Annotated in this window: 49 protein-coding genes and 2 pseudogenes (2 of these 51 cut by a window edge); 7 read left to right on the forward strand and 44 right to left on the reverse strand. The window is 39.3% G+C overall.

Annotation, left to right across the window (positions count from 1 at the left end; all coding sequences use genetic code 11):
• A protein-coding gene (locus ACIFUW_RS07685) for a cache domain-containing sensor histidine kinase (RefSeq protein WP_002289136.1) crosses the window boundary here: on the forward strand, nt 1-501 show its final stretch. It extends 1236 nt beyond the left edge of the window; 501 of the gene's 1737 nt are visible here — the last part of the coding sequence; the start codon falls outside the window, past its left edge; its stop codon occupies nt 499-501.
• A gap of 40 nt (nt 502-541) precedes the next feature.
• On the opposite strand, the gene ACIFUW_RS07690 is transcribed toward ACIFUW_RS07685, so the two are convergent.
• From ACIFUW_RS07690 to ACIFUW_RS07740, 11 genes are all read right to left on the reverse strand, one after another.
• Nucleotides 542-1501, reverse strand: coding sequence for an IS30 family transposase (locus ACIFUW_RS07690; protein ID WP_002305939.1), 960 nt, complete (start codon nt 1499-1501; stop codon nt 542-544).
• 127 nt (nt 1502-1628) lie between these two features.
• On the reverse strand, nt 1629-2465 hold the full coding sequence (pheA, locus tag ACIFUW_RS07695) for a prephenate dehydratase (protein ID WP_002289137.1): 837 nt from the start codon (nt 2463-2465) through the stop codon (nt 1629-1631).
• Nucleotides 2462-2971, reverse strand: coding sequence for a shikimate kinase (locus ACIFUW_RS07700; RefSeq protein ID WP_002289138.1), 510 nt, complete (start codon nt 2969-2971; stop codon nt 2462-2464). Before ACIFUW_RS07700 ends, pheA begins: the two co-directional genes overlap by 4 nt.
• The gene (gene aroA, locus ACIFUW_RS07705) at nt 2964-4259 is read right to left on the reverse strand and encodes a 3-phosphoshikimate 1-carboxyvinyltransferase (protein WP_085811520.1); all 1296 of its coding nucleotides are present in this window, start codon (nt 4257-4259) and stop codon (nt 2964-2966) included. Before aroA ends, ACIFUW_RS07700 begins: the two co-directional genes overlap by 8 nt.
• 12 nt (nt 4260-4271) lie before the next feature.
• Complete coding sequence (locus tag ACIFUW_RS07710; RefSeq protein ID WP_002289140.1) at nt 4272-5363, reverse strand: prephenate dehydrogenase; 1092 nt, start codon at nt 5361-5363, stop codon at nt 4272-4274.
• A 16-nt stretch (nt 5364-5379) separates the two neighbouring features.
• Nucleotides 5380-6546 (reverse strand): chorismate synthase, encoded by a 1167-nt coding sequence (gene aroC / locus ACIFUW_RS07715; RefSeq protein WP_002289142.1) that lies wholly within the window; start codon nt 6544-6546, stop codon nt 5380-5382.
• A gap of 1 nt (nt 6547) precedes the next feature.
• Nucleotides 6548-7612, reverse strand: a complete 1065-nt coding sequence (gene aroB / locus ACIFUW_RS07720; protein WP_002289143.1) for a 3-dehydroquinate synthase — start codon at nt 7610-7612, stop codon at nt 6548-6550.
• A 32-nt stretch (nt 7613-7644) separates the two neighbouring features.
• Complete coding sequence (gene aroF, locus ACIFUW_RS07725) at nt 7645-8667, reverse strand: 3-deoxy-7-phosphoheptulonate synthase (RefSeq protein WP_002289144.1); 1023 nt, start codon at nt 8665-8667, stop codon at nt 7645-7647.
• A gap of 658 nt (nt 8668-9325) precedes the next feature.
• Nucleotides 9326-10300: a beta-galactosidase small subunit gene (locus tag ACIFUW_RS07730; RefSeq protein WP_002289516.1), complete on the reverse strand. Its 975-nt coding sequence runs from the start codon at nt 10298-10300 to the stop codon at nt 9326-9328.
• Nucleotides 10281-12164 carry a glycoside hydrolase family 2 gene (locus tag ACIFUW_RS07735; RefSeq protein ID WP_002289518.1) on the reverse strand — a complete coding sequence of 628 codons (1884 nt, stop codon included), beginning with the start codon at nt 12162-12164 and terminating at the stop codon, nt 10281-10283. The genes ACIFUW_RS07730 and ACIFUW_RS07735 overlap by 20 nt, the downstream gene beginning before the upstream one ends.
• A 17-nt stretch (nt 12165-12181) precedes the next feature.
• The gene (locus ACIFUW_RS07740) at nt 12182-14407 is read right to left on the reverse strand and encodes an alpha-galactosidase (RefSeq protein WP_002302763.1); all 2226 of its coding nucleotides are present in this window, start codon (nt 14405-14407) and stop codon (nt 12182-12184) included.
• A gap of 114 nt (nt 14408-14521) precedes the next feature.
• Here ACIFUW_RS07740 and ACIFUW_RS07745 point away from each other — a divergent pair, with 114 nt between their 5' ends.
• Nucleotides 14522-15556, forward strand: a complete 1035-nt coding sequence (locus ACIFUW_RS07745) for a LacI family DNA-binding transcriptional regulator (protein ID WP_002296414.1) — start codon at nt 14522-14524, stop codon at nt 15554-15556.
• A 66-nt stretch (nt 15557-15622) separates the two neighbouring features.
• Here the strand turns inward: ACIFUW_RS07745 and ACIFUW_RS07750 are convergent, their stop codons facing one another.
• The 10 genes from ACIFUW_RS07750 to pcrA all read right to left on the reverse strand — a co-directional run bounded on the left by ACIFUW_RS07750 (nt 15623) and on the right by pcrA (nt 27619).
• On the reverse strand, nt 15623-16636 hold the full coding sequence (locus tag ACIFUW_RS07750; protein WP_002305639.1) for an alpha/beta hydrolase: 1014 nt from the start codon (nt 16634-16636) through the stop codon (nt 15623-15625).
• 77 nt (nt 16637-16713) lie between these two features.
• On the reverse strand, nt 16714-16902 hold the full coding sequence (locus tag ACIFUW_RS07755) for a hypothetical protein (RefSeq protein WP_002288466.1): 189 nt from the start codon (nt 16900-16902) through the stop codon (nt 16714-16716).
• Between the two features lie 439 nt (nt 16903-17341).
• Complete coding sequence (locus tag ACIFUW_RS07760; protein ID WP_002295229.1) at nt 17342-17470, reverse strand: 30S ribosomal protein S9; 129 nt, start codon at nt 17468-17470, stop codon at nt 17342-17344.
• A 2-nt stretch (nt 17471-17472) separates the two neighbouring features.
• Nucleotides 17473-18846 (reverse strand): 23S rRNA (uracil(1939)-C(5))-methyltransferase RlmD, encoded by a 1374-nt coding sequence (rlmD, locus tag ACIFUW_RS07765; protein ID WP_002288467.1) that lies wholly within the window; start codon nt 18844-18846, stop codon nt 17473-17475.
• 110 nt (nt 18847-18956) lie between these two features.
• On the reverse strand, nt 18957-20012 hold the full coding sequence (locus ACIFUW_RS07770; RefSeq protein WP_169040275.1) for a diacylglycerol kinase: 1056 nt from the start codon (nt 20010-20012) through the stop codon (nt 18957-18959).
• Nucleotides 20013-20021: 9 nt separating this feature from the next.
• Nucleotides 20022-21452, reverse strand: coding sequence for an Asp-tRNA(Asn)/Glu-tRNA(Gln) amidotransferase subunit GatB (gene gatB, locus ACIFUW_RS07775; protein ID WP_002288473.1), 1431 nt, complete (start codon nt 21450-21452; stop codon nt 20022-20024).
• Nucleotides 21449-22921: an Asp-tRNA(Asn)/Glu-tRNA(Gln) amidotransferase subunit GatA gene (gene gatA / locus ACIFUW_RS07780; protein WP_002288475.1), complete on the reverse strand. Its 1473-nt coding sequence runs from the start codon at nt 22919-22921 to the stop codon at nt 21449-21451. Before gatA ends, gatB begins: the two co-directional genes overlap by 4 nt.
• The gene (gene gatC, locus ACIFUW_RS07785) at nt 22921-23226 is read right to left on the reverse strand and encodes an Asp-tRNA(Asn)/Glu-tRNA(Gln) amidotransferase subunit GatC (RefSeq protein WP_002288477.1); all 306 of its coding nucleotides are present in this window, start codon (nt 23224-23226) and stop codon (nt 22921-22923) included. The genes gatA and gatC overlap by 1 nt, the downstream gene beginning before the upstream one ends.
• 105 nt (nt 23227-23331) lie before the next feature.
• Complete coding sequence (gene ligA / locus ACIFUW_RS07790) at nt 23332-25368, reverse strand: NAD-dependent DNA ligase LigA (protein WP_002303894.1); 2037 nt, start codon at nt 25366-25368, stop codon at nt 23332-23334.
• A 16-nt stretch (nt 25369-25384) separates the two neighbouring features.
• The gene (gene pcrA, locus ACIFUW_RS07795; RefSeq protein WP_002296417.1) at nt 25385-27619 is read right to left on the reverse strand and encodes a DNA helicase PcrA; all 2235 of its coding nucleotides are present in this window, start codon (nt 27617-27619) and stop codon (nt 25385-25387) included.
• A gap of 154 nt (nt 27620-27773) precedes the next feature.
• Between pcrA and ACIFUW_RS07800 the strand changes: the two genes are divergently transcribed.
• Nucleotides 27774-29333: a ClC family H(+)/Cl(-) exchange transporter gene (locus ACIFUW_RS07800; protein WP_002288482.1), complete on the forward strand. Its 1560-nt coding sequence runs from the start codon at nt 27774-27776 to the stop codon at nt 29331-29333.
• A gap of 109 nt (nt 29334-29442) precedes the next feature.
• Here ACIFUW_RS07800 and ACIFUW_RS07805 read toward each other — a convergent pair whose 3' ends face one another.
• The 5 genes from ACIFUW_RS07805 to ACIFUW_RS07825 all read right to left on the reverse strand — a co-directional run bounded on the left by ACIFUW_RS07805 (nt 29443) and on the right by ACIFUW_RS07825 (nt 34764).
• Complete coding sequence (locus ACIFUW_RS07805; RefSeq protein WP_002288483.1) at nt 29443-31374, reverse strand: PTS fructose transporter subunit IIABC; 1932 nt, start codon at nt 31372-31374, stop codon at nt 29443-29445.
• 17 nt (nt 31375-31391) lie between these two features.
• Entirely contained in the window at nt 31392-32306 is a 915-nt protein-coding gene (gene pfkB, locus ACIFUW_RS07810) for a 1-phosphofructokinase (RefSeq protein WP_002288484.1), read from the reverse strand.
• Entirely contained in the window at nt 32303-33055 is a 753-nt protein-coding gene (locus ACIFUW_RS07815; protein WP_002288485.1) for a DeoR/GlpR family DNA-binding transcription regulator, read from the reverse strand. Before ACIFUW_RS07815 ends, pfkB begins: the two co-directional genes overlap by 4 nt.
• Before the next feature lie 160 nt (nt 33056-33215).
• The gene (locus ACIFUW_RS07820; protein ID WP_002294422.1) at nt 33216-33425 is read right to left on the reverse strand and encodes a hypothetical protein; all 210 of its coding nucleotides are present in this window, start codon (nt 33423-33425) and stop codon (nt 33216-33218) included.
• Between the two features lie 10 nt (nt 33426-33435).
• A complete protein-coding gene (locus ACIFUW_RS07825) occupies nt 33436-34764 on the reverse strand; it encodes a hypothetical protein (RefSeq protein WP_002288487.1) in 1329 nt (442 codons plus the stop codon).
• 135 nt (nt 34765-34899) lie between these two features.
• Here ACIFUW_RS07825 and ACIFUW_RS07830 point away from each other — a divergent pair, with 135 nt between their 5' ends.
• The gene (locus ACIFUW_RS07830; RefSeq protein WP_002288488.1) at nt 34900-35055 is read left to right on the forward strand and encodes an SPJ_0845 family protein; all 156 of its coding nucleotides are present in this window, start codon (nt 34900-34902) and stop codon (nt 35053-35055) included.
• 73 nt (nt 35056-35128) lie between these two features.
• Here the strand turns inward: ACIFUW_RS07830 and yihA are convergent, their stop codons facing one another.
• The 7 genes from yihA to ACIFUW_RS07865 all read right to left on the reverse strand — a co-directional run bounded on the left by yihA (nt 35129) and on the right by ACIFUW_RS07865 (nt 41818).
• Complete coding sequence (gene yihA, locus ACIFUW_RS07835) at nt 35129-35716, reverse strand: ribosome biogenesis GTP-binding protein YihA/YsxC (RefSeq protein ID WP_002288491.1); 588 nt, start codon at nt 35714-35716, stop codon at nt 35129-35131.
• A gap of 82 nt (nt 35717-35798) precedes the next feature.
• Nucleotides 35799-37049 (reverse strand): ATP-dependent Clp protease ATP-binding subunit ClpX, encoded by a 1251-nt coding sequence (gene clpX, locus ACIFUW_RS07840; protein ID WP_002288492.1) that lies wholly within the window; start codon nt 37047-37049, stop codon nt 35799-35801.
• 246 nt (nt 37050-37295) lie between these two features.
• Nucleotides 37296-38585 (reverse strand): trigger factor, encoded by a 1290-nt coding sequence (gene tig / locus ACIFUW_RS07845; RefSeq protein ID WP_002292069.1) that lies wholly within the window; start codon nt 38583-38585, stop codon nt 37296-37298.
• Nucleotides 38586-38738: 153 nt separating this feature from the next.
• Nucleotides 38739-39671 (reverse strand): hypothetical protein, encoded by a 933-nt coding sequence (locus ACIFUW_RS07850; protein WP_002296313.1) that lies wholly within the window; start codon nt 39669-39671, stop codon nt 38739-38741.
• Nucleotides 39672-39827: 156 nt separating this feature from the next.
• Nucleotides 39828-40487 (reverse strand): RDD family protein, encoded by a 660-nt coding sequence (locus ACIFUW_RS07855; protein WP_002296311.1) that lies wholly within the window; start codon nt 40485-40487, stop codon nt 39828-39830.
• Between the two features lie 2 nt (nt 40488-40489).
• Entirely contained in the window at nt 40490-41515 is a 1026-nt protein-coding gene (sppA, locus tag ACIFUW_RS07860; RefSeq protein WP_002296309.1) for a signal peptide peptidase SppA, read from the reverse strand.
• 12 nt (nt 41516-41527) lie between these two features.
• Nucleotides 41528-41818 carry a hypothetical protein gene (locus ACIFUW_RS07865; protein ID WP_002287827.1) on the reverse strand — a complete coding sequence of 97 codons (291 nt, stop codon included), beginning with the start codon at nt 41816-41818 and terminating at the stop codon, nt 41528-41530.
• Between the two features lie 408 nt (nt 41819-42226).
• Between ACIFUW_RS07865 and glmS the strand changes: the two genes are divergently transcribed.
• Nucleotides 42227-44032 (forward strand): glutamine--fructose-6-phosphate transaminase (isomerizing), encoded by a 1806-nt coding sequence (gene glmS, locus ACIFUW_RS07870; protein ID WP_002287825.1) that lies wholly within the window; start codon nt 42227-42229, stop codon nt 44030-44032.
• A 71-nt stretch (nt 44033-44103) separates the two neighbouring features.
• On the opposite strand, the gene glmM is transcribed toward glmS, so the two are convergent.
• The 4 genes from glmM to nifJ all read right to left on the reverse strand — a co-directional run bounded on the left by glmM (nt 44104) and on the right by nifJ (nt 51417).
• The gene (glmM, locus tag ACIFUW_RS07875) at nt 44104-45459 is read right to left on the reverse strand and encodes a phosphoglucosamine mutase (RefSeq protein WP_002287824.1); all 1356 of its coding nucleotides are present in this window, start codon (nt 45457-45459) and stop codon (nt 44104-44106) included.
• A 23-nt stretch (nt 45460-45482) separates the two neighbouring features.
• Nucleotides 45483-46652: a CdaR family protein gene (locus ACIFUW_RS07880; RefSeq protein ID WP_002287822.1), complete on the reverse strand. Its 1170-nt coding sequence runs from the start codon at nt 46650-46652 to the stop codon at nt 45483-45485.
• Nucleotides 46649-47536: a diadenylate cyclase CdaA gene (gene cdaA / locus ACIFUW_RS07885; RefSeq protein WP_002287821.1), complete on the reverse strand. Its 888-nt coding sequence runs from the start codon at nt 47534-47536 to the stop codon at nt 46649-46651. Before cdaA ends, ACIFUW_RS07880 begins: the two co-directional genes overlap by 4 nt.
• 188 nt (nt 47537-47724) lie before the next feature.
• A complete protein-coding gene (gene nifJ, locus ACIFUW_RS07890; RefSeq protein WP_085811521.1) occupies nt 47725-51417 on the reverse strand; it encodes a pyruvate:ferredoxin (flavodoxin) oxidoreductase in 3693 nt (1230 codons plus the stop codon).
• A 198-nt stretch (nt 51418-51615) separates the two neighbouring features.
• Here nifJ and ACIFUW_RS07895 point away from each other — a divergent pair, with 198 nt between their 5' ends.
• Entirely contained in the window at nt 51616-52137 is a 522-nt protein-coding gene (locus tag ACIFUW_RS07895; RefSeq protein ID WP_269528396.1) for a DsbA family protein, read from the forward strand.
• A gap of 698 nt (nt 52138-52835) precedes the next feature.
• Here the strand turns inward: ACIFUW_RS07895 and ACIFUW_RS07900 are convergent.
• The 7 genes and pseudogenes from ACIFUW_RS07900 to ACIFUW_RS07930 all read right to left on the reverse strand — a co-directional run bounded on the left by ACIFUW_RS07900 (nt 52836) and on the right by ACIFUW_RS07930 (nt 56965).
• Nucleotides 52836-53393, reverse strand: a complete 558-nt coding sequence (locus ACIFUW_RS07900; RefSeq protein WP_002287817.1) for a hypothetical protein — start codon at nt 53391-53393, stop codon at nt 52836-52838.
• Nucleotides 53394-53571: 178 nt separating this feature from the next.
• Nucleotides 53572-53832: pseudogene (locus ACIFUW_RS07905) on the reverse strand (hypothetical protein); the annotation flags it as partial.
• Nucleotides 53833-53875: 43 nt separating this feature from the next.
• Nucleotides 53876-55002 (reverse strand): IS3 family transposase gene (locus ACIFUW_RS07910; protein ID WP_094850654.1). Its coding sequence is split into 2 segments (ribosomal slippage): nt 53876-54774 and nt 54774-55002, totalling 1128 coding nucleotides; the frame shifts between segments, so codons are not numbered across the junction.
• Nucleotides 55003-55081: 79 nt separating this feature from the next.
• Nucleotides 55082-55435 (reverse strand): annotated as a pseudogene (locus ACIFUW_RS07915) (hypothetical protein); the annotation flags it as partial.
• Nucleotides 55436-55547: 112 nt separating this feature from the next.
• Nucleotides 55548-55805: a hypothetical protein gene (locus ACIFUW_RS07920; protein WP_002287812.1), complete on the reverse strand. Its 258-nt coding sequence runs from the start codon at nt 55803-55805 to the stop codon at nt 55548-55550.
• Nucleotides 55806-56401: 596 nt separating this feature from the next.
• Entirely contained in the window at nt 56402-56680 is a 279-nt protein-coding gene (locus ACIFUW_RS07925) for a hypothetical protein (RefSeq protein WP_002287830.1), read from the reverse strand.
• Nucleotides 56681-56713: 33 nt separating this feature from the next.
• Entirely contained in the window at nt 56714-56965 is a 252-nt protein-coding gene (locus ACIFUW_RS07930) for a hypothetical protein (RefSeq protein WP_002321467.1), read from the reverse strand.
• A gap of 572 nt (nt 56966-57537) precedes the next feature.
• Between ACIFUW_RS07930 and ACIFUW_RS07935 the strand changes: the two genes are divergently transcribed.
• A protein-coding gene (locus tag ACIFUW_RS07935) for an IS30 family transposase (protein ID WP_002287760.1) crosses the window boundary here: on the forward strand, nt 57538-57671 show its 5' end (the start). The gene runs 820 nt beyond the window's last position; only the first 134 of its 954 coding nucleotides appear in the window; the start codon lies at nt 57538-57540; its stop codon lies beyond the right edge, outside the window.

Genomic DNA, 57671 nt, shown 5'->3' on the forward strand with positions numbered 1-57671 from the left:
GACAGTTTCATTACTTTACTAAGAAGTACGATTGGGAAAAAAGAAGAAGTGATTCCAGTCAAGGAAGAAATCAAAAGCGTACAAAGTTACATCGATCTTTTGAGTATGCGATATGGCGAAAGAATCTCGGCTAAAATAATGATTCCTGATGAACTGCAGTCATTATCTATGCCGAATATGATCCTTCAACCAATTATCGAAAACGCCTATCTTCATGCTTTTCACAATAAAACGCAAGGATTCATCACGGTGTACGGCAAAACAAAAAATCAGCTTCTTTTATTCGAAGTGATTGATAACGGCGATGGCTTCGATACTGAAAATACCAAACAAAAAAATGATCATTTTTCAGGAATCGGCATCAGCCATGTAGATGAGCGGATACGCCTAATGTATGGCGATGCATATGGCTTAACGATCCAATCAGTGATTGGGACAGGAACGACTGTAACGATTTGTCTACCGCTTCTTCCTAAAAATCAATCAGAATATCAAAAATAAAGAATAGCCAAGCGCTGATTTTTTTATTTTATTTCGTTTGTCAAATTAAGCTAGACAAATCATCTTTACCTACGTAACTCAAAAATACTTCCAATGGTGTGCGATAGTGTAATGATTTTCTAGGAATATGATTTCGTTTTGATGCCACCGATTGGATAAAGGTTTCGGATACCTTATTAAAATCCATAGCTTTATATAAGCCATCTTTACGTAATAAGCCATTCGAATGTTCATTTAGTCCTCGTTGAGAAGGTGTTCCTGGATCAGCGAAATAAATCGAAATATCATTGGTATTACTAATCTTTTTCCAATTCGAGAACTCTTTTCCACAATCAAATGTGATGGATTTAAACAAGTGTTTCGGTACAGATTGAAACCATTGATTCAGTCTATTCTCAATATCTATAGCTTGCCTACCAGCGGGTTTCAAGGTGATGATCACTTTAGATAATCGCTCAACTAACGTGATCACCGCACTTTTATGTTTTCCACCGACAATGGTGTCACCTTCTAGGTGACCAAACTCATGATTGAACTGTATATAATCAGTTGTTCTATCCTGAATCGAACGGCGAAAAGCTTGTTTTCCTCTTTTTTCTTTATGTCCGTTTGGTTTTCTTTTCCCTTTCATTGGTAAATCGTGAGGGTCAAAGGTTTTATCTTTAAACATCCGATATAGTGTACGTACCGAACAAGCAATAGGAAACTCTGCTCGACCAATAAGGACATCTGGAGTCCACCCTTGAGCCACCTTTTTTTGAATGTATTCTTGTTGCCCATCTGGTAACACAATCGGACGTCTTCCGCAGTTACGTTTGTTTTTCTTATATTGTTCATAGTAGCTTATTGCGCTTCCACCAGATTTAAGAAAACGATAGACATTATAAATGGTTTGTCGAGAACGTTGTACCAGATGGGCTACTTTTGAAACAGAGTGTGATTGATTGAAATAAGCTTCTATCATTACGAGTTCAGTTGGTGTAAGATGGGTATAGGTCATTTGCACTCACTCCTTATAATTCTTTCGACGGAACTATTTTGAGTGTAGCACAAATGACTTTTTTAGTTGTCTAGCTTAATTTTACAATCGGCGTTAAGTTAAATAAATCAATCAGTATTCTTGACTTTCATCTACGCGTCTCTTCTACTGTCAGCACTGGATAACAGCCCAATATTTGACTTTCTCCTCCGAGCATCTTGATTTCTTGGAGCGCATTCTCTACTAATGTCATTGGACGGTCCAACAACAAATCGATCACGAAAAAATATTCTCCCAAGCTAGTTTTCAATGGTCGGGATTCAATCTTACTTAAGTTGATTTCCCGCCAGCCAAAAGCTGCCAGCATTTTATGAAGCATCCCTGGCCGATTAGCAGGTAGTGTCAAGATGACACTCATTTTTACTGGAGCTGACTGCTGGCTGGTCATCTTTCGGTCACCGACGATCCAAAAACGTGTCTGGTTCAACTCATTATCTTGGATATTCTCAGCTAAGATCTCCAATCCAACATGCTGTGCTGTTTCTAATGAAGCAATCGCTGCTGCGTCTTCTTTCGGATGTTCTGCTACATACATTGCTGCAGCAGTTGTTGATTCTGTTGCTACTAAAGGAACATTAGGATAATGCGTTTCTAAAAACTGTTGTGATTGTGCTAGTGCTTGTGGATGTGAAAGGATTTTTGTAATCTTTGTTGCTGGATTGCCTAAAAGCTGCTGCTTGATAGGAAGAACGATTTCACTTTTAACTTCGACTTCTGGATGTTTGGAAAGAAGATCGATTGTGTGATGAACAGCTCCTTCCAATGAATTCTCTACAGGAACGACAGCCAGATCGACTTGTTTGCGAAACAAAGCGCGCAAACAAACAGGGATGGAAGCATACGCAGTCAATTGTTCTGTAGGAAATAGCTGACAAGCCGCCTGATAAGTGAATGAACTTTCTGGCCCTAGATAGCTGACGTTCATATGCTTTTGATCCTTTCTATAATGGTATCGATGATCTTTTCTGGTGTTTGATTGGTCGTGTTGATTCGATGTGTCGCACTTTCTTCATACCAAGAAAGTCGTTGTGCCAATAATGCTTTTATTTCTTCTCTTGTTTTTCCAAGAGCTAAAGGTCGAATAGACGTTTCATCTTGTTGGATACGATCAACTAGACAGTCCGCTTCTGCCTCTAAGTAAAGAACAATCGGCTGTGTTTTTAAAAAACGCCGATTTTCTGCACTTTGGACAATCCCTCCACCAGTCGCGATAATTTTGTCTTCATTTGACAGCTTTCTTAAAATATCTGACTCCACTTTTCGAAAGCTTTTTTCACCGTAATAGTGAAAATATTCGGCAATCGACAATTGGATATGTTCCTCAATCTTTGTATCTAAATCTACATACTCTTTTTGTAAACATTGAGCTAACCCTTTACCGATTGTTGTTTTTCCAGCGCCCATGAAACCAATCAGCAAAATGCTAGCCATGAGCTTCTCCTCCTGACACAAGTTCTGCTAAATCGTCAAAAAATGCCGGATAAGAGATTGAAACAGCTTCAGCTCCTTCTAGTTCGCAAGGTCCATCAGCTATCAAAGCAGCTACTTGCAGCATCATACCGATTCGATGATCGCCTCTGCTGGACACTTTTGCGCCATGCAGAGGTGTCGGCCCATGGATGATCAGACCGTCTGCTGTCGCTTTTATCTTTGCTCCCATTTTCTGTAATTCTTCTGCCACCGCATCAATTCTGTTGGTTTCTTTTACTTTTAATTCTTCTGCGTCTTTGATGATCGTGATTCCTTCTGCTTGAGTAGCCACTAAAGCTAGAATGGGCAATTCATCAATCAGACGCGGAATGATTTCTCCACCAATCGTTGCTTTCTTCAAATGACTCGTCTTGACACTTAAATCAGCCGATTGGTTCTGTTCATTGTGATTCGTCTGGGTAATCGCTGCGCCCATCTCCTCCAACACATCTAAGATACCAGTTCTTGTTGGATTGACCCCGACATTTTTTAACAACAGTTGGCTTTCCGGAACAAGAAGTCCTGCTGCTAGAAAGAAAGCAGCTGATGAAATATCACCTGGAACAGTTATCTGTTGACCAGTTAATTTTTGCGGTCCGGTCACTATGATCGTTTTATCTTCCACTGTGATCCTTCCGCCAAATTGACGAATCATTTCTTCCGTATGGTTACGGGAACGTTCTTTTTCAACGATTACGGATGTGCCTTCTGCTTGTAATGCCGCAAACAGCAAAGCAGATTTGACTTGCGCACTGGCTACAGGCATATTGTATCGGATAGGTGATAAAGAGCGGGTTCCTGTCACAGTGATTGGTAGATACTGGTCATTTTCTTCTCCTTGCAAGTCAGCGCCGATCTCGCGTAAAGGTTCCATCACTCGCCCCATTGGACGTTTAGACAACGAAGCATCCCCGAACAGAGTAGTCGTAAAAGGCTGTCCAGCCAAAATACCCATCAATAAACGTATGGTCGTACCGGAGTTTCCCATGTCAATTGATTCGGTTGGTTGGACAAATGAGTGGCTACCGCGACCATGAATCTTGATCACCTCTTCCTCTTCTTCGATCTCGACACCTAATTGTTGGAAGGCATGTAAAGTACTCAGACAATCTTCTGCGCGCAAAAAATTTTGTATAGTCGTCGTTCCTTCAGCAATTGCTCCAAACATGATGCTGCGATGGGAAATTGATTTATCTGCTGGTATCCTAACAGTCCCTCTTAATCCATGTATTTGTTGTAATAATTGCATTTATCCAGCCTCCTATTTGATCCAGCAATGATAACTGGTATTAGACATAATGATTCTTTTTGCTTGTAACAAATCCTGTTGGTTTTTAAAACTGATTTGCAGTATTCCTAAAATATCTTCCCTGGTCTCTTGGATCTTCAAATTAATCAAAGAAACTCCCGCTTTTCCGATCAGTCCAGTTACTTCTGCAATAACGCCAGGTTCATCTGGCACATCGATAAATAAATCAAAAAAGGCAGGAATCGCGCCTTGCTTATGGACAGGCAACTGGTCTCGACTTTCTTTTGCCCGATTGAAAAAAGAAAAGATTTCCGATTGGTTCTCAGTCATGATCCATTCTGCTATTTGTGTCATTTCTTGTTGCCAATCTGCCAATCGTTCCAATAATATCTGCTTATTGCTCAACAAAATATCTGTCCACATGACAGGATCTGAGGAAGCGATCCTAGTGATATCTCGAAAGCCTCCTGCTGCCAGTTGTTTGGCTCGCGGATACTCTTGATTGAATTGTTCTGCCTGATTGACTAAGCCAGCTGCCAGAATATGTGGAAAATGACTTAGCATTCCTGTTATACGGTCATGTTCTCTTGCTGTAAGAGTTACATATTTTGCTTTGGTTCCGCAAAATAGTTCTTGCAGTTTTTCAACATCTTTTTTCGTCTTTTCCAAAGGTGTAAAGATGTAATAGGCATTTTCAAATAGTTTAGCATCTGCTGCCTGTATACCTGATTTATGAGAACCAGCCATTGGATGTCCACCGACAAACCGAAGATTTTTCTGCTCAGCGGATGTCACGACTTGCTGCTTCGTACTGCTGACATCCGTAATGATGACGTGATCAGACAAGTTGATTCTTTCAAGGACATCAAGATAAGCTAAGGTTGTACGGACGGGAACGGCTAATAAGATAACGTCTGCTTGTTCTGCACCTGTTTCAAAATCACTTGCAACGTAATCAACGATCTGCTGTTCTACTGCTTGCTCACGGGTTTTTGACTGACTATCCCAACCAACTACTATCAGTTCTGGATTGGTCTGACGAATACAAAGTGCCATAGAAGCACCAATCAGTCCAAGCCCCACGATAAAAACATGTTGTGCCATCTTATTTGCCCCCTTTTTAGTAATGTTTCAAGTAGTCACGGTACTCCTTCACTGCAGCTTTCAACTCAACAAGCGAATCACTTGGGAATTTTGACAATAGCTCTGTCGCTACCACAGTGGCTACAACATTTTCCGCAACGACGCTAGCTGCAGGAACTGCTGTACTATCCGAACGTTCTACACTTGCTTTGTAAGGTTCTTTTGTATCGATATCAACACTTTGAAGTGGCTTGTACAATGTAGGAATGGGTTTCATGACCCCGCGAATGACAAGTGGTTCGCCATTGGTCATTCCGCCTTCGAAGCCGCCTAGATTATTGGTACGTCGGAAATAGCCTCTTTCTTCTTCCCATAGGATCTCATCCATCACTTCTGAGCCTGGTAATGAACCAGAAGTGAATCCGACCCCAAATTCTACGCCTTTAAAGGCATTGATACTAACCACAGCTTGTGCGATTTTGGCATCTAGCTTCGTGTCCCATTGTACGTAGCTTCCTAATCCAGCTGGAACGCCTCCAACGAGCACTTCTACAATTCCTCCGATCGTATCTCCATTTTTCTTTGTCTGATCGATCAAATCTTTTATTCTTTGCTCAACTGCTGGATCAACAACTCGTACTTCTGACGCTTCAGAAATTTCTTTGATTTCTTGAATCGAGATATTTCCAGGTATTTCTGCTTGGATTCCACCAAGACAAATCACGTGTCCTGCTACGATGATGTCAAGTTCTTCCAGAATTTTCTTGGCAATTGCGCCGATTGCTACACGCATGGTCGTCTCTCTTGCAGAGGACCGTTCAAGCACATTCCGAAGATCTCGATGATGGTATTTCATACCGCCTACCAAATCCGCGTGTCCTGGACGCGGACGTGCAACTCGCCGCAGTGATTGGTCTTTTTCAGGCACTTCTGCTACAGACATGACAGTTGTCCAATTTTTCCAATCTTTATTTTCTACCACTAAAGTGACAGGTGAACCAATTGTTTTGCCGTGACGGATGCCAGACGTGATCCGAACACGATCTTTTTCGATCTTCATCCTTCCTCCTCTGCCGTAACCAGCTTGTCTGCGAGCGAGTTCGTGATTGATTTCTTCTTCTGACAGAGGTAATCCTGCTGGTAGTCCTTCAATAATGGCTGTTAATTCTGGTCCATGGGATTCTCCCGCAGTCATATAACGCATCTTACAGTCCTCCTAAGTAATCTTTGAATGTCTCTGTGGGAACAGGAACGATTTTTGCTTGCCCAATCTTTTCTAGCAAGATGATATTCAATTGGCTTCCTCTTGCTTTCTTATCATGGGTTATCGCGTGGAATAATTCATCTGGATGACTTAGATCGTACGTAATCGGCAGATGGAATTTTTGAAGTATCCTTTCTAAAGCAGCTGTCGATCCAGTTGGAGACAAGCCGATTTTTTCTGCATGAGAAGTGATGGCTACCATTCCAATAGCTACTCCTTCTCCATGACTGACTACCCCATATCCTGCTGTATTTTCAATTGCATGGCCAATTGTATGACCAAAATTTAAAATAAGTCGATTTCCTTGGTCAAAGACATCTTCTTCCACTACTTTTCGTTTGATTTCCAACGTAGCAGTAATGATTGGAACAGCATGTTCCAGAAGATCTTTTTCGTCTTTCAGCTCGTTCAGCTGTTTCCAAAGCGTTGCATCTGCTATAGCTGCTGATTTGATGATTTCAGCGATTCCTTCTCGTAAACGACGTACCGGCAAAGTTTTTAGAACCTCAGGATCAATCAATACACCAGCTGGCTGGCTAAATGTTCCGACAAGGTTTTTCGCTTTGTTTGTATTGACTGCTGTCTTCCCGCCAATACTAGAATCTACTTGTGCAAGTAGCGTAGTCGGAATTTGAACGAAATGGATCCCACGCATGAACGTCGAGGCCACGAATGCTGCTAGATCACCCACCATTCCTCCACCAAGTGCAAGTATCCCATCGCTGCGGGTAAAATCATTATCTGCTAAAAAATCGTATAACTCAGCTGCTTGTTCTAAAGATTTACTGGTCTCACCCGCCGGTACGATTGAAAGGACTGGTTCAAAATTAGCTTGTCTCAATTGGAACATGATTTTTTCTGCATATAGTGGAGCAACGTTTGTATCAGTGATCACAGCTACTTTTTGAGGTCTCCAAATCGTTTGAAGCCATGATCCAGCCTGTTCTAGTGCGCCTTTTTCAATATGAATATCGTATTTTTGGTTATCAACATGTACAGTAAGCATTCGTTTCACTTCTTTCTTTTAAAAAGCTGGAATTAATCGAGTGTCTGAATCTTTTCCATTGCTTCTTTCATGATCGCAACTTCTTTCATCATGCGTGAGTAAGTCTTTTCATTCAACGATTGGGGACCGTCTGACCAAGCATTTGCAGGATCAGGATGGATCTCTACGATCATGCCATCTGCTCCGCTTGCCACACCCGCACGAGCCATTGGTGGTACAAGTTCCCAAATTCCTGTACCATGACTTGGATCAACAATCACAGGGAAATGAGTTAATTTTTTCATCAATGGGACAGCACTTAAATCAAACGTATTACGTGTCGCTGTTTCGTAAGTCCGAATCCCACGTTCGATAAAAATGACAGGAGATTTGTCTTCGACTGCAATGTATTCTGCAGCATTAAGCCATTCATTGATCGTACCGGAAATTCCACGTTTCAATCCAACAGGTTTACCTGTTTTACCGACAGCAGATAGCAGTTTAAAATTTTGCATATTACGTGCGCCAATCTGTAGGATATCGCTGTACTCAGCCACCATATCGATATGCCCTTCATCCATCACTTCAGTAATCACTTTCATTCCAAATTCATCAGCCGCTTGACGGATGTATTTCAATCCTTCTTCTTCTAAACCTTGGAAAGCATATGGAGAAGTACGTGGTTTGAAGGCACCACCTCGCAGAATTTTTGCGCCCCCGGCTTTGGCCATTCGCGCACATTCTCTGATTTGGTCTAATCCTTCGATAGAACAAGGACCAGCCATCGTCACGAAACTGCCGTCACCAATTTTTACTCCGTCTACATCCACGACTGTATTGCCAGGATGGAATTCTCGAGAAGTCAATTTGTATGTGTTTAAAATACGCACAGCATTTTCTACTCCTTCATAGCGTGTAAATGCTCCTTCTTGTAAACTTCGCGTATCACCTTTTAGTCCAATCACTACTCGTTCTGTTCCTTGATCGATTGAGACTTTGAATCCTTCTTTTTCGATATGATCGACGACTTTTTTTATTTGTTCTTCCGTTGCTTCTTTTTTCATAATTACTATCATTGTTTTTCCCGCTTTCTTTTGTTTACTTATCTATCTTGGCTGATTTTCTCTACTTTTTCAAGGTGGTTTTACATTAATTCCTACTAAATGACCGTGTCCTGTTGTTCTCATTTTCGCTCCTTCTTTCCTACTTATGACCCAGATAATCAACAAAAAAAGATGTCCCTGTAGGAAATTGCCTCTACAGTGAACATCTTCAACGAGCCTTAAAAAGCGCTGCAAAAATATAAAATAGCCACTATAGATGAATTTCTCTACGTGGCTGTAAGTCGTGTTTAAAAATCTTTAGCCATCATAGATACAAACCTGGTTTGTTTGTACCCACGAAGTCATGAATACAAACCTATCTAAAATAGCTAAAGTAATACGTATTCAGTTTTGTAAGTTTTCTAGATTTCATAAAAAATCGCTCCAAACTGATGTAAGAATTGTACCTAGTATAGACATAAAAAAATCGACTGTCAATCATTTTTATGAAACTTTTTTTAATTTTCTGATAGTTAACTTTGTTTTTCAGAAAAATAACAATTGGTTTTATTGAAGAAAATAGTCATGAACAAAAGTATCTGAGAACTTTTTTACTCTCTTGTTCATGACATATAGAATAAAGCAGCTTTGTCTTGTAAACTCCGTTTTTCAAATAATAATCTAAAGATTGCTACTGAATAATAAAGCCGATTTCATGGTCCTCTTCGCTGCTGATTCGGTAAGGTGACTCAACATCCGCTCCCCAGCTATTGATACCCCCGACTCCTCTTACTTTTGCAAAAATCGTAAGAACCGTTCGTCTTTCTGGCGGTAGTTCTTCTATATGTGTTGCCTGTTCCAGTTCTTCTGCTTTGAATGGTAAAGCGGAAAAAGCAAATGGCGTATCCTGCTGTTCAAATCGCAACGAAAAATCTTCTTGATCTTTATCCGTATTATCCAACGTTTGATTTCTTGTTAGTTCTACCCATTTCGTTTCCATATGCATGCCGCATTCTTGGGGAACAAGGTATGGGGAAACGGGGAGTCCTGCCACTTTATAAATACCTTCGACACCACCAGCCATCCGATCCGGATATGTTTCCCCTGATAGGCCTTCATACTCAAAAAATTTTGCTTTCGTTGGCATAATGAACCTTAAACCCAATGCGGGTAATTCCGGTAATCCTTTTTGTCCATAATAATGCATATTGACAAGCATTTTACCCTCTCCAGCGATTTGGTAGGAAATTGTCACTTGGGTTTTTGGTACTGTGTTGATTTCCAGTGTAAAAATGATTTCAACCGTTTCAGCGTATTCATTACTTGAATATTGATTATTTACTGGAGCAATCGGCAAATCGATCTTTTTATTGTCCACCAGTACTTCTATTTCTTTGACTTTTGGATACAATCCGGCTCCTAACCACATACCGGATTTAAATCCAAATCCGCTACCTCTGTCATTATCGGTCGTTGCTCGCCAAAAAACTGGAAGTGTTTCCCGGTATAGCCATTCTTTTCCGTTTTTATTGAGCGATTCCAGTCCGCCTCTTGTATAAGAAAAAATATAATGCGTATTCCCCGATTTGACACCTAATGTACAGTCGCCGAAGACGATTGCAACTTTTTCCGTATCCATATGACTTTTATTTACTGTATTTTTCATAATAATATCTTACCTCCTGCATGGCGGGTTTTTCTTGTCCATCTGCAAAAACGATCCCATTCCCTGAGAATTCATAGTCACTTGGTTTATCGTCAAAGTCACCGCCATAGCGCATCACTTCTCTGCCTGTGATTGGATCAGTCACTTGGATCGCCTGATCTTTAAAATCCCATATATAGCCTCCTTGGTACATTTCATAACGATCAAGCAACGTCATGTAAGAATCCATTCCACCTAACGAATTCCCCATGTCATGCATATATTCACATAAGATGAACGGTTTTTCCGCTTTATTTTCAAGGTAGTCAATGATCTCTTCTGGTGGCGCATACATGCAGCTTTTTACATCTGAAATCGAATCTTCGAATGCTGGATTTGGAAAATTCCCTTCATAATGGACAAGTCGATCGGGGTCTACTTTTTTGAAGTAATCGTTCATTTGTCGAATGTTTTCTTCCGCATAAGATTCATTTCCAAGAGACCAAAAAAGAATACTTGGATGGTTTTTTAATGTTTCGAAATTCGTTTTTGCTCGATCAAGAACAGCCGCCTGCCACTGAGGTACTGCACCTGGTACGTTGTAAGAAGGCTCAAATGCGCCCATTTTTTGCCATGAGCCATGGGATTCGAGGTTCGTTTCCGCCATCACATGGATTCCTGCTTGGTCGCATAAATAATACCAAGTGATCTGGTTGGGGTAATGAGATGTCCGTACGCCGTTGATCTTTGCATTTTTTATGATAGCCAAATCTTTTTCCATATCTTCTATAGTGATGGCGCGTCCTTTTTTCGGATGCCACTCATGTCGATTTACCCCGTTGATAATCATCCGTTTTCCATTGAAGTAGATGATTTTATCTTTGATTTCGATTTTACGAAAACCGAAGGAATAGTCAATATACTCCGTTACTCTTTTTTCTTCGTCTATCGTCTCCAATTCAAGCTTATATAAATTGGGCTGAAAATGCCCCCACAGTGCCACATTTTCAAATCCATCGATGCGAATCGTCATTTGCTCTTTTAACGGATATTGCTGTTGATAGATTTCCTTCCCATCAGGATCTAGTATCGCTACATTCAGCTGACTGTTTTTGGCTACTTGCTCAAAAGACAAATCTACTTCAAGTTTGCCATTTTGACATTTGTCATCTAAGCGAGGTTTGATCCAAAGATCTTCTAAATGGTTTTGTCCTCGAGCAACTAAGAAGACATCTCTGAAGATCCCAAAAAATCGGAAAAAGTCCTGATCTTCCAAGAATGCAGCTGTACTTCTTTTGTAAACCTCCACAGCTAGAATATTTTCTTCTTCCAAATAAGGTGTTAAATCAAATTCAGACGGAGTGAACGAATCTTCGGCATACCCGATAAAATGACCATTCAACCAAATAAACATTGCTTGTTCTACACCAGCAAAATGAATCGAGATTTGTTTTCCCTTTAGACCTTCTTCTAATCGAAAAGTCGTCAAATACGAACCAACCGGATTGTCTTTAGCAGCTGAAAAGATCCCTTCCGCCTCTTTCTCAGGGCTTGTCGTGAAAGGGGGACGGCGAAATACATGTCCCTCCCACGGATACATCGTATTGATGTAATGGATCTTGTCATAATTTGCTAATTCAATATGACTAGGAACAGTGATTTCATCAAAAGAACAGGCATCAAAATCTTTTTTATAAAATGTTTTTGGTCGTACCGAAGGATTTGGCGAATAACAAAAACGCCATGATCCATTTAAAGACTGTTTAAGGGAGGATGTGGTTTCTACTTCTTCCCTTGTTGCATAACAAACATGATCGCTATGTGCATTTGATTGGTTCACTCTAAAAACTTGTGGATCATCTAACCATTTTATATTTGCTTTCATACTTTTTTCCTTCTCTCTCATAACTTTTTGAAATGAAGCAGTTCTGTTTGGAAATCACCTTGAAAATCGGGGAAGTAAAGTCCAACTGTCATCAATTCGGCCCCCGAAAATATCCGCTTCGAGGTCTGTTCCTGATAAAGTGCCTCATCATCTAACCCCATCAGATATACTTCATGGAACGCTGGTTGAGCTGAAGCTAGTATCCTCCCTAAAAACACAATAGCTTCATCTTGTTTAGGAGACACAAACATCCATGCGGCAATATTTTCTTCAAAAGGACTCGCCAAACGATAATAATGGCCATACTGGATCACCGGACGAATCGTTTGATAGGATATAATTTGGTCTTTTACTTGCTTTTCTTCTTCAGGAGACAGCTTTGTCAAATCCAGTTCATAACCAAAAACAGCGCTCATAGCTGTTTCTCCTCTTGTTTTCAACGAAGTAGATCTGTCGGTCTGATGATTTGGTACAGCTGATACATGAGCTGTGATGGACGAAATCGGATAAGCAAGGCTTGTTCCATATTGGATTTTCATACGCTCCACTGCATCCGTGTTATCACTTGTCCATGACTGCGGCATATAATAAATAAACCCGGCATCAAACCGTCCACCTCCACCAGAACAGCCTTCCCATAAGATTTCCGGATAATCAGTTGTCAAATGTTCAAGTAGTTCATAAAGCCCGAGCATATAACGATGCGCTACTTCTCCTTGTCTCTGTGGGTCAAGGGTAATCGAATAGACATCTGAAAGCGAACGGTTCATATCCCATTTGATGTAGTCAAGAGGAATCGTATCTAAAATCTTTCTCATTTGTTTCTCAATCGTCTGCCGAACATCTAACCTTGTAAAATCCAGTACATGTTGTGATCTGGAAGCAGAAGGCATTCTACCTGGCTCCTGCATAAGAAAATCAGGATGTGTTCGATACAGTTCAGAATCAACCGAGATCATTTCAGGTTCAAACCATAAACCAAATTTCAATCCTTTGCTATGAGCATAATCTGCTATTTCACGTAATCCATTTGTCAACTTGCCTTCATACTCGAACCAGTCTCCTAATGAAGAATTGTCCGCATCTCTTTTTCCAAACCAGCCATCATCTAATACGAACATTTCGATGCCTAGCTCCTTTGCTTCATCAATGATCGCCTTGATTTTTTCACTATTGAAGTCAAAGTAAGTGGCTTCCCAGTTATTGACCAGAATCGGCCGTTCAGCAAATTGATGACGACCTCTTGCGATTCTTTCACGTAGCAACTCATGGTGGATCTGACTCATTTTGTTCAATCCCTGACTTGAGTAAGAAAGGATCATTTCAGGTGTTTGAAAAGACTGGCCTGCATTCAATTCCCACGAAAAACGATGGCTGTTGATCCCACCGACGACTCTCAATTGATTGATCTGATCTTTTTCAAGTTCGAAAGAATGGTTGCCGGAATAAACAAATTGAAGTCCGATCGCTTCTCCAGTATTTTCTGTCGTATGATGATGAACTAAAGCAATAAAGTTATTCATATGGTGACTGCTCGTTCCTCGACGGCTTTCAAATACTTTTGTTCCAGATAAAACAGATTGCCGTGAAATCTGTCTTTCATTGACATGTGCTCCTGGCAAAGCAATGACTTCATCAAATCGCCTAGTATGGGCAAAGTCTAGCTGGAAACTAGCCGCTTTTTCTAGTTTGATTGTTTCTCCGGTTTCATTTCTTATCTTTACAGATCGTGTGATCACTGCTCTATCAGTAAATATGGTATAGAACAAATCGAAATAAATCGCTGTTTCTCTATCCTTAAGTGAAATCACCAACGTTTGTGCCTCTGACTTGTCCATCACATAAGTTTGAGGCAAGCCTTCGATCTCTGGCTTCCCATCTGTAATATAATGGCTGTCATATCTCAGATCCAGTAAGTCTGATCCATTCTTGCGCTGAATGATCGATGCGGGCGTTCGAAAGTCCATGCTGCCATGAGAAGAGTATTCTTGCGGTAGTGTATCTTTCGACAGAGACCGGTCAGGATTTAAGGGAACATTTCCTGAAAATCCACGATCTCTTCGGGGATAATTTTTATTGTCTTTGTACTGCTTGACTGGTTTGCCAAAATAAATATGCGCCAATACATTGCTTTCTTCTATCTTTATCAGATAAGAAAGAAATGTATTTCGTAAATGGAAGACTCGGCTCTTTTCATCAAATAAGATGAAATTTTTATCTGTTTTTCTATGCGTAATATCCATCATTTCACTCCCAACAAAACGGAAACCGTTTACTTTTTTTTATAATTCCTGTATACTGTTTACTAAACAATTTTGTCAATAAAAATTTTTTATTTTTTTGAGGAGTGTGTAAAAATGGTTGGAATTAGAGATGTCGCACGAAAGGCAAATGTCTCTCCTGCTACAGTTTCCCGTGTGTTGAATAACGATCAGACGATCCATGTGGCTCAGACTACTCGGCAACGGATAGTAGAGGCAGCTGCTGCGTTGGATTATGACATCAGTACTCGTAAATATATCAAAAAGAGAATGCCTTCGATTGGTGTGATCTCTACGATCGGCAAAGCGAGCGAAGAACAGGATATCTATTACAAACATTTGCGAGTAGGGATGGAAGAAGAAGCTCGACGTCTGCATTTAGGGATGAATCGAATCTATAATCTATCTGATAATCCTAAACAATGGGAAGATCTAGATCAGTTAGGTGCGGTGATCGTTGTTGGGACTGTTACGAAAGAATCGATTACCGCCTTGTTAAAACAAAACATGCAAATAGTCGTCGTGGATAACCCTGACATCCAGCAAGAGGTCGATATGGTGTATGCAGATCTTGAACGGATGACTAAAACCGTACTGGAATTGTTCTTAGAAAATGGTCATAAAAGAATAGCCTATATCGGGGGATATAAAGTCGATATGGATGAATTCGGTGGGAAGCAGATTTCTATAAATGAAAAGAGGATGCGTGCCTATCAGCATTTTATGATCGATCATCACTTAGAAAAATATATGTCTTATCATCTAGGTGGCTGGACAGAAAAACAAGGTGAGGTACTTGCGACTAATCTATTAGAAAATGAATCCCCTCTTCCTACTGCCATTCTTGTCGGGAGCGATCCAATGGCAATTGGTGTCTATCGGGCATTGAAACAAAAAAATATCCAAATTGGAGAAGAGATTGTTGTAGCAAGCTTTGATAATATCGAGACAATCGCAAACCTCTCCCCTGGCTTGACCAGTGTTCAAATCAATGCGAAATCAATTGGGCAAGCAGCTGTTCGAATGGCATTGGAGCGAATTGACGGTATACGGGACGAACCAATCATTTTGACTTATCCTGCACGATTGATTGTTAGGGAAAGTTTTATCCCAAGAACAAAAAGGTATTGAAAGAGAGGTTGTGAAAAGCCGCTTCGTTTCTTCATACTCAAAACGAAACGGCTTTTTCACAACCTCTTACTTATACTTATTCACAAAATCCAATGTCTGCTGGTAACAATTTTGCGATTCTTTTAGCGTGTAATCAAATTGGTATTCATGGGTAATCTCTTTTTTTGTATCTGTATAAAACAAGGATTGCACGGGTACCTTTAATTCTGTCAACCGATTTTCTAATGCTTGACCTTGCTCCTGGAATGAGTATGCATTTCCGTCAGTTATATACGTTGGCGGAAATTCCTTAGAAACATGGTCAGCCACACTAGCTTCTTTCAATTGCTCACTCGTTTTCCAATCTTTTGTTCCAATCAACGACCACGCAACGGTTTTGACGAAAAACTTCATAAATCGATCATCCGAATGCTGCTGTGCTGTTAGCTTCAAATCAACAGGTCCGCAATAAGAAATGGTTCCTTTCAGACTATCTTTTGGAAGTAGATGTTTGATTTTCATTTGTTTAGCATACGCATCATTCGTTTGTATAGCTGCATATTGCAATGCGATTTGTGAACCTGCACTATCTCCACCAAAAAATAATTGTTCCATGTCTAGCAATTTGTCGTCTTTTTCTTCAGCTAATAAATCTTTGATCAGTTCATTCACTTGAAGAACTTGATTAGGGTATTCTGAATCAGGCGCTAATTCATAATTCATCGCAACCACTGCGATGTTGGCGTCTGAAACTAATTTTGTCGCAAATTCTTTGACACCCGATTTATCTCCGCCGACGAATCCTCCACCATGTACCCAAAATAGAACAGGAACAGGCCCCTTGCTGTTTTTTGGATAGTAGATGTCATAAGTATTCTCTTTATACTTGGACTCATACGTCAAATCTGTTTTTTTCGCCACGTTTTTTTCTGCTTGATCGAACGTTTTTTTATCAGTGATTTGAACAGTATTTGAAAACATATGGTTGATCAAGAATGCTCCAGGTCTGGGGGAAAGCTGGAAGGCAAGAAAGATTGCAAACGCGATCCCAAGAATGATTCCGAAGAACCATCCGATAAATTTAAGAATTTTCTTTTTCATAAGGCTCCCTCAGTAGTTAGTATTAAGCATTCTGATTATACCATAGTGTTATTTCCTATCAAGCTCTCCTAGATGATTTAATGATTTTCCCCAAACTTCTTCTGCAATGCTTTTGACAAAAGAAATTTTTTCCATTGTTCTTCAAACAAAACATTTTCTTCTTCTGTTGAAGCAAATCCACATTGAGGACTTAAGCACAAACGATCCAAAGGCAGATATCGTGTCGCTTCGTAGATCCGGTCAATCACTTGCTGGTGCTCTTCCATTTCGCCATTTTTCGTTACAGTCAAAATCTAAGACAACTAATTTATCTTCAGAGACTTTCTCTAAAAGAACAAAACTCCCAGCACGTTCACTATCGTATTCTAAATAATAGGCACGGACATTTTCTTGAGTAAAATAATGGGTCTGCTACGTCGTCATCCCCCCTGATGCCGCCAAAATCGAATAATAATTTCCGCGTCAAACATGTATATTTAGTGTTGAATCATTTGAGAATATGAAAATAAAAATCTTTTTGATCAATCAGTTAATCAAATTGAAATAACGAAAAATCTGAGACAGAATGACGTTCATTCTGACCCAGATTTGATTTTGCACAACTCAACAGTCCTTATTGGCAAATCGCCAAAATAATGTAGACTAACTAAAAAGACTAAGAAACAATAACAAAAGTTAACACTTCTTAGTCTTTCTTTAGCACGTCTATTTATTAAAGATTTTAGGGCCTTTTCTCATGTTTTTACGATCATTCTTAGGTGTTTCCATTTGTTTGGATCGGCCTCCACCTTGTTTCTTTTTGATCAATTCTTTCATTTTTTCTTTTTGGTCCATTTTTATTCTCCTTTAACGAATGAAGCGACTAATTCGATATGATGGGTTTGCGGGAAAAGATCTACAGGCTGAACTTTCTTCACGGCATAACCTGCTTCTGCAAATAACTTAGCATCTCTTGCAAAAGTTGCCGGATTACATGAGATATAGACGATTCGTTCTGGTGACATTTCGATTGCTGATTCAATAAAATGATGATCTAATCCTTTTCGTGGAGGGTCAACTACGATCACAGATGGTTTGATCCCTTTTTCTTGCCATTTTTTCATAACTTTTTCTGCTTTTCCGACTTCATAATGAACATTTTCGATTTTATTATTTAAAGCATTGAACTGTGCATCTTCAATTGCTTCTGGAATAACTTCCATCCCATACACCTTATCCACTCTGTCTGCTAAAGACAAGCCAATCGTACCTATTCCTGAATAAGCGTCGATCACAATGTCTTTTTTATCTAACTCGGCAAACTCGATGGCTGTTTGGTACAGATACTCTGCTTGTTGAGTATTTACTTGATAAAATGACTTTGCTGAGATTCGATAGGTTTTTCCTAATAGCTGATCTTCGATATAGTCTCTGCCATATAAAACTTTTTCTTTGTCTCCTAAAATCACATTTGTTTTTTCTTCATTGATATTTTGGATGACCGAAACCACTTCTGGCAATTCTTCATGAATAGCTTCAGCAATTTCCTTGGATTTAAAGAATTTTTCTTTACGAGTAACTAAAACGACCATCATTTCATGGGAATAATGACCACGACGGATAATGATGTGACGAAGCTGTCCTTCATTTTTTTCTTCATTATATCCTCGTACTTGGAACCGTTGCAAGATATCTCTGACTACTTTGATTGCTTGATCGATGACAGGATCTTGGATATAAAAATCTTCGATAGGGACTAGATCATGGCTATTCTTTTTGTAAAAACCGGTGGCTAACTGTCCATCGATACGGCGAACAGGGATCTGTGCTTTATTACGGTAGCCGAATGGTTCTGCCATTCCGACCGTTGGAAGTACAGGAACTTCTGGCATCTTAGCAATCTTCGCCATTACATGCTCTACTTGTTTTTGTTTGAAGACAAGCTGTTGTTCATACTTCAAATGGGCTAAAGGTGCGATACCTATGCGAAGTAATGCATTGTTTTCTACAGGCTGACGATCAGGTGATTGTGTAATAAATGTTTCGACTTTTCCATATCCAAACTTATTGCCTGCTTTTACTACTAGTATTTCTACTTCTTCTCCAGGGAGTGCATTTTCGATAAATAATGGATAACCATCGATTTTTGCTACCCCCATTCCTTCATAACTCAAGTCGACGATTTCGACTGTATATCGTTCGTTTTTCTTTACTATTTGCTGTTCTGTCATATTTTGCTCCTTTAAGCCTATTTTTCAATCCTACTGAACTCTACTATAAATCAGCTAATTACACAACTAAAACCGGCACTGACCTTACTACGTTCAGCACCGGCTTTTGATTAATTCTTTTGATTAGGTGTTTCGTCTGCTATTTTTCCGTCACCGTCGATATCTTCATCCGTTAAACGTTCGACTTCTTTTACGAATTCTTTGCTGACAACCTCTAATTCTTCTTCATCTGTACCTGTGATTGCTTCATCAGGAATCTGATCGGTATTGGCAAAGAACTCAATGTGTTGATGAAGATTTTGGAAATGCATCGGTGCTTCCCCGCCGTATTCACCATCTAAGTTGATCATTACTGGTCGATTGATATCATCTTCTGTTTCAACGAACAAACTGCTTGTTTTGGTATAGATTATTCTTGGATCATCGGCATGTCGACCGCCATTCAGCATGAGTGCTGCAATATGCAAGATCTCAAAGATATTTGCTGTCTTCACAATGATTAAAGAAAACTTCCCATCATCCAATTTGGCATCTGGCGCGATCTGTTCGAATCCTCCAACAGAGTTCGTCAGCCCTAGGAAAAACATCGAAGCATTTCCGATATATTCCCCTTCATCATACTTCAAGCGCATTTTGATTGGCTTTACTCGAGGGAGCATCTCTGCTCCTTTCGCAAGATAAGCAAGATAACCAAAAATACTCTTTAGTTCTGATGGAACTTCATAAGTCAATTCTGTCAAATAGCCACCTGCAGCGATATTGATGAAGTAACTGTTATCAGAAAGGCCGATGTCCATTTTTACGGTTTGGTGTTTTTTTATCACTTCTGCTGCTGCTTTAATATTATCTCTAGGAATTTTTAATGCTCGAGCATAGTCGTTCGTTGTACCAGCTGGGATGATGGCCATTTTAGGACGGTGTTCAAGCGGAGCGATTCCATTAACCACTTCGTTGATTGTGCCATCGCCACCAGCTGCCACTACTAGATCAAAACCTAGTTCTGCGACTCTACATGCTTCATTCTTGGCTGAATCTGGTTCTGGTGTAGTTGCATAGGCGCTGGCTTCAAATCCTGCTTCTTCTAATGCCTGTAGGATATCCGCCAAATTTTTTTTCAATAATTCTTTTCCCGAGGTGGGGTTATAAATTACGCGTGCTTTTTTCATTTTCAGCCTCTATCGTTTCGCTAATTCATCTTTAAGTAGCTTATTCACGACACCAGGATTTGCTTGTCCTTTAGTTGCTTTCATGATTTGACCGACTAGGAAGCCAACCGCACGATCTTTTCCATTTTTGAAATCATCGACAGATTGTTGGTTGTTATCCAAAATTTCATTAATGATTGGCAGTAGTTTGTTCGGATCAGATAATTGCACCCAACCATTTTTTTCAACTACTTCTTGGGCTTCTCCGCCATTTGTGATCAATTCACGGAAGACTTTTTTGGCGATTTTTGAGCTGATCGTTCCATCGGCGATCAAACGAATCATTCCTGCTAAGTTCTCAGGTGTCAATTTTGTCTCAGCTAATTCCAGTTTCTCACTGTTCAAGTAAGCAGAAACTTCACCCATCAACCAGTTAGATGCTTGCTTGGCATCTGCACCATTTTCCAAAACAGCTTCAAAAAAATCAGACATTTCTTTTGTAAGTGTCAATACCATTGCGTCATACTCTGGAAGTCCAAACTCACGGATATAGCGTTCGCGACGAGAAGCTGGCATCTCAGGCAAACTAGCTTTTACTTTTTGAATCCATTCGTCATCGATCACGAATTTCGGGATATCAGGCTCTGGGAAGTAACGATAATCACTAGACCCTTCTTTGACACGCATCAAAACTGTTTTATTCGTTGTTTCGTCAAAACGGCGTGTTTCTTGTTGGATTTCTCCTCCTGAAAGAAGAACTTTTGCTTGACGTTTTTCTTCAAAAGCTAAACCTTTTTTCACGAAAGATAAAGAGTTCAAGTTTTTCAATTCTGCTTTCGTACCGAACTCTTCTTGTCCATAAGGGCGAAGAGAAATATTGGCATCACAGCGCATAGAGCCTTCTTCCATTTTCACATCGCTGACTTCTGTAAATTGGATAATTGATCGCAATGCTTCTAGATAAGCGTATGCTTCTTCTGGTGAACGCATATCAGCTTCAGAAACGATTTCGATCAAAGGCGTGCCTTGTCGGTTCAAATCAACGTAAGAATAACCGCCAATACCATGCATGTTTTTTCCAGCATCTTCTTCTAAATGGACACGTTCGATCCGGATTTTTTTCTTTTTACCTTCTACTTCGATTTCGATCCATCCGTCATGACCGATTGGTTGATCAAATTGGGAAATTTGATATGCTTTTGGATTATCTGGGTAAAAGTAATTTTTCCGGTCAAAATGAGTATCTTTAGAGATTTCACAGTTTAATGCCAAAGCTGCTTTCATCCCGAATTCCAGCGCAGCTTTATTCATTACTGGCAGCACGCCTGGATAACCCCAGTCGATCACGTTTGTATTGCTGTTTGGTTCTGCACCAAAATGAGCTGGCGCTGGAGAGAAAATTTTTGAGTTGGTTTTTAACTCGACGTGGACTTCTAGTCCAATGACTGTTTCAAAATTCATTCGTCTTTCCCTCCTAAAATAGCTGGTTGTTGTTTATGGAATTCTGTTGCTTGTTCAAACGCATATGCCGCTTGATACATCGTTTTTTCATCAAAATAATTACCGATGATCTGCAATCCAACTGGTAATCCTTCTGATAAACCTGCCGGTACAGACATACCTGGAAGTCCAGCCAAGTTGACAGGGATCGTTAAGATGTCACTCATGTACATTGTGATTGGATCGTTAATGTTCTCACCGATTCCGAATGCAACTGTTGGTGAAGATGGCCCGATGATCAAGTCATAATCTGCAAAGACTTTTTCAAAATCTCGTTTGATCAATGTACGGACTTGTCCTGCTTTTTTGAAGTAAGCGTCATAATAACCCGCGCTTAAGGAGAATGTACCTAACATGATACGGCGTTTTACTTCTTCACCGAATCCTTCTGAACGTGAGTTGACATATACATCATCTAATGATTTCACATTTTCAGAGCGATAACCGTAGCGGATACCATCGAATCGTTGCAAATTGGAACTTGCTTCTGATGAGGCAATGATATAATAAACAGCCACACCGTATTTTGAATGAGGCAAGCTGACTTCTTCCACAACAGCACCTAATGAACGGAATGTTTCTGCTGCTTTCAATACAGCTTCTTTTACGCCAGGGGCCACACCTTCGCCTAAGTATTCTTTAGGTAAAGCAATCTTCATTCCTTTGATGTCGCCTGTCAGTCCCTCTGCAAAATCAGGAACTGAAACGCCTGAAGAAGTACCGTCTTTTTCGTCATAACCGCTGATAGCTGTCAATGCTAATGCATTATCTTTCACCGTACGGGTCATTGGTCCGATTTGGTCAAGAGATGAAGCAAAGGCAATCAAACCAAAACGTGAGACACGGCCATAAGTAGGTTTCATCCCTACGATGCCGTTAAAAGCTGCTGGTTGGCGGATACTTCCCCCAGTATCACTACCTAAAGAAACTGGAATTTGTCCAGCTGCAACTGCTGCTGCAGAACCACCAGAAGAGCCACCAGGTACTTTTGTTGGGTCCCAAGCATTTTTTGTTTTCTTGAAATAAGAAGTTTCTGTACTTCCACCCATAGCAAATTCATCCATGTTTAGCTTACCAACAGGGATCATATCTGCTTGATAGATTTTATCCATGACCGTTGCATCATAAATTGGTTCAAAATTGTAAAGGATCTTAGATGCAGCGGTTGTCAAGATATCTTTTGTTACGATATTATCCTTGATACCAATTGGAATACCAGCAAGGACGTTGCTTTCATCAATCCCTTTTTCATCTAAAGCTTTTGCCTGTTCCAATGCTTTTTCTTCGTTCAATGTAATGAATGCCTCGACCTCAGGCTCTGTTTCTTTGATTCGTTCAAATGTTGTTTTTGTCAAATCTTGTACAGTGATTTCTTTCGATACAAGCATATGATGCAGTTCTTCTAGAGAACGATTGTGTAATTCTGTCATTATGCGCCAGCCTCCCCATTATCGATGATTGCGGGTACTTTGATAAAGCCGTCTTCTGTTTCCGGCACATTTTTCAATAATTCATCGCGGTTCCATCCAGCTTGCGCCCGATCTTGTCGCATCACGTTTACTGTTTCAACCACATTCGACGTAAATGGAACACCTTCCGTATCTACTTCTTCCAGCATTTCAACCATATCGATGATTTTACCTAATTGGTCGGTAAAACTTGCAAGTTCTTCATCTGCGAACGCAAGTTTTGCTAATTTGGCAACGTGTTTCACTTGTTCTTCACTAATCGCCATACTACCCCTTCTTTCTAAACGAGTTAAAAACTTTGCTCTCTATTTTAACACAAGAGTGCCGTGTCTGAAATTGTTTATTGAAATTTGTCTGAAAAAACTCATTTTTCATTCTTCTACTGAGCGACTTTTAGCCAATGCATCTGCCATTTGATCTTCTGTCCAAACTTCGATTCCTAATTCTTGTGCTTTGGTCAGCTTGCTGCCAGCATCTTCTCCTGCTACCACGATATCCGTTTTTTTCGATACGCTACCAGTCACTTTCCCGCCAAGATTTTCGATCGTCTCTTTTGCTTCTTCACGAGTAAATCGTGTTAGTTTACCAGTAAGGACTACTGTTTTTTCTTTAAAAGGAGACTCGACTTCTTGCAATTGGGCATTTCGAAGCCCTTTGTATTCGAAATTGACGCCTGCTTGTTTTAATTCATTCATCAATTCATGGACTTCTTCGTTACTGAAATAAGTGACTACACTGTCGGCAATGATATCACCGATCGTATCAAGCGCAATAATCGACTCATAGTCACTTTTACTCAATGTTTCTAGATCACCGAAATGTTCTGCTAAAATTTTTGCTGCTTTCGCTCCGACATGTCGGATTCCTAACCCGAAAATCAACCGCTCGACCGAATTATCTTTGCTGTTGTCGATTGCTGTCAAAATATTATTTGCTGATTTTTCTTTTATTTTGTCCAACGTCAATAACTCTTCTTCTGTCAATTTGTAAAGATCAGCAACATCTGCTACTAGTTTTTTATCATACATCTGTTCTAGTACGCGCGGCCCCAACCCATCGATATTCATCGCATTTCTTGAAACAAAGTGGTTCAAACCTTCTTTCATTTGAGCAGGGCATTTAGGATTGATGCACCGTAAGGCTACTTCTTCATCCAAATGGACAAGTTCACTTCCACAAACTGGACAATGTGTAGGCAATTGGTATTCTTCGCTGTCTTTAGGTCGTTTATCTAACACGACTTGCGAAACTTCTGGGATGATGTCTCCCGCTTTATAAATCAGAACTGTATCTTTCAAGCGGATATCCTTCAACTTAATATAATCACCGTTATGCAGGCTGGCACGGCTTACTGTCGTTCCTGCTACTCGGACTGGTGTCATGATAGCTGTTGGCGTTACTACCCCTGTTCGACCGACTGTCCATTCGATGTTTTCGATTAGCGTTTCAACTTCTTCTGGCGGAAACTTGTAAGCTGCTGCCCATCTCGGTGCTTTGATAGTAAAACCAAGTTGATCTTGTAGCGAGAATTCATTCACTTTGATGACGATTCCATCGATTTCATAGGGCAAATCCACACGTTTGTCATGATATTCTTCAATGTATGACCACACTTCATCAATCGAATGACATAGACGTTTTTCCCGATTCGTGTGGAATCCAATTTTTTCTAGCTCTTCTAGCGCATCATACTGGGTTTTTGCTTGCATAGGACCGAAATCAGCTACTGTGTATAAAAAAGTGTCCAGATTTCTTTTCGCTGTGATTTTAGAATCTAACTGACGCAAAGAACCAGCTGCGGCGTTCCGAGGATTCGCAAAGATATCTTTTCCCTCTGCTTCTCTGTCTTGGTTCAATTGGACAAATGACCGTTTTGGCATGAAACATTCGCCTCTTACTTCGATGTTCATTGGTTCTTTTAATTTGATTGGGACCGACCGGACAGTTTTTAGGTTTTCAGTGATGTTTTCTCCTACAGTTCCATCCCCGCGAGTCGCACCTCTCACGAAATTTCCATCTTCATAACGCAAAGAAACGGAAAGTCCATCTATTTTTAGTTCACAGCAATAGTCAACTACACGTCCCACTGCTTTTTGTACACGTTGATCAAAAGCTATCAGCTCTTCTTTGCTGAAAACGTCGTTCAAACTGTAAAGCGGAATATCATGAGTGACTTTTTCAAAACCTTCTAATACTTTTCCGCCTACTCGTTGAGTGGGAGAATCAGACGTGATCAAATCAGGATATTGTTCCTCGATTGCTACTAATTCTGCGTATTCTTTATCATAAACATAGTCTTCCACTGTTGGTTTATCTTCTACGTAGTATTCGCGAGACCATTGGTTCAGTCTTGTACGAAGTTCTTCTGCTCGTTTAGCAGCTTCGTCAATCGTCATTTCATGTTCCATCATTTACCCTCCACTACTAAGCTTTTTCAATTGGCGCAAAGGCAGCCAAAAGACGTTTTACTCCTTGACTTGGGAAAGCCACATCTAGTTCTAGATCCTTCGACGTCCCGCTTACTCGGACGACTGTTCCTAGACCCCATTTTTTGTGTTTGACTTTATCTCCAGGTTTCCAGCTGTTATTTTCCCCTCCAGTAGCACTTTTAGAGGGAACAACCGCTGTCTCTGGCTGTTTATAGCTATATGCTGTTTTTTTAGCGAATACAGGCGTTTTTTTAGGCGTAGGACGCATGCCTTCGATTTCCAGTAACTCCTGATCGATTTCTTCTACAAAACGAGAAGGTCGGTTATATTGCGTCCGTCCATATAATGTTCTGGAGAAAGCATTTGTTAAATACAACGCTTCTTCTGCTCGCGTGATCCCCACATATGCGAGACGGCGTTCTTCCTCCAGTTCGCTTTCTTCCATCAATGCTCGAGATAAAGGAAAAACCCCCTCTTCTAGACCAATCAGGAATACAACTGGAAATTCTAATCCTTTGGCTGCATGCAAAGTCATCAATGTCACTTGGGAAGCATCTTCTTCTAAATTGTCAATGTCGGAAACAAGTGCCAGATCATTTAAGAAGACCGTTAGTTTTTCTTCTGGTGCATCAGCGTCTTCTTCATTTTGCTGTTCGAATTGTTTGTCGAATTCTTGTGTGACCGTTAAAAATTCCTCCAAGTTTTCGATGCGTGCTTGTGCTTCTAATGTATTTTGGATTTTTAAGTCTTCTAGATATCCGCTACGATCCAAAACCTCTTTCGTCAATTCTGTCACTGTCAAGTATGGGATCATCTGAGTGACTTCTTGGATCATCTCTCCAAATGCACCTAATTGCTGTCCTGCTTTTCCACCGATATTTGCCAGATCCACATTTTGCGCTGCTTCAAGCAGTGGCCATTCATGAAGAGAAGCAAAACTGCGTAGTTTTTCGATAGATCCTGGTCCGATGCCTCGTTTGGGCGAATTAACGATACGCTCAAAACTGATTGAATCTTGAGGATTTACCAGCACATTCAAATACGCTAAAATATCTTTGATTTCTTTACGATCGTAGAACTTGTGCCCTCCAACCATTTTATAAGGAATATTTGCTTTCAACAGAGTTTCTTCCATTACACGAGATTGTGCGTTCGTCCGGTACAAGATGGCAAAGTCGCCGTAATTCCGATGATTGCTTCGAATCTCTTCTTGCATCCGGTCTACGATAAAACGGGTTTCGTCTCGTTCATTATCTGCACGGTAGTAAGTGATCTTGTTTCCTTCTTTGTTTTCTGTCCACAAGTTTTTTGGTTTTCGATTGCTATTGTTTTCAATGACTTGGTTTGCTGCGCTAAGGATGTTTTTCGTGGAGCGATAGTTTTGTTCTAGCAAAATTACTGCAGCATCTGGATAATCTTTTTCAAAATCCAAGATGTTCTGCATATCTGCACCGCGCCAGCCGTAAATACTTTGATCTGCATCTCCCACGACGCACAGGTTCCTAAATCTACCTGCCAATAAATTGACTAGCGTATACTGTGCGTGATTTGTATCTTGGTACTCATCTACATGAATATAATGGAATTTGTTTTGATAATACGTGAGTGAATCAGGATGTTCTTCAAATAATCGAATCGTATTCATGATCAGGTCGTCAAAGTCCATACATTGATTATATTGAAGCTCTTTTTGGTAAGCAGCATAACATTTTGCCGCAATCTCTTCGTAATAACTGCCTTGCATTTTTGCAAAATCCTGAGGGGTCTGCAGGCTGTTTTTTGCTTGAGAGATTGTTCCTAATATACTTCGAGGATCATATTTTTTCGGATCAATGTTCAGTTCTTTTAGTATCCGTTTCATCAAGGTCAGCTGTTCAGAAGAATCGATGATTGTAAAGTTCCGGTTATACCCGATAAAATCAACATCTCTTCTTAAAATACGCACACACATCGAGTGAAAAGTCGATACCCAGACATCTTCGCCTCCAGATGCGAGAATCGCATTGACACGTTCTTTCATTTCTTTTGCAGCCTTATTGGTAAAAGTAATCGCTAGGATGTTCCAAGGATTGACTTCTTTTTCCTCAATCAAATAGGCAATGCGGTGTGTCAGCACTCTCGTCTTTCCACTTCCTGCACCTGCCATTAGCAGTAATGGTCCGTCAGTGTGAAGAACAGCTTCTTTCTGACGGGGGTTCATCCCGTTTAATAATTCAGCTTTGGATGACATTAACAACATCCTTTCTTTTATCAATCTTGTTAATTATAGCATTTTCTTGGCTTTCATTAAACTAGCTAGTTCAAAATCATTTGTTTCTTTTTATGGATTTTTCCTTGTCAATTCGTTGATTTCGCGCTAAATTAAAAGAAAGCGAGGCGTTTGAATGGAAAAAAAAGGAAAAATCAAGAAATTAGATAAGACTCAGATATATTTTATTCTAAAAGGAATATTTGTTGGACTGCTGACAGGAATCGTCGTTAGCCTGTTTCGATTATCTATCGAAAAGCTAAGCGATTTAGTTCGAAGTATCTATGAAATGAGTCGGGAACAGCCGATTTACTTAATTGGCCTAGCTATTTGCTGCATCCTTGCAGCATTTTTCGTGGGTTATCTGGTCAAAAATGAACCGGATATCAAGGGAAGCGGGATTCCACAAGTAGAGGGACAGCTTCGCGGGGAATTATCAATGAACTGGTTCTCTGTTTTATGGAAAAAGTTCATTGGCGGTGTACTTTCAGTTGGTGCGGGCCTTTTTCTAGGTAGAGAAGGACCTTCTATACAGCTTGGCGCATCCATTGGACAAGGAGCTGGACAATTGTTTCGGAGTCCATCTTCAGAAGAAAAGATTTTAATTTCTAGCGGTGCAAGTAGCGGACTTGCAGCAGCATTCAATGCTCCTATCGCAGGATTACTCTTTGTTTTAGAAGAAATCCATCACTCCTTTTCTCCACTTGTTTGGCTGACATCATTTGCTTCAGCAATCACTGCTAACTTCGTCTCTCTTTACTTTTTCGGCTTGAGACCTGTTTTATATCTAGGTGACCTTCCTTCTTTGCCGTTGAAATATTATGGTTCCTTAGTGATCTTAGGAGTACTTCTAGGCATCTTAGGTTTTATTTATCAGAATGTCTTGCTGGCTTTGCCAAAATTTTACAACCGATTGCCTTTACCAGCTTATTTTCACGGGTTCGTTCCTTTCTTGCTGATTTTGCCAATTGGTTATTTATGGCCTAGTACTCTAGGCGGAGGCAATCAAATCGTTTTAGCTTTTGGACATGCTTCCTTGCCAATCATTATGATTATCGGTTTGTTTGTTCTTCGATTCGTTTTTTCCATGATTTCTTACGGTGGGGGTCTTCCAGGGGGGATTTTCCTTCCGATATTGACATTGGGGGCTTTAATCGGTAGCTTTTATGGAAACATTATGGTTGATTTCGGGATGGATCCAATCTACATCAAGGATTTTGTCGTTATTGCCATGGCTGGTTATTTCACAGCGATTGGAAAAGCACCGCTGACAGCAATTATTTTAGTGACAGAAATGGTTGGCTCTCTTAATCATCTGATGCCTTTAGGATTGGCTGCTCTTGTTGCTTATATCGTCAATGACCTTCTCGGCGGTAATCCAATTTACGAATCATTATTGGAACGTCTACTTGGAAATACTCAGACCGCCTCACTAAAAGGTGCAAGGACAACTTTTGATTTTCCAGTAACGGCAGAGAGTTCTTTAGACGGATTAATGGTACGAGACTTCAATTGGCCTAAAAATATGCTGCTAATCTCTATACGCAGAGGAAATCAGGAAATCTTGACTCACGGTGATACGATCATGAATGTAGGAGATATTTTGGTTATCTTGACTGATGAAGCAAACTTGCCAAGAATCAAGCAGGAAATCGAGGCTAAATCTTCTATCACAAATTTGAAGCAATCATTTTAACGAACATGGAAAAACTATTTTACAACAACTATTCATCTACACTACTTGATTCTATATGATTCTATAAAAAAGAAGAGGCTGGGAAAACCCAGCCTCTTCTTTTTTATTTCTATGCTTCTGCTACTGCAGGAGCTTTTCTCAATAAACCATAAATCACACCAGATACGACTGCTCCGATAGCAATAAACACCAAATACATGACCGGGTGACTCAGTAAGAATACAACGAAAATCCCGCCGTGAGGAGCCAGTAATTTGATTCCGAAAGCTCCGACTAATCCGCCAGTTAAAGCAGAACCAATAATAAAACTTGGAATGGCACGAATCGGGTCAGCTGCTGCAAATGGAATCGATCCTTCCGTGACAAACGATAGTCCCATCACGATGTTCGTCAAACCAGCATCTTGATCTGTTTTGCTGAATTTATTCTTAAACAAACGTGTAGCAACGAAAATTGCCAATGGAGGTACCATTCCTCCAGCCATAACAGAAGCCATCACGACACTTCCGCCAGTTGCAACAGTCGTAGCTAAAGTTGCTGTACCAAACACATAAGCGGCTTTGTTGATTGGACCGCCTAAATCTGCCGCCATCATTCCAGCTAATAATGCACCAAGTAAAGCAGCATTCGAACCACTCATACTTGTCAAGAAACCGTTCAATGCATCATTGATTGCTTTCATAGGGACATTGACCAGCAACATCAAGAAACCAGTAATCAGTAAGCCAAACACTGGATAAAAGAGGATCGTTTTAATTCCATCCAATGATTTTGGTAAGTTCTTGAATAATTTACGTAAAAATACGATGACATAACCAGCTAAGAATCCACCAATCAGTGCACCTAAGAATCCTGCACCGCCTGTATTAGCTAATGCACCAGCAGCAAATCCAACGATCAAACCAGGGCGGTCACCGATACTTGAAGCAATAAATCCTGCTAATACCGGCAGCATGAAACCAAATGCAGCTTGTCCGATTTGGTTGAACCAGCTAGCAGCTTGATTGTAATTCCCTAGATTTGATAATTGATCATGTGGCACGCCAATAAATTGGTCGATCATGAAAGAAAGCGCAATAGCGATTCCTCCACCAATAACGAAAGGTAACATGTGTGATACGCCGTTCATCAAATCTTTGTAAATTCTTTGTCCGATAGTACCATCCGCATTTCCTTCTTCTGAACTGCTTTCTTTTCCATCACCATGGAATACTGGTGCAGTACCACTAAGGGCTAGATTGATCAACTCTTCTGGTTTACGGATACCATCACTGACAGGACGATTGATCAGTTCTTTTCCGTCAAAGCGATTCATCTCTACTTTTTTGTCTGCTGCAACGATTACACCTTCTGCACGGGCGATGTCTTCAGCAGTCAATCGGTTTTTGATTCCTTCTGAACCGTTCGTTTCGACTTTGATCTCCACACCCATTTCTTTCGCTTTTTTCTTCAAAGCATCTTCTGCCATGTAAGTGTGAGCGATCCCTGTTGGACAAGCTGTAACGGCAACAACGAATTTTCTTTCTGGATGAGCAGAAGCTTCTGCAGCTTGTGTTTCTTGTTCTGCTTTTTCTTCTGCTTCTTTTTGCTCTTCAGCTGTTTGGAACAAGTCTTGGACTTCTTCTGGTGTATTTGCTTCTTTTAATTTTCCTACGAAATCTGCATCAATCAGCAATCGAGATAGTGCTGCTAATGCTTGCAAATGTGTGTCGTTTGCGCCTTCTGGAGCTGCGATCATGAAAAACAGATAAGTTGGCTGTCCGTCTAAGGCTTCATAATCTACTCCTTTTTGGCTTTTTGCGAATAAAACTGTTGCTTCTTTAACTGCACTGTTTTTCGCGTGAGGCATGGCGATTCCATCACCAAGACCTGTAGAAGTTTGTGCTTCGCGGGCTAGAATTCCTTCTTTATATGTTTCGATATCGGAAATCCGGCCGGCATCAAACATTTTTTGGACCATTTCATCGATTGCGCCTTTTTTATCAGTCGCTTGCAAATCCATGATCATCGCTTCTTTGACCATTAAATCCTTGATATTCATGATTATCCTCCTTGAAACTAATCAATTTTTGTGATTTCAACTTCTGGCAGCAACTCATCAATCAATTCGCGAGCTGCCAAGTCATCAGAAAAAGCTGTTGCGCTTCCGCAAGCAACTCCCCATTTAAAGGCTTCGATTGGATCTTTCGTACGGCTGTAAGCCCCAATAAAGCCAGCAATCATTGAATCCCCTGCACCTACTGAATTTTTCAATGGGCGAACTAATACATTCGTTTTATAAGTTCCTTGTTCCGTGAAGAGCAAAGCACCGTCTCCAGCCATTGAGATCAGCACATTCTGTGCCCCTTCAGCTAGTAATTTTTTCCCATACGGAATGATTTCTTCTACAGATTGGAAGGTTGTGTTGTAAAGCTCAGCTAATTCGTGATTGTTTGGTTTGATCAACAACGGTTTCTTAACAAGTGCATTTTTTAGGTCATCACCTGTTGTATCAATCACGAAATCTGCACCTTTTTCTCGAATGATATCAATCAGTTCTTGATAAAATCCTTTTCGCAGGCTAGCTGGCGCGCTTCCTGACAATACGACGATATCTCCTTGTCCTACTGTTCCTAATGCTTGCTTCAACTCATCGATTTCTTCATCTGAAATAGATGGGCCTAAGCCATTGATCTCAGTTTCAGTGTCTGATTTTAGTTTGATATTGATTCTTGTATCTTCTTTTACGGTTGTGAACAAAGACTGGATTTGTTCTTTTTCAAGCCACTTCGAAATAAATTCGCCAGTGAACCCTCCTAAAAACCCTAGTGCTGTAGATTGAGAATCGATCCGTTTCAAAATACGGGAAACATTGATCCCTTTTCCTCCAGGTAACTTGAAGTCTTCCTTCATTCGGTTCAAATCGCCTAGTTTTAACCCATCTACGCGTACGATATAATCAATTGATGGATTAAGTGTTACTGTGTAAATCATTGTATTGCCTCCTTAATTGTTGTCTTTTCACGGAATTCATTAACGAATTCTAATGGACAACGCTCGGTTATGATCGTGGCTGCTTCCAAAGGTGCAACAGAGGTGAAGGACAACTGGTTGAATTTGGTATGATCAATCAATACAAATGTCTCTTCGGAATTTTTCATGGCTAAACGTTTAACAGCTGCCTCTTCTGGATCCGGAGTCGTGAATCCTTGTTCAAGATGGGCACCGTTCATTCCCATAAATGCTTTATTAAAATGAAAATTTTTTAGTTGTTCTATCGCATTAGATCCTAAAACAGCATTAGTTGCCAGCTTTATCGTTCCACCTAAAATAATGGTAGCAAGCTCCAAATCAACTAAATTTGCCGCATGTTGAACGGAATTTGTCACTACTGTGATCTGTTTTCCTTGCAGAAAAGGAATCATTTCTAACGTAGTAGAGCCAGCGTCTAAATAAATGACATCTTCGTCATTAATGGTTTCAGCTGCCGATTTGGCGATTTGCTGTTTTTCGTGAACGTTTTTGAGTGATTTTTCACTCATATTCTGCTCAAAATTCAATAATTGCTCTTTCTTAGCTCCGCCATGAACTCTTTCTAGAAACCCACTATTCTCCAGCTCTTGTAAATCACGTCTTATCGTTGATTCAGAAGCATTCAAAAGGTTTACAAGATCTTGTGATTTCACGATTTTCTGCTGTTCAAGCAAGTCTAGGATTTTTTGTCTGCGTTCCTCTGTAAGCATTTTCACGATCACCTCAATACAAATAATAGCATATTTTTTTTCTACTAGCAATATAAATCAGTCAAAAACGTTCATAAAAGTTATAAATCAGTCAAAAAAAAAAATAAAAAACCAGTCAGAAAGACTGGTTTTTTATTTTTTTGTCTATCATCAAGCCGTTTTATCGTTTTTTATTTTCGCTTCTTGTTTTTTTCATATAAACAGAAGCAGGTTTTCTTTCCTTATGAAGAAGATAATAATAAAGTCCCATCCCGCCAAACATGACCAAAAAACCGATGACTGATCGAATAGGAAAATTAGGAACAAAAAAGAGACAGACGGATAATAATGATGCCGGAACCATTATTCGATAATAGAGTTGTTTATCCATTTTCTTCACCTCATATTTTTTGTAAAGTAATCAATTGTTCTAATTCTCGGTAATCTAAAAATTGCACACGCAGATGCTGCTCACCTTTCTTGACATCGAATTGGATACTTCGCCGCTTTTTCTTTATTCGTTTGAAGGTAACATCAGAGAGTCTATGTTTGATTTCCTTTAACGGTAATTCTGACAGGGATTCTGAAGGAACATAGATTCTTAAGGATAAAAGATACTCTTGATATTTTTCATCTGTTACCTCTACTTCTAGATATTCCCTAATATAATAACAATAAGCTTCGATTCCATTATCCAAAGCAACAGTCGGATCGATAACTTTATAGCACATCATGCGTGATCGATTCTCGTCAACCCAAGGAAAATACGCCTGAGCATTTAGTGTTCCGCGAACACGCCTTTCTTTATAATCTCCTTGTTGGATATCATAACTTTTTGTTACAAAAAATGAAGCATTCTTTTTAGGAACAGGTTGCATTTGTGCATTCTGATACTGGACAGATTGGATCGTATGGTCAGTGTAAATGTATTCAACGAATGGCGGTTTCAATAAACCGACACCATTGTCCCAAGCAAGATGATCAAACCCAAGCTGGTCCCTAAAATAGGATTGAAACATTTGATTGTTTGGCTTTTGCCAGTTAAAGGGGTCTCGATAAAGCTGGATACATATGACTTCGTTTTCTAATTCCTTCACTTTTTCTACTTGTTGGATGTCGAGAAAAATCGGTTTAGGGATGATTTGATGATAATAGCGACTATAATACATTTCCCAACACGAAGTGAAACATAAACCTTGGTAAAAAAGATCGTATCCTGGAAATTGGTTGCAATCGACTACTACTTCCCCGTTTTGTTGTTTCATTTTAGGTAAATGTTCGATTTCATCCTTTTTCTCAAACAATAGCCGTTGAGAGATCTGTTTTGTATTGTGATAGATAAACTCGCTATAAGCTCGCATATAGGCGAACACCCCATGAGCAATCATTTTTTTCTGAATGAAGTCTCGAATCAAAAATTGCTTTTCTTTGAAAACAGAGATAGACAATACATTTTTTATCAATAATTGATTATCTTCCAAGCGAAAACTACATTCGTTCTCGTCATTTCCTACAACTAACCAACTTTCGTCTCTTACCGATGCTAGCATTATTTTTTCTTGAAGCTTTCGAAGATCATACGGATCCGCTTGTTGTGTGAAAGAGCGGATAAATGTTGGCTGGATCAACAGACGTGTCAAAATAGCCCAATCGCTTATTTCCTGTTTTTTTTCTTCTTCATTTAAGTCTGTGAGCTGGATAGTCATCAATAATTTATCTTCGCCAATCATTTTCTCACCTCTTTCAAATCTTTTTATAATTTAATTATAACCAATGATAAAGAAAAACTAAAACTTTATGTCTTAGAAACCAATTTGGACGATTACATGATAGACTAAGTAAAAAGAAACAAAGAGGTGTTTACAATGGGGTTGAAATTTGAACGTACAGATAATTTAGATAAACTTTTCGAATCATTTGCTGTCGATCCGGAAAAAACAGTTGCACCAAAAGAAGAGATCGATCGATTTCTAAAACCACAGCCACAAAATGAAAAGAAAAAAGACAAGAAACAAAAGTAAGTTAAGCTCAAAAAAAGACTTACCAGCCAAACTTTTATGAAAGAGTTTGACTGGTAAGTCTTTTTTATTCTTTTTATGATTCAATTGCTTGTTCGATTGCTGCCCACGCTTCTTCTTTTCCCTGTTTTGTAACGGAAGAAAAGAGAATAAACGTGTCATTGCGATCAAAATCCAACGCTTTTTTGATTTCGCTCTCATGCTTGTTCCATTTACCACGAGGGATCTTATCTGCCTTAGTGGCAACAACAATTACAGGGATATCATAATACTTCAAAAATTGATACATCTGGATATCTTCTTGAGAAGGCTTATGACGCAAATCTACTAAAGAAACGACCGCACGTAGCTGGTCTCTAGTCGTTAAATATGTCTCGATCATCTTTCCCCATTTTGCTCGCTCAGTTTTGGATACTTTTGCATACCCATATCCCGGAACATCGACAAAATGTAATGCGTTCTCGATCAAATAAAAATTCAATGTCTGGGTCTTTCCTGGCTTACCGGAAGTACGGGCTAAATTCTTTCGATCAATCAATGTGTTGATAAAAGAAGATTTCCCTACATTTGATCGTCCTGCCAGAGCTATTTCTGGCAATTGTGTATCTGGATATTGTTTTGGTGCCACTGCACTTATGATAATTTCAGCTTGATGGACTTTCATGGTCTCTCTCCTTAACAAGGTGATGAATAAAGCAAGCGGCTGTCGCAAAAGCCAAAATGACTTTTACGGCAGCCTCTTTTCATCAACCCGCTTTTTTCTCTGAATCTTTATAGATTACTGTTGGCTCACCAGACAATTCAGCTGCTTCTTTTGTGATAATCACTTTTTCGATGTTTTCATTTGAAGGGATATCAAACATCACATCCATCATGATTTCTTCAATGATGGAACGAAGTCCTCGAGCACCGGTATTGCGTTCGATTGCTTTTTTCGCAATGGCTCTCAACGCTTCAGGTTCGAATTCAAGTTCGGTATTATCTAGAGAAAGAAGTTTTTGATATTGTTTGACTAGCGCATTTTTCGGCTCAGTCAAGATCCGTACCAGATCATCTGTTGTCAATTTCTCTAAAGCTGCCATAACAGGTAATCGTCCGATAAACTCAGGGATCAATCCGAATTTTAGTAAATCTTCAGGAATGATATGCTGCATGACACTTTCGTCTTCAGAAAGTTTTTGGTTTTGTGTACCAAATCCAATCGTCTTTTCGCCCATACGATTCTTCACAATCGTTTCGATGCCATCAAATGCACCACCTACGATGAACAATATGTTCGTCGTATCAATCTGAATAAATTCTTGATGTGGATGTTTACGTCCGCCCTGAGGTGGCACACTTGCAACAGTTCCTTCTAGAATTTTCAGCAAGGCTTGTTGGACACCTTCGCCGGAAACGTCACGAGTAATAGATACATTTTCGCTTTTACGCGCAATTTTATCGATCTCATCAATATAGATGATCCCTTTTTCTGCAAGTTCCACATTGTAATCAGCAGATTGAAGCAATTTAAGCAAAATGTTTTCTACATCTTCCCCCACATAACCAGCTTCTGTCAAACTTGTCGCATCTGCGATTGCAAAAGGTACATTCAATGTTTTTGCTAATGTTTGTGCTAAAAATGTTTTACCAGACCCTGTAGGTCCGATCAAGCAGATATTGCTTTTTTGCAGTTCAACATCATCTGTGTTTTCTTGTGCTTGCTGATTGACACGTTTATAGTGATTGTATACGGCAACAGCTAACGAGCGTTTTGCGCGATCTTGTCCAATCACGTAGTTATTCAATACTTCAAGAATTTCTAGTGGTTTAGGGACTTCAGTGAATTCGCGTACAGCTTCTTCATAAAATTCTTCATCAATGATTTCTTTACATAGGTCGATACATTCATTACAGATGTAGACCCCTGGACCAGCTACGATCTTTTTCACTTCTTCTTGGGTTTTCCCGCAAAAAGAACAGCGTACGGTCTCATTGCTACTTGGATTGTCATACATGGTCTTCACCCCTTAACTTGCAAAAAGTATGCAAGAAACTATCAAAGACTTTACAGTCTTTTACTATCATAACATAGTTTAGTAAAAAGAAAAAGTGTTTAACAAAGGATCAACTGACCTATACCTTTGCATTTTTTACTCTTAACAAAAAATAAGGAACTGTGACAAAATCGTGTCACAGTCCCTTATTTCGAATAAACAATTTTCTAGAAGTAGCTTCTTCAGAAATGATTTATTACTTGATTTCTATTCTTTCGCTTCTGTCGCTGTACCTGTGATCAATTCGATTGCTTTTTTCATTGTCACATCATGTTCCAGCATATCTTCTGTCAACACGCGTTTGATTTGTTCGATTGGCATGTTGTATGTTTCTGATAATTCTTGGATTTCTGCATTGATTTCTTCTTCTGTTGCTTGAAGATTTTCAGCAGCTGCAATTGCTTCGATCACAAGATTTGTTCTTGTGCGCATTTCTGCTTCACCTTCGAATTGTTTATGCAAGTCTTCTTCTGTAGAACCAGTTAATTGATAGTACATTTCAGGAGAGATACCTTGACGTTGCATGTTGTTCAAGAATTCGTCCATTGAACGATGTACTTCATCATGAACCATCACGTGTGGCAATTCAACGATTTCTGCGTTTTCAACAGCCATACGGATCGCTGCTTCATCTTTTGCATCGTCCGCTGCTTTTTCTTTTGTTTCTACTAATTCTTTGCGATATTTTTCTTTCAATTCGTCTAATGTTGATACTTCGTCATCAACATCTTTTGCGAATTCGTCATCTAATTCAGGCACTTCTTTTGCTTTTACTTCATGGATTGTCACTTTGAAGACTGCTTCTTTTCCAGCAAGATCTTCTGCTTGATAATCTTCTGGGAAAGTTACATTTACATCTAGACTTTCACCTGATTTATGACCAACTAATTGATCTTCAAAACCTGGAATGAATGAGCCTGAACCTAATTCAAGTGAGTAATTTTCGCCTTTTCCGCCATCAAACGCTTCGCCATCTACAAAGCCTTCGAAGTCGATTACTACTGTATCGCCATTTTCAGCTGCAGCATCTTCTTTGATAACTAATTCAGCTTGTGCTTCTTGTTCACGTTTGATACGTGCATCCACGTCAGCATCTGTTACTTCACGGTCTTGTTTTTCAACAACTAGATCTTTATATTGTCCTAATTTTACTTCTGGTTTCACTGTTACTTCAGCAGTGATTACCCAGTCTTGACCTTTTTCCATGCTTTCAACATCGATTTTTGGTTGAGAAACAGGATCGATGCCAGCTTCTTTGACAGCAGCTTCATAAGCTTCTGGTAATACAGCATTCAATGCATCTTCATATAAAGCTTCTTCACCGTACATACGGTTGAATACTTGACGAGAAACTTTCCCTTTACGGAATCCAGGTACGTTCAAGCTTTTTTTCACTTTATTAAACGCAGTTGTTAATCCTTTTTGGATTTCGTCTTGCGCAATCGTAAATTTTAAAACACCATCATTCGTGCCTTTTTTTTCAAATGTTGCAGTCATTTAATTCCCTCCGAGTTTAGAAATTCATTTTATACATCAAAAACGTTTCATGCATACCTTTAAATAGTACACTAACCCTTTCAAATTGTAAACATATTGAATGGATAGAATCCTTGTTTTTCATAACATTTTTATCTTTTTCACTGATAAAATCTAATGGAAGAAGATCATTTGCTGCAAAATTTTTTCTCTTTTTTTTAAAAAATCTTGTTTTTCATCTTCTGTACCTTCATACATCGTTTTTCCTGTACACGCCTCTACAGTCAGTTGAAACCAGCGCTTCGGGTCTTCGATGTATGTATCATAGACAGGATAAACAATTGCAGATTGCAACGTGAATTCTTCTTTTAACACGGAACTAAGCAGCGCATCTTCATTCCCGTAACGATCTGAAAATACACATAATTGCTGGTAACTTGCCTGCTGCTGCGGCTTTGGCAGATCTTTTGGTATGACTTTGACTAACTTTTCTTCAATCGTCAAATAGAAAACAGGATGGCATTCGTTCAATTGCCTAAGTGTCTCCAGTAATTTTGCCCTTGCTAAAATATGGACCTCTGGCGATACAATAAGTTTACTCGCTGTTTGGATAAACTCATGATAAGGAAGCTGTTCGATCTCATCAATAGACGCAAGCTGACGTGCAGGTTCCAACGAAGGAAGTTCCTCCGATTTATTGTGGAGTGCCTTGATCTTCTGCCTCTCCATTTGTCCGGATAATTCTTCTGCAAATTGGATTTTTTCAATGACCCGCTGCTCGAAAGCTTCATAAAAATCTGTACTTGCTATCAATTTTCTAGCATATAAAAAATCTTGTGTACTGATTAACAAGTCAAAATAAAATTCAGCAAACTCCTCATTTTGAAGATACTGTTTTTCATGCAAGAGTGCTTGCTTCAATGCTTCTTTTTTCTCGTCCAACTCGTAAAGACAAAAAACAAGCAGGCTATTAGCCTCAAAGCTTTCTTTCAACTCGTAAGCTCGTTGAAATAATTCTTTTGCCTGCTGATATTGCTGGTTTGCTAGTGCTTGTTGTGCCACTCGCATTAAATTCTCATATTTTTCTGGAAAATCAATCGGCTTCACGCAGTGTCCTCCTCTTGCTCATATTCAGCTCATGTTCAATAGTAGCAAAACAAAAAAAGCATGACAATTAAAAATAACTGAAGCACCCTCTAAAAGCTAGATTTTAGATCTGACTTTTAGAAGGTGCTTTCAACTGTTACTGCTTTTTATTGCTCATCAGCTGTTGACTTCCTGGTTGAACGCTTTGATCAGATTGATCGTAACAACACTTGTATTAGTGAAAAAATCGCCCAGATGTTGCTTTTTCTGATTAAAGACTGCTGGAAGATACCCTAACATCAGCAAAGGAAATTTTAGAATGAACCGGCAAGCACCTTCTCTAACTAAAACGGTTGACCAGCTAAGTTCTTCTTCATCAAAGCTGATGACTCGAATACCAAAGATCATTTTCCCAATCGTTTGGCCATGATTGAATTTCGTCAATAAAATAAAATACGCTAGATAAATAAGTAAGGCTGTGAATCCGTAGAGACTCAGATAAGAATCTGAAAAATTAAGCCAACCTAGATTTTTGGCAATACCAAGTGTTAAACGCGTAATAGCTCCGATACACAAAAGATCGACCAAGAAGGCAAACATTCGGATAAAAAAACCTGCATAGAAATACTTAGGAAAATCATTTGCTTTTGGCGGTTCATTTCTTGTGTCCGTATACTTTTTCCATTTACGTTGTTTCTTTTTGATTTCTTCGGGCGTCAAAGGCTCTCTTTCAAAAGAGCTCAGTACCTTTTGGGAAAAGTTGGAGTCAGGTCCTACAGCAGGCTGCTGTTGCTTATCTTTTTCTTGTTCCTTATTTTCATTTGAAAGCTCTGACATGCTTACTCACCTCCGTAATAATACATTGCTTTTGGTGATTCCGCTGTCCCTAGATTCTCAAGAACGGATAAGATCTGACTAGTCTCAGAAGGCTTCAATCCCTGGAATTCTGCTAGTTTACTTCCTAACCATGTACTAGCAAACCCAGATGGCGTGGAAGAATATTCTACTAGTTCCGCATCTTCAAGCTGTTGTTCCTTTCGTATAGCTTTTAAAGCATCTTCAGGAAATCCCAATTCATCGACTAAACCTACTTCTTTTGCTTGGACACCATCATAAATCCTTCCATCAGCAATTTTTTTGACTTCTTCTTCAGATTTATTCCGTCCCTCGCTGACGATTGCTACAAAACGACTATATGCGCTGTCGATATATGCTTGAAGCACCGCTTCTTCTTCTTTTGTCTCTGGTCGCGTTCCTGAACCCATATCTTTCAACGCTCCGCTTTTAACTGTTGTATCTTCCACACCCAGTTTTTCTAGAAGTCCTGAATAATTCAATCCTGACATGATCACACCAATTGAGCCGGTCACTGTTTCTTCTGTTGCAAAGATTTTATCTGCTTGAGCAGAAATATAGTAGCCACCGCTAGCTGCCATGTTTTTCATGCTGACATACATTGGGATATCATGTTCTTTACGAATCGTATCCAATTTCTTAGCGATTTCCGCACTTTCGTAGACACCGCCACCAGGAGAATTTACTTCTAAAAAGATACCTTTGACTGTTGGATCTTCTTCAATCGCCTTCAGTTGTTCCATAAAATTTTTATGATTGTAACCTTCAGAAGCAAATAAACCTGAAGACCCTCCCGCAGCAATCGTTCCATCTACTGATAATTTTACGATTTTTTGCGTACTGTCTCCCTCTTCCAACACATTTGGAGCTAGTTCTTCATCCCCATATAACCAACTGTTCAATCCCTCAATTTGATCGTTTTCCTGAGGCTTAGTCAAACTAGCTGAAACTAACGAAACCACAAATAATCCTGCAGCAATCAGAACTGCTGCCCAACGTCTTTTATTCATTCTTTCTCCTTTCTAATACAAGTTTTTTATGACGATCACAGTTTCTGACTGCTCAGAAGTGTCGAACCGCTCTGCTTTTTCTTCCCGCGCATACCCGGAAAACGACTCTTTTGTTAATTCATCTTCTACCGTAAACTCACGAGCTTGAGCAACTTCCAAGGCATCAGGTGCGATTTCTTGGATGCTATCCCAGCCAGTATCTAAAAATATTTTCGTATCATCTGATACACCAGCTGATGCTTCGAATTTGGACAATTGTTTTTTTAACATTCCCAGTGTCATGATCTCAATTTTTGAATCCATTTTTACTCCTCCTCTATCCGATTACTTTCTATTGTACCGAACTCCTGAAAAAGATGATAGATAAAAACCCATTATTTTTTGACATAAAAAGGACATTTGACAAAGAATTTGATATATACCAATTTATTTTTTATTCTTTTTTTGTTGACAAGAACATTCGCAAAAGGTTATGATTTTAAATGTTTCCAGATAAAAAACAAAAAGGAGGATAGTTATACCTTTTAGGATAGCGCCAGGTCTGTGTAAACAGATGACGAGGAGAGGGTTTATCGAAAGATTCGGCGGATGGCCCTAGGGACTGCACTCTACAGAAAATCCACAAAAAATGTCTGCAAAGATAAAACAAAAGGATTTTCCTGCAGCTGGAAGCATTCATACGAATTCATTATAGAAAGTAGGATGTTTTTTATGTGCGGAATTGTTGGAATGATTGGATTAAAAAATGTAACACCAGGATTGATTGACGGTCTAGAAAAATTAGAATACCGTGGTTATGATTCAGCTGGTATCTTTGTCTCAGATGGCACAACTGATTATCTGGTCAAAGCACAAGGCAGAATTCAAAATTTGAAAAACAAAATAAATATTGATACTACAGGAAATATAGGTATTGGTCATACACGATGGGCAACTCACGGGCAACCTTCTGAAGAAAACGCCCATCCACATACTTCCCAAAGTGGACGCTTCGTGCTCGTTCACAACGGCGTAATCGAAAACTTTGAAGAACTTAAAATTGCTTATTTAGCAAATGACCACTTTATTGGTGAGACCGATACTGAGATTATCGCTCATCTAATTGAAACTTTCGCGAAGGATACTACAACGCAAGAGGCGTTTTTAAAAGCTTTGCGGGTCATCAAAGGTTCTTACGCTTTCGCTTTGATTGATCGGACAGCACCTGATGTTATTTACGTCGCTAAAAATAAAAGTCCACTATTAATCGGACTCGGCGATGGATTCAATGTGATTGCCAGCGATGCAATGGCTATGCTTGCTCATACGAAGGAATTCGTTGAGATTGAAGATGAAGAGATGGTTACCGTCACATCAGAAAAAGTTATTATTCAAAATTTTGCAGGTGACATCGTAGAACGTTCTTCATTCGAAGCACAAGTAGATGCTTCAGATATCGAGAAAGGTACCTATCCTTTTTATATGCTGAAAGAAATCGACGAACAGCCTATTATCATGCGTCGTATCGCTCAAAAATACGTAACAGAAGACAATCGTGTCTCTCTTGATCAAAAGCTGGTCGATACATTGTCTGATAGCGATCGAATCTATATCGTTGCTTGCGGAACTAGTTACCATGCGGGGTTAGCAGGTAAACAGACTTTGGAAAAATTGACACAGATTCCTGTTGAGGTTCATTTAGCCAGTGAATTTGGCTATAACACACCTCTTCTTTCAAAAAAACCATTCTTTATTTTCTTGAGTCAAAGTGGCGAAACAGCAGACAGCCGCCAAGTGCTGGTAAAAATCAACCGTCTCGGCTACCCTTCACTTACGATTACAAATGTTGCTGGTTCTACTCTTTCGCGGGAAGCATCCTTTACACTGCTATTGCATGCTGGACCCGAAATCGCAGTAGCATCAACGAAAGCTTATACTGCACAAATAGCTGTACTAACTTTATTAGCCAAAGCTATCGGTGATAAAAAAGAATTTGAAACTTCTCTTGTATTCGATATCACTCATGAATTGAGTTTAGTTGCTAATGCGATGGAATCGGTCATCGCCCAAAAAGATTATTTAGAAGAGTTGGCAGAAGTATATCTCAGCGATACAAGAAATGCCTTTTACATTGGACGTGGTGCTGACTACAACGTTTCTCTTGAAGCTGCTTTGAAATTGAAAGAAATCAGTTATATCCAGGCAGAAGGTTTTGCCGCTGGCGAATTGAAACATGGAACGATTGCTTTGATCGAAGAAGGAACACCAGTGATCGGAATCATCAGTGAAGAAGTGACTGGTGCGCATACTCGAGGAAACCTGAAAGAAGTCGAAAGCCGTGGCGCTAAAACACTAGTTATTGTCTCAGAGGGATTAGAAAAGGAAAGTGACCAGCTGGTGCTACCAACTGTCCACCCTTATCTAACTACTCTAACCACAGTCGTACCGACTCAATTACTTGCATATTACGCAACGCTATTACGGGGATTCGACGTTGACAAACCACGTAATTTAGCGAAATCAGTGACAGTAGAATAATAAAAGAACAAGGACCAGTGTCAGACATCTGACACTGGTCCTTGTTCTTTTATTTTTTATGAAAATATCTCTTAATCCAGTCCGATTTCTTCTTTGACTACTGCCGCGATTTTATCGACATAGTAATTAACTTTCTCATCAGTAGGCGCTTCTGCCATCACTCGAAGTAATGGTTCTGTACCGGAAGGACGAACTAGGATTCTTCCTTCTGATCCCATTTCAGCTTCTGCCTCTTCAATCACTTTTTTGATTGCCGGAACATCCATCGCACCGTTTTTATCACTTACGCGGATATTCACTAATTTTTGCGGATAGATTGTTACCTCTGCTGCAAGCTCTGATAATTTCTTACCTGTCTGTTTCATGATATTCAGTAACTGAATTCCTGAAAGCATCCCATCTCCAGTTGTGTTAAAATCTAAGAAAATCATGTGCCCAGACTGCTCGCCGCCAAAGTTATAATCGTTTTTGCGCATTTCTTCTACAACGTAACGATCACCAACTTGTGTAACGACATCTTTCAAACCGATTCCTTCCACCGCTTTGTGGAATCCTAAGTTACTCATGACAGTCGTAACGATCGTATCTTTTTTCAATCGATTTTTTTCTGCCAAGTATTTAGCACAGATAAACATGATTTTATCACCGTCGACAATGTTTCCAAGTTCATCCACCGCAATAATACGATCGCCATCGCCATCGAAAGCTAGTCCAGCATCTGCTCCTTTTTCAACGACCATCTCAGCTAAACGTTCTGGATGGGTAGAGCCTACGCCGTCATTGATATTTAACCCGTCTGGATTTGTGCCCATTGTATAAAAATCTGTTTCAAGATCGGCAAACAAACGATTAACACTTGTTGAAGTTGCTCCGTTTGCTGCATCGACACAAATGGTCAAACCGGAAAGGTCACCGTTGATCGTTTGTACAAGGAATTGAGAATATTTCAATAAGCCTTCTGGAAATTCTTCTACAGTTCCCAATCCTTCAGCTGATGGACGAGGCAATTCATCCACTTCAGCATCTAATAATGCTTCAATTTCTAGCTCTTGGTCATCTACTAGTTTAAAACCATCTGCACCGAAAAATTTGATTCCATTATCTTGTGCTGGATTATGAGAAGCAGAAATCATGACCCCTGCGCTTGCTTTTTGCAAACGTGTCAGATAAGCAACACCTGGTGTAGAGATCACACCTAGCTGGAACACTTCGATACCCACCGATAAAAGTCCTGAAATCAGCGCTTCTTCTAACATTTGACCTGAGATTCTTGTATCCCGCCCTACTAACACGCGTGGGCGTTTTCCTTCTTCTTCATGCTGGCTTAGGACATAACCTCCGCACCGTCCCAGCTTAAATGCAAGTTCTGGCGTAAGTTCCTTGTTGGCTTCACCGCGTACGCCGTCTGTTCCAAAATATTTACCCATAGTTGTAAAATTACTCCTTTAACTTAATTTTCTGAGGAATTTGTTCTGCTCATTTGTGTTGATTCGCTTGTTTCTGATGTTTCTTCTGTACTTGTGGTCGAGCTGCTTGTCCCAGATTCCGAACTGGAAGAAATGGTTGTTGTCGATGGTTCCGTTCCTGAATCAGCAGATGAAATACTTCTACTCGTACTTGTATTTTCTTGTGTCCGACTGCTCGTCGAAGCAGAGCTACTGCTTGACGTTTGCAACACGGGTGTAATCTCCACACTAACTGATTCGGGCTTGATACTTAACCCCTCTTCTACTGGTATTTCAATTTTACGAGTTGTTCGATGATTGATACCTGAGACATTGATCGGTACAGCAATACTGTCACCGATCGATGCAAGCAAATCGCTAGAGCCGCTTACTTCTGCTTCCAGTTTTGAAAAACTGAAATCATAGCTTTCTACCCCGGCAGCTGGTGTTCCTTGCTGTATCCCATAAAGTCGTACCGACTTGCTTGGCTTGATCGAATCAGCTCTCACTGTTACTTGCACTGGATCAGAGACGATACTTAATACTTCCCCTGCTGCATTCAGCGCCTGTATTGGGACCTCACTATTAATCCCATCATCTGTGACCATCGAAGCGTCCACATCAGCTACTACTCGTTTGATTTCTGCCAATGTTTTGTCACCTGTAGTGATAGAGACTTTTTTAGGACTAACGGAAGTATCATCAAGTTCATATCCAGATGGTGTGAACGTTGAAGGAATCAACGTTTCCACATCGAAATCTTTTATTACCTTTTTCTCAACCGTTACTGTAATAGTCGATGGTTCGATCTTTGCTGTGACAGCACTGCTCAAATTTTGAATTTTTAGCGGAACTTCATGTGTTCCTTCGCCCAGCTTAGTGATATCTGCTGTGACGCGGAACATCCGTGTATCTTCGTTTGCCTCTGCATTCAACTGAACTCGGTTTGCACTGGAAAGTTTGACAGTCACTGCATTTTCATATCCATGGATATAGTAGCGCTTTGAATCATAAGAAATCTTGATCGGCACCCCCGTAACTGTTTGATTATACGCTTCATTTCCAGAAAGCGTATTTGGAACGGACTGGCCATTTGCATTGAAGTACAGCGCAATACTGAACAGCAATGCAATAAAACTGTAAAGAATGCTTGTCCGTTTCTCTTTTGAGATCATTTGCGATCCCCTCCCTTAGTCATACCGTCTAGGAAAGATTGAATCACGTTTTTCTTGTTTTTTGTTTTCTCTTCAGCAATTAGTTCTCTACGCAAGATTGCCAAATATTCTTGCTGGGATAAGCCAGCCATCAGTTCATTATCTAACGTGATGCTGACGTCCCCGGTTTCTTCAGAGACAACGATGGTAATCGCGTCACTGACTTCGCTTATACCGACAGCTGCCCGGTGTCGAGTCCCGAATTCTTTAGGGATCAACATACTTTCTGATAGAGGAAGATAGGCGCTTGCTACTGCGATCTTTCCTTCTTTTACAATAACTGCACCGTCATGCAGCGGTGTATTAGGAATAAAGATATTGATCAGCAGCTCCCCAGTGATATCTGCATCTAAAGCAATCCCTGTCTCAATATACTCATCTAATCCAGTATGACGTTCGATAGTGATCAACGCACCGATTTTTCGCTTGGACATATATTGGATGGCTTTGTCAAAAGACAAGATCATCTTCTCATCTTCCTGCTGTTCGCTTTTTGATTGTTTGAAAAGCGAACTGCGTCCAAGATGTTCCAGTCCTCTCCGGATTTCCGGCTGAAAAATCACGATAGCAGCTATCACCCCGTACGTAATGACTTGGTTCATCAGCCAAGACAAGGTGTGCAGACCAATGATTTCCGCTACGATTCGGATAACAATAAAAATAGCTACACCTTTCAGAAGCTGAATCGCTTTTGTGCCTCGCAGCAGTTGGATCAGTTTGTATACAAGATACCAGACAACCAGAATATCAAGTATGTTCACCAAAAAATTCAGAGAGAACAAGTCACCGGAAAACATTTGCTGCCAATAGTCCAAATTAAAAAGTTCCCCGATTTGAAATGACATAAAAAGCCTCTCTTCTCTTTTGAGATTTCCTCTCTAGTATATCATATGTTTTAATTTTAGAGGCTGATATGCTCGTATTTTTCTTGAGAAAAACGCATAATTTTCAAGAAAATTGCAAGTATGCGTTTTATTTTTCTCTGCAATAAATATTTTTAAACTTCAGAGAATTATTCATTATATTTTTTCTGTTATTTTTCCTTTTTTTCTTTTGTAGCTTGTTCCATTTTTTTACGTCGTTCTGCTCTGGCAGCTCTTCTAGCAGCTCTTCTTTCTTCTGCTTCAAGGTCCGTCGTTTTTTCTTTTCTAGTCTTAACGGGTACATCGATAGATTCCTCTGGTTCAAGTCGTTTCTTGATTTTTTCTAATTCTCCCGTCAGTGCAGCATAGTTGTAAAAACGTGTTTTAGCGTCGTGGACAGTCTTTTCAAATAAAGCTTTTGCAAGATTTGGATTTGCGTTATCTAGCGAGGAAAAGCGAACTTGTTTCCTCATGAAATCAGGCATAGCAGAGAAATCAGGTTTTTTGTAGTCCAAAGTCATTGGGTTCTTGTTTTTTTCGACCATTGTAGGGTTATATCGATATAATGACCAATAACCAGAAGAAACAGCTTCTTTTGCTTCTTTAAGCGATTCTTTCATTCCGCCAAGCAAGCCATGTGTGATACAAGGCGTATAGGCAATAATCAGAGAAGGACCAGGATACTTTTCTGCTTCTTCAAATGCCTTGATCGTTTGCATTTGATTGGCACCTGAAGCAATTTGCGCCACATAAACATTTCCATATGTCATCGCCATCATTCCTAGATCTTTCTTTGAAGCATACTTTCCACTAGCCGAAAATTTAGCGATTGCCGAAGCTGGTGTTGCTTTTGAGGTTTGACCGCCAGTATTGGAATAGACTTCGTTATCCAAAACAAGGATATTCACGTCTGCTCCGCTGGCAAGTACATGATCGATCCCGCCAAAACCAATGTCGTAAGCCCATCCGTCTCCACCAATCATCCATTGGCTGTTTTTTACGAATAGATCCTTTCTCTTGTATATATCCTCCAGTTCAGGGAAAATTGATCGTTCGCTTTCGATCGCAGCTTGCAGTTTTGCTGCTCTTTGCTGCGTTCCTTCACTCTCAAACATGTGTACTAACCAGTCTTCCATCAATTCTCGTAGTTCTTCTGATACTTTTGGCAATACTTCTTTGATTGAACTTGCCAAAGCCTCGCGACGAGTCTGTGCCGCTAGAAGCATACCATAACCAAATTCAGCATTATCTTCCAATAAAGAATTTGACCATGCAGGCCCTTGACCACATTCATTGGTCGTATAAGGAGAAGCAGGAGAAGCACCGCCCCAAATAGAAGAACAGCCTGTCGCATTCGCGATCATCATTCGATCACCGAACATTTGTGTCAATAATTTTACATAAGGTGTTTCGCCACAGCCTGAGCAAGCGCCCGAGAATTCAAGAAGCGGTTGATTGAATTGTGTAGACAAGACAGTATTCTTTCCTTTGACTGGATTTGCTTTTTGTCTTAATGTCATTGCAAAAGCCCAATTCACAGCTTGTTCTTTCTGTTCTTCATAAGGCTTCATCACTAAAGCTTTTTCTTTTGCGGGACAAGCCTCTACACACAGACCACAACCTGTACAGTCTTCCACTGAAACTTGGATACGGTATTTTACGCCGTCTGCGCCTCGCATTTCTCTCACGATAAATCCTTCTGGCGCTTCTTCCATTTCCTCTTCATCTGCTAAAAATGGACGGATGGCAGCATGAGGACAAACAAAGGCACATTCATTACACATCGTACAGCGATCACTAATCCACTCAGGTACTTCTAAAGCGACGCCCCGCTTTTCCATAGAAGCCGTTCCTAAAGGCATTTCGCCAGTTGTCATTCCATTTGCTACAAGTGTACCAACAGAGAGTTGATTTCCTTCCTGTGCATTCACTGGTTCAAGTATTTCTTGTATATAACCAGTGTTCCTTTTATTGATTTTTTCAGGCATCTCCAACGTTCTCCAATGGTCTGGGATCGCGACTTGATGAAGCAGTTCGGTCGTCCGATCGATTGCTTGTATGTTTTTTTCTACGATAGCCATTGATTTATGTCCATAGCTTTTCAGGGCTTCTTCTTTTAGCAGCGGAAGCACCTCATCAAAAGGAATGATGTCAGCTAATTTAAAAAAAGCCGTTTCCATTGCCGTATTGATCCGGCGTCCCAAACCGACTTCTTGGGCCAATCTCATGGCATTGATCGTATAGAATCTAATGTTATTTTCAGCCAAGTAACGTTTTAATTTTAAGGGCAGATGCGTTTCTAATTGTTCGTCGCTCCAAAGAGTATTCAATAAAAAAATGCCACCTGGCTTCAATCCTTTGACCAAGTCATAGCTATGCAGGTAAGCTGGTGTGTGACAGGCAACAAGGTCCGCATGCTCGACAAGATACGCTGAACGTATCGGCGTATCTCCAAAACGAAGATGAGAGACAGTCAGACCGCCAGATTTTTTCGAATCATAATAAAAATAGCCTTGCGCATATTTATCGGTGTGATCTCCAATAATCTTGATAGCTGATTTATTTGCTCCAACTGTTCCGTCAGATCCAAATCCCCAAAACTTGGCCTGGAATGTTTGCGGTTCTGTCAAATTCAGACTTTCCTTTGGTTCCAAAGATTGATAAGTCACATCATCCACGATCCCTATGGTAAACCGTTTTTTGCGTATGCTTGGGTCTTTTTTCAATTCATCAAAAACTGCTGAGATTTGGTCGGGAGTCACATCTTTAGACCCCAATCCGTAGCGACCACCAATAACAGCCGGGCGAAGTTCAGAATCATATAACGCACTTTGAACGTCTAATAAGAGAGGTTCTCCACCTGCCCCTGGTTCTTTACTTCGATCAAGAACAGCAATTGTTTTTACTGTATGATGCAACTTTTGCACGAATGTTTCCACTGGAAAAGGACGATAAAGATGGATATTCAAAAAACCTGTTTTCCGTCCGTTTGCATTCAAGTAATCAATCGTTTGTTCAATCGTCTGTGCAACTGATCCCATAGAAACAATGACTTCTTCCGCATCGTCTGCTCCGTAATAAGTCACCAAGTCATAAGAAGTTCCTCGTAATCGGTTGATCTCTTTCATATATTTTTGAACGATTTCAGGTAATTTATCATAATAGGGGTTGATCGTTTCCCGTTGTTGAAAATGGATGTCTGGATTCTGGTTCGTACCACTAACAGTCGGATGATTGGGATTCATCCCTCGTTTACGAAATGAAGCTAATTTCTCCTGATTGATCAGAGGAGCTAATTCTTCATATTCCAAAACTTCGATTTTTTGAATCTCGTGACTCGTACGGAATCCATCAAAGAAATTCAAAAAAGGGACTTCTCCTTCAATAGAAGCAAGATGGGCAACAGGTGCTAAATCCATCACTTCTTGTACACTGCTTTCAGCTAACATAGCAAATCCTGTTTGTCTTGCAGCCATCACGTCTCCGTGATCTCCGAAAATATTCAACGCATTTGTCGTCACTGCCCGACTAGCAACGTGGAAAACACTTGGCAGTAGTTCCCCAGCAATCTTGTACATATTCGGTATCATCAAAAGCAGCCCTTGTGAAGCGGTATATGTAGTTGTCAGTGCACCAGTTTTCAATGATCCATGGACCACACCAGCTGCTCCTGCTTCGGATTGCATTTCTACTACTTTTACTGGTTGACCGAATACGTTTTCTTTTCCTGCTGCTGACCATTGATCTACTAATTCAGCCATGGTCGAACTGGGTGTTATTGGATATATTGCAGCAATCTCGGTAAATGCATAAGAAATATATGCGGCTGCCGTATTGCCATCCATTGTTTTCATTTTTCGCATGATTCATCATCCTTGTTCATATTCTCTCTTATTATCTGTTCCATTATAACGTAAAACATGCCATTTTTTTCTTTTATTTATAAAAATATTTTACATGTATCTATTTGAATTGGTCATCTAATTTTTAGACAAACAGTCTAAATCGTTGCCTTTTTTTGTCAGACATGTATAAACTATAAGCGAAAGAGGTGTTTTAACATGGATATATCAGTGATTGATGCAACGAAAACAAATACACAAAAAGGAATCCTTTATGGTTCATCGAATGCTCCTAAAAAAATGGTCGAATTCATCAACTTAGCTTGTCCGTATTGCCGACAATGGTTTGAAGAATCTTATGAGCTATTAGAAGAAGCAGTCCAAAGCGGGCAATTGCAGCGAGTGATCAAATTGTTCGATAAAGAAAAAGAAATCTTACAGCGAGGGAACGTGATGCACCGGTATCTCACAATCAGCGATGGCCAAAAAGCGATCAAAGAGATCAAACAAATATTCGATACTCAAGACGAGTGGAAACATCTTTCTCTCCAAGAAGTAGCGGATTTTGCAGTAGATAAACTAAAGCTGACAGAACAAAAAGACGAACAGCTGAGCCAAGCTGTCATCAACGAAGCTGAGCAAGCACATATTCGATTTGTTCCAACTGTCATCTTGGGTAAAGAAATCTTTGATGAATCTATTTCAATAGAGGAATTAAAAGAATTGATCCAAACAAAATAAAAAAATAAGGAGCGTGGGACAAAAGTAAAGAACACTTTTGTCTCACGCTCTAAACACGTATAAACGGCGGAAGCAGAAGCAACTCCTTCTTATTTCTTGGAGTTAAACGCTTCTGTCCCAGCCTCCTTATTCCGAATAAATGGTGTCCAAAAGCTTGCATCTGCCAGATTATCTCATTTCTTATGACAAGCTAAGCAAATTATCTCCACCAAATAATTTATTCATATTTTTGACTTGCGCATACTAACTAATTCTTAAATTTTCATACAAAATTTCTCAATTTCCCTTAACGAGTAATATTTATGTACGGTGATTCTCACTAGTATCCCAATCACTTTTTAAGTTATCCCGATTTCAATTCTACTTCAAAAATAGTTGCTTTTATGTATGCTGTTAGTTGATTAGATGGTCATTTGTTGAGCTAGGTCGTTTATTTTAAACAAGTTGTTTCTTTAGCTTATACCTATCTCGTCTACCAAACGCAAGATGGCAAACACAAATGCATACGCATCTGTATTTGCCACTTTGATTCGTATAAAGCTAACAACTATTAACTCCTCTCAGCTAATAGTTGCTCTCTTTTTTATTCAGATTCATTTTTGCTGATCACAGCCTAGTATTTCAATGGTTTTGAACACTAAACCAAATTGTTCCATTACAACATTCACTGGCTGATGAAATGGATTAGTAGATTTCGATTATTCAAAGCGATTTTCTATTGGTGGATCGTGTTCCCAACTAATAAGACGGATTCCAAACCTATCGTACAGATCTTCTAAACCACTTATAAATTTTGCACCTATTTCAGGTGTTTTATTGCGTGGATATTCTATTGTTACGCCATTAAATGGATACCAATTAGGATTAGGCTCTCTTTTTTTCTGTACATCTCCCATAGAATAGTTAGCACTTTCTGGGACATAATATATTCTTCGACCATCCTCTAATTCATCTAATAAGATATTTCGTGATCGTCTATCACTTGCTAAATGTAGACGCCACGTGCGATACCATGCCATGCTACCTGCATCTGCAGAAAATCCATCAAATAATGCAACAATTGTATCTTCTATCACAATCCTTTCCCCATCTACTTCATATTCTAATCTAAAATCAAACTCCCCTCGGGTAATTTCTGGTCTTGGTGGCTTAGGACCCAATATTATTCTACTTAAAACCGCATTCGTTCCCAGATGAAACACAGCTATAACAACAATAATGATTAATATTTTGTTTCTATTTGATAAATTTCTCATTATTCGCACATCACCTCTACATTCTCACATATTAGTTCGTAATACTCCTTTAATATCAAAATATCTACTGGTCGTAATAATATTCGCTATGAATTCCTACTACTCGTATAAGAAAGGCCAAATCATCAGCTTTTACTTGCTGATGATTTGGCTTGTTTCTATTTATCGTAATTGTTTTCTAATCACCAAAATTGTTAACAATCGGTTCAGATATTTCCCAGTTGATTAAGGTAATTCCGTATTGTGTCAAAACTTCTTGCGCTTCTCCGAAATTAAGTACAGTTCTTATGTATCCACTTTCTCCTAATATAAAGTCTACCTCTCTTTTAAAACCTTCCTCGAGATTTCTAAGGGCTATATGTGGTTTTAATGACATTGATTGTACATTTTCCCCCATATAATATTGCGCACTTCCTCGACTAAAATAGATTCCTAGATCGTGGATTTGAGTCAATATCTTGGACACATTTTAGTAGAGACGGTTAAGCCATTTTTTCTTTTGCTAATTCTTCAAATTCCTGTGGGGTTAGATAGTGAATCGAGCTATGGATTCGATTTCGGTTATAAAATCCTTCAATGTAGCTAAATAGCGCTCGATTTGCTTCTTCAAAATCTGAGTAGCTAGTCGTGTAGACTTCTTCTTTTTTCAATGAGGCATGGAAAGATTCGATTCCAGCATTATCATAAGGTGTTCCTTTTCTACTATAAGAATGCCTTATTTTGTTGGTTTTAAGCCATTGTTCCACTTCTCTTGCTGTGTATTGGCTGCCCAAGTCAGTGTGTAGAATCATTCCTTCTGGAATGTGATAATGTATTTTTGCTTTATTCAATGTTTGAATGACACAATCCACAGTCATTCGTTTTGAAAATGTATAACTAATAATTTTTTTCGTGTGTAAATCCATGATTGAAGATAAGTAACACCAACCATTTTTCTTAGTAGGAATGTACGTAATGTCAGCTGCCCATTTCTCACAGATCGTTTCAGTAGAAAAGTCCTGATTTAAGAGATTCTCTTTTGAAATGATCGGTTTATTAGACCTTTGAGGTCTATATTTTTTAACTACAATCGACCTTAAATTTAATTGTTTCATTAGCTTTTGGACATGTTTAAGAGATACTGAAATCCCTTCTTTTAATAAAACTTGATGGATCTTTGTGGCACCATAGCGTTGTTTATTCGTAAAAAAAATTGTTGAAATCTTCTTTTTCAACTTATTATTTCTGATTTCTGTAGCTGTCAACGGTTTATTCTTATAAAAATAATAGACACTTCTAGGGATTTCTAATAACCGACACAACAAAGAAACAGTGTAATCCTTACACCATTTTTCAATAAATTGAACAAGCGAATTTAGGTTTTCCGAGAGAATATGGCTGCGGCTTTTTTTAAGATTTCAAGTTCCTCATTTAAACGAGCATTTTCTTTTCTCAGTTCAGCTACTTCTTTTCCAGTCAGTCCTGTGGACTGATCAGGTAAATATAAATTCTTCCATTTGTAAATCGTTGCTTCAGATAAGCCATATTCTTTCGCTAACCCTCGAACAGAACGTCCAGTTTGATTCAGTTCAACAATCATTTGTTTAAAATTTTCTTCATATCGGGTCATAAAAATTCATCCTCTCGTAGATAAGTTTAATTTATTCTTGTCTCTACGAAAAGCTGTCTAAGATTTGATACTAACACCAATCGTCCCCAAAAGGTAGATCTTCTCTACCACTAGCTAATCTACTTCTCCATCTTCGTTCTCTTTTCATAGAACCTGCGCTGAACTCACACCCGTTAAACTCAGCTATGACAGTATCTTCAATTATGTTAATCTGTCCATCTAGTTCGTATTCAATCCTAAATGGAAATTCTCCATAGGTGATTTCCGGTTCGGGTATTTTAGGTGAGATTAATGCAAAGAAAGGAAATATTAAGCTTGGCAACATCAAAAAAACTCCTCCTATGATCACAATTCCCGATGTAATCCAAAATATAATTTGTACAATTCTCATTGATCCATTGTATTCCATTTTATTCCCCCTATTACTATTCATATCCGCCTATCTATATCGATCTTCCAATGCAGAGATAATTGCTTCCATACCTTGATTTTTTACTGAGTTACCTATGCGAGATATCATTCTCCACTAAGGTGCATCATATTGTCTATCTAACATGATTAATTCTCCAATAGGTGTATACTCCTCCAAAAACAACATTTAATGCATCTCCCTCGACAACATAAGCTACCATGTTTGCTGTATATGTGTTTGAGTCTAATTCATAAGCAGATAAATTTACTGTCGCTGGATTAAATATAATCGCATTCGTATTTATAGCTACTGAATTTGCTGCTTCAGCACCACCTTTTGAATGTCCGATCATTGTGATTTCAATAGTAGGATTTACGTGGACAGCCCTCACCGTTTACCCTGACCATTATAGAAATCGCTTACTTTTTTGAACTACGCAACAAAGGATACAATGCTCCTAACTTCACTGTCTCCATTTTTGTCCACTAAGGAATATAAAAAATAGGCATTAATTCATTTAATTCGGTCACAACACGTTACCTTTTAAATCATTATACTGTATCTCATACATTATTATCAATAAACTATTATAAAAATGCAAAAAATGCTTTATCAATCTATTTTGTAATTGGTCATAATATCATTGAAATCATACCCTGTATCGATTTTTCCTATGAATCTCGTCTATTTGTGATTGACGAAAAAGAGGCAAGACAGACACTGGAATGGTAATTTTACCCACTATTTTGCTCCAACTATTTGTAATCGTACCCACTTTTGAAATACCGAGATGATCATTTTAATTGATATGCTGATTCCCAAGCAAAACCCCAAGAAATTAAATGCTCTATCGCATCTAGCTTCTTGGGTTTTGCTTATATAAATTCCAACATTTAAATTTTTTATGCTGTTCGGTCTCAGAAATGCCGTTTTTGCTTATATCACAATATCAAGATGTCAAATTATTCGTGTTGCCGATGACTTTGATTAATTTTTTTCAAATTGTTTATTAAGACTAATGCTGTCTTTTTGCAGATACCAATGTTCGAACTTTTTAACATTATCATATGATCCTGCAAGTTTTAACTTCTTACCATTAGATGTTATCAAAGTTATAATTAACCTTGCCTTTTTCCCATTAGGATCTTTTATTTTATGAATTTTCTGCAGGTAATCTCTCCTAATGGCAGCTATTTTTACCTCATCAGTGCTGATAAACCATTGATCATCCACATACATACTGCCTGTTATGTTGTGTTTTTCCATTTCTTCCGAGAACGAAAAGTTTAAGGCTCGTTCTTACTTCCAAAGTTGAATGAGTCCATGGATTGGACTTAGTGTGAGAATTGAGAACAACAATAAGAATCCATATCCTCCCGCAAACATCCCTAAGGCTATACTGTCTCTCCATCCATAAGTAGGATTAGAAGAGAAAAGAGTCACCGTTTGTAATAATATGAAAAGGAATAATCCAGCACAAACACCAAAGATAACAACTCCAAACATTGAATTTTTATACAATGACCATTTATTTATAGGCTTTTCTTTCATTTTACTTCCCCCTACTGTTCTGTTCACACGGAATGAATTCAAAGTTCATAAGCCCTCCTCTTTGAACATATGAATACGACTTGCTAACTATACTTTAAAAAAGCTTGTTTTAAGCGGTTATAGGCGAGTTGTAATCTCTATTCATCTCATTAGCAAATAACTTGCCGAAAAGTCTACTGAAATTAAAGCAGATAGTGGAAGAATTATTTAGCCAGGATAGACACTATTTGTGAAACACATGTCTTTACTTTTGAAATTCTATGATGAAAAGCCTTGGAATACAGTAGCTCTTAATTGGTAATACTTTTTCCATTATAAATAACCTCTTTTCATTTTATATTTATCCCCTCTAAAAATAATATCTAATCTAATATTTTAAACTTATATTTCCCTCGCTGTGCTAATAGAGCATTACTAAATAAATAGAAACTAGAAAAAAGCATTACGCCTGCCAGAATAAACCAATTATTTGTATCCGCCGTTTGTATAATTAAGCGAGACAAATAAAAAAGCCATTTATGTTACACTCAAATTGTAATACCCGCTAAAGCATACAAGGAGAGTGAACATAAATGACTTATACCCATCTTACACCAAACGAGCTTGTAATGATAGAAGCATATTTTCATCAAGAAACTCCGGTTGCTATCGTTGCGAAGCAGCTTAAACGTGGACGCCAAACAATTTACAATGTCTATAACTTTCT

The organism is Enterococcus sp. PLH-Efm8, from assembly GCF_053011625.1.

Excerpts from the sequence above, each read along its gene's own strand:
- ACIFUW_RS07700 (WP_002289138.1), bottom strand. The coding sequence starts at position 2,971 with ATGGCTAGCATTTTGCTGATTGGTTTCATGGGCGCTGGAAAAACAACA.
- pfkB (WP_002288484.1), bottom strand. The coding sequence starts at position 32,306 with ATGATTTACACAGTAACACTTAATCCATCAATTGATTATATCGTACGC.
- ACIFUW_RS07755 (WP_002288466.1), bottom strand. The coding sequence starts at position 16,902 with ATGGAAGAGCACCAGCAAGTGATTGACCGGATCTACGAAGCGACACGA.
- ACIFUW_RS07815 (WP_002288485.1), bottom strand. The coding sequence starts at position 33,055 with ATGCTTACAGAGGAACGCAGACAAAAAATCCTAGACTTGCTTGAACAG.
- cdaA (WP_002287821.1), bottom strand. The coding sequence starts at position 47,536 with ATGTCATTTCAAATCGGGGAACTTTTTAATTTGGACTATTGGCAGCAA.
- ACIFUW_RS07930 (WP_002321467.1), bottom strand. The coding sequence starts at position 56,965 with ATGAAAGAAAAGCCTATAAATAAATGGTCATTGTATAAAAATTCAATG.
- ACIFUW_RS07880 (WP_002287822.1), bottom strand. The coding sequence starts at position 46,652 with ATGATCTCAAAAGAGAAACGGACAAGCATTCTTTACAGTTTTATTGCA.
- ACIFUW_RS07745 (WP_002296414.1), top strand. The coding sequence starts at position 14,522 with ATGGTTGGAATTAGAGATGTCGCACGAAAGGCAAATGTCTCTCCTGCT.
- aroB (WP_002289143.1), bottom strand. The coding sequence starts at position 7,612 with ATGCTTACTGTACATGTTGATAACCAAAAATACGATATTCATATTGAA.
- ACIFUW_RS07830 (WP_002288488.1), top strand. The coding sequence starts at position 34,900 with ATGGGGTTGAAATTTGAACGTACAGATAATTTAGATAAACTTTTCGAA.
- ACIFUW_RS07735 (WP_002289518.1), bottom strand. The coding sequence starts at position 12,164 with ATGAAAGCAAATATAAAATGGTTAGATGATCCACAAGTTTTTAGAGTG.
- ACIFUW_RS07925 (WP_002287830.1), bottom strand. The coding sequence starts at position 56,680 with ATGGAAAAACACAACATAACAGGCAGTATGTATGTGGATGATCAATGG.
- ACIFUW_RS07895 (WP_269528396.1), top strand. The coding sequence starts at position 51,616 with ATGGATATATCAGTGATTGATGCAACGAAAACAAATACACAAAAAGGA.
- glmM (WP_002287824.1), bottom strand. The coding sequence starts at position 45,459 with ATGGGTAAATATTTTGGAACAGACGGCGTACGCGGTGAAGCCAACAAG.
- ACIFUW_RS07820 (WP_002294422.1), bottom strand. The coding sequence starts at position 33,425 with ATGGATAAACAACTCTATTATCGAATAATGGTTCCGGCATCATTATTA.
- ACIFUW_RS07770 (WP_169040275.1), bottom strand. The coding sequence starts at position 20,012 with ATGAAAAAAGCACGCGTAATTTATAACCCCACCTCGGGAAAAGAATTA.
- ACIFUW_RS07800 (WP_002288482.1), top strand. The coding sequence starts at position 27,774 with ATGGAAAAAAAAGGAAAAATCAAGAAATTAGATAAGACTCAGATATAT.
- sppA (WP_002296309.1), bottom strand. The coding sequence starts at position 41,515 with ATGAATAAAAGACGTTGGGCAGCAGTTCTGATTGCTGCAGGATTATTT.
- aroF (WP_002289144.1), bottom strand. The coding sequence starts at position 8,667 with ATGATAGTAATTATGAAAAAAGAAGCAACGGAAGAACAAATAAAAAAA.
- ACIFUW_RS07900 (WP_002287817.1), bottom strand. The coding sequence starts at position 53,393 with ATGAGAAATTTATCAAATAGAAACAAAATATTAATCATTATTGTTGTT.
- ACIFUW_RS07805 (WP_002288483.1), bottom strand. The coding sequence starts at position 31,374 with ATGAATATCAAGGATTTAATGGTCAAAGAAGCGATGATCATGGATTTG.
- ACIFUW_RS07740 (WP_002302763.1), bottom strand. The coding sequence starts at position 14,407 with ATGGATATTACGCATAGAAAAACAGATAAAAATTTCATCTTATTTGAT.
- nifJ (WP_085811521.1), bottom strand. The coding sequence starts at position 51,417 with ATGCGAAAAATGAAAACAATGGATGGCAATACGGCAGCCGCATATATT.
- clpX (WP_002288492.1), bottom strand. The coding sequence starts at position 37,049 with ATGTATGACAATCCAAGTAGCAATGAGACCGTACGCTGTTCTTTTTGC.
- tig (WP_002292069.1), bottom strand. The coding sequence starts at position 38,585 with ATGACTGCAACATTTGAAAAAAAAGGCACGAATGATGGTGTTTTAAAA.
- ACIFUW_RS07760 (WP_002295229.1), bottom strand. The coding sequence starts at position 17,470 with ATGGACCAAAAAGAAAAAATGAAAGAATTGATCAAAAAGAAACAAGGT.
- yihA (WP_002288491.1), bottom strand. The coding sequence starts at position 35,716 with ATGAAAGTCCATCAAGCTGAAATTATCATAAGTGCAGTGGCACCAAAA.
- gatA (WP_002288475.1), bottom strand. The coding sequence starts at position 22,921 with ATGACAGAATTACACAATCGTTCTCTAGAAGAACTGCATCATATGCTT.
- gatC (WP_002288477.1), bottom strand. The coding sequence starts at position 23,226 with ATGGCGATTAGTGAAGAACAAGTGAAACACGTTGCCAAATTAGCAAAA.
- ACIFUW_RS07730 (WP_002289516.1), bottom strand. The coding sequence starts at position 10,300 with ATGAAAAATACAGTAAATAAAAGTCATATGGATACGGAAAAAGTTGCA.
- ACIFUW_RS07710 (WP_002289140.1), bottom strand. The coding sequence starts at position 5,363 with ATGGCACAACATGTTTTTATCGTGGGGCTTGGACTGATTGGTGCTTCT.
- ACIFUW_RS07865 (WP_002287827.1), bottom strand. The coding sequence starts at position 41,818 with ATGGATTCAAAAATTGAGATCATGACACTGGGAATGTTAAAAAAACAA.
- ACIFUW_RS07825 (WP_002288487.1), bottom strand. The coding sequence starts at position 34,764 with ATGATTGGCGAAGATAAATTATTGATGACTATCCAGCTCACAGACTTA.
- glmS (WP_002287825.1), top strand. The coding sequence starts at position 42,227 with ATGTGCGGAATTGTTGGAATGATTGGATTAAAAAATGTAACACCAGGA.
- gatB (WP_002288473.1), bottom strand. The coding sequence starts at position 21,452 with ATGAATTTTGAAACAGTCATTGGACTAGAAGTCCACGTCGAGTTAAAA.
- ACIFUW_RS07690 (WP_002305939.1), bottom strand. The coding sequence starts at position 1,501 with ATGACCTATACCCATCTTACACCAACTGAACTCGTAATGATAGAAGCT.
- ACIFUW_RS07855 (WP_002296311.1), bottom strand. The coding sequence starts at position 40,487 with ATGTCAGAGCTTTCAAATGAAAATAAGGAACAAGAAAAAGATAAGCAA.
- pheA (WP_002289137.1), bottom strand. The coding sequence starts at position 2,465 with ATGAACGTCAGCTATCTAGGGCCAGAAAGTTCATTCACTTATCAGGCG.
- rlmD (WP_002288467.1), bottom strand. The coding sequence starts at position 18,846 with ATGACAGAACAGCAAATAGTAAAGAAAAACGAACGATATACAGTCGAA.
- aroA (WP_085811520.1), bottom strand. The coding sequence starts at position 4,259 with ATGCAATTATTACAACAAATACATGGATTAAGAGGGACTGTTAGGATA.
- aroC (WP_002289142.1), bottom strand. The coding sequence starts at position 6,546 with ATGCGTTATATGACTGCGGGAGAATCCCATGGACCAGAATTAACAGCC.
- pcrA (WP_002296417.1), bottom strand. The coding sequence starts at position 27,619 with ATGTCATCCAAAGCTGAATTATTAAACGGGATGAACCCCCGTCAGAAA.
- ligA (WP_002303894.1), bottom strand. The coding sequence starts at position 25,368 with ATGGAACATGAAATGACGATTGACGAAGCTGCTAAACGAGCAGAAGAA.
- ACIFUW_RS07750 (WP_002305639.1), bottom strand. The coding sequence starts at position 16,636 with ATGAAAAAGAAAATTCTTAAATTTATCGGATGGTTCTTCGGAATCATT.